Annotated in this window: 61 protein-coding genes (2 of these 61 cut by a window edge); 32 read left to right on the top strand and 29 right to left on the bottom strand. The window is 63.4% G+C overall.

Annotated elements, in window-relative coordinates:
• From AC1DZ8_RS05015 to AC1DZ8_RS04975, 9 genes are all read left to right on the top strand, one after another.
• Positions 1–583, top strand: the final stretch of a protein-coding gene (locus AC1DZ8_RS05015; RefSeq protein WP_477400385.1) for a GtrA family protein. 1211 nt of this gene lie to the left of the window's left edge; only the last 583 of its 1794 coding nucleotides appear in the window; the start codon falls outside the window, past its left edge; it ends in the stop codon at positions 581–583.
• Between the two features lie 99 nt (positions 584–682).
• Complete coding sequence (locus tag AC1DZ8_RS05010; RefSeq protein ID WP_477305057.1) at positions 683–2032, top strand: putative bifunctional diguanylate cyclase/phosphodiesterase; 1350 nt, start codon at positions 683–685, stop codon at positions 2030–2032.
• A 170-nt stretch (positions 2033–2202) separates the two neighbouring features.
• Positions 2203–2970 (top strand): SDR family NAD(P)-dependent oxidoreductase, encoded by a 768-nt coding sequence (locus AC1DZ8_RS05005; RefSeq protein ID WP_477305055.1) that lies wholly within the window; start codon positions 2203–2205, stop codon positions 2968–2970.
• Positions 2967–3935, top strand: coding sequence for a 2-dehydro-3-deoxygalactonokinase (locus AC1DZ8_RS05000; protein ID WP_477305053.1), 969 nt, complete (start codon positions 2967–2969; stop codon positions 3933–3935). Before AC1DZ8_RS05005 ends, AC1DZ8_RS05000 begins: the two co-directional genes overlap by 4 nt.
• The gene (locus AC1DZ8_RS04995; RefSeq protein WP_477305051.1) at positions 3932–4573 is read left to right on the top strand and encodes a 2-dehydro-3-deoxy-6-phosphogalactonate aldolase; all 642 of its coding nucleotides are present in this window, start codon (positions 3932–3934) and stop codon (positions 4571–4573) included. Before AC1DZ8_RS05000 ends, AC1DZ8_RS04995 begins: the two co-directional genes overlap by 4 nt.
• Entirely contained in the window at positions 4573–5448 is an 876-nt protein-coding gene (locus AC1DZ8_RS04990) for an SMP-30/gluconolactonase/LRE family protein (protein WP_477305049.1), read from the top strand. The genes AC1DZ8_RS04995 and AC1DZ8_RS04990 overlap by 1 nt, the downstream gene beginning before the upstream one ends.
• Before the next feature lie 96 nt (positions 5449–5544).
• Positions 5545–6810 (top strand): hypothetical protein, encoded by a 1266-nt coding sequence (locus tag AC1DZ8_RS04985; protein ID WP_477305047.1) that lies wholly within the window; start codon positions 5545–5547, stop codon positions 6808–6810.
• Between the two features lie 134 nt (positions 6811–6944).
• On the top strand, positions 6945–8012 hold the full coding sequence (locus AC1DZ8_RS04980) for a D-alanine--D-alanine ligase family protein (RefSeq protein WP_477400382.1): 1068 nt from the start codon (positions 6945–6947) through the stop codon (positions 8010–8012).
• A gap of 92 nt (positions 8013–8104) precedes the next feature.
• Positions 8105–9349, top strand: a complete 1245-nt coding sequence (locus AC1DZ8_RS04975; RefSeq protein ID WP_477305043.1) for a low temperature requirement protein A — start codon at positions 8105–8107, stop codon at positions 9347–9349.
• 110 nt (positions 9350–9459) lie between these two features.
• On the opposite strand, the gene AC1DZ8_RS04970 is transcribed toward AC1DZ8_RS04975, so the two are convergent.
• From AC1DZ8_RS04970 to dnaK, 6 genes are all read right to left on the bottom strand, one after another.
• Entirely contained in the window at positions 9460–9747 is a 288-nt protein-coding gene (locus AC1DZ8_RS04970; protein ID WP_477305042.1) for a DUF1330 domain-containing protein, read from the bottom strand.
• A gap of 25 nt (positions 9748–9772) precedes the next feature.
• Positions 9773–10474 (bottom strand): orotidine-5'-phosphate decarboxylase, encoded by a 702-nt coding sequence (gene pyrF / locus AC1DZ8_RS04965; RefSeq protein ID WP_477305040.1) that lies wholly within the window; start codon positions 10472–10474, stop codon positions 9773–9775.
• Positions 10471–11061, bottom strand: coding sequence for an NADPH-dependent FMN reductase (locus tag AC1DZ8_RS04960; RefSeq protein ID WP_477305038.1), 591 nt, complete (start codon positions 11059–11061; stop codon positions 10471–10473). The genes pyrF and AC1DZ8_RS04960 overlap by 4 nt, the downstream gene beginning before the upstream one ends.
• A gap of 45 nt (positions 11062–11106) precedes the next feature.
• Positions 11107–11712, bottom strand: coding sequence for a phospholipid N-methyltransferase PmtA (pmtA, locus tag AC1DZ8_RS04955; protein WP_477305037.1), 606 nt, complete (start codon positions 11710–11712; stop codon positions 11107–11109).
• A gap of 138 nt (positions 11713–11850) precedes the next feature.
• Positions 11851–12981 carry a molecular chaperone DnaJ gene (dnaJ, locus tag AC1DZ8_RS04950; protein WP_477305035.1) on the bottom strand — a complete coding sequence of 377 codons (1131 nt, stop codon included), beginning with the start codon at positions 12979–12981 and terminating at the stop codon, positions 11851–11853.
• Between the two features lie 222 nt (positions 12982–13203).
• Positions 13204–15120 carry a molecular chaperone DnaK gene (dnaK, locus tag AC1DZ8_RS04945; RefSeq protein ID WP_477305033.1) on the bottom strand — a complete coding sequence of 639 codons (1917 nt, stop codon included), beginning with the start codon at positions 15118–15120 and terminating at the stop codon, positions 13204–13206.
• Between the two features lie 300 nt (positions 15121–15420).
• Between dnaK and AC1DZ8_RS04940 the strand changes: the two genes are divergently transcribed.
• From AC1DZ8_RS04940 to AC1DZ8_RS04930, 3 genes are all read left to right on the top strand, one after another.
• Positions 15421–16404: a Bug family tripartite tricarboxylate transporter substrate binding protein gene (locus AC1DZ8_RS04940; RefSeq protein WP_477305031.1), complete on the top strand. Its 984-nt coding sequence runs from the start codon at positions 15421–15423 to the stop codon at positions 16402–16404.
• Between the two features lie 7 nt (positions 16405–16411).
• The gene (locus AC1DZ8_RS04935) at positions 16412–18382 is read left to right on the top strand and encodes a tripartite tricarboxylate transporter permease (protein WP_477400378.1); all 1971 of its coding nucleotides are present in this window, start codon (positions 16412–16414) and stop codon (positions 18380–18382) included.
• A 109-nt stretch (positions 18383–18491) separates the two neighbouring features.
• Entirely contained in the window at positions 18492–19496 is a 1005-nt protein-coding gene (locus AC1DZ8_RS04930) for a Bug family tripartite tricarboxylate transporter substrate binding protein (RefSeq protein ID WP_477305027.1), read from the top strand.
• Positions 19497–19513: 17 nt separating this feature from the next.
• On the opposite strand, the gene AC1DZ8_RS04925 is transcribed toward AC1DZ8_RS04930, so the two are convergent.
• The 7 genes from AC1DZ8_RS04925 to AC1DZ8_RS04895 form a co-directional block, all read right to left on the bottom strand.
• Positions 19514–20986: a class I adenylate-forming enzyme family protein gene (locus tag AC1DZ8_RS04925; protein WP_477305025.1), complete on the bottom strand. Its 1473-nt coding sequence runs from the start codon at positions 20984–20986 to the stop codon at positions 19514–19516.
• Entirely contained in the window at positions 20987–22039 is a 1053-nt protein-coding gene (locus AC1DZ8_RS04920) for a thioesterase domain-containing protein (RefSeq protein WP_477400375.1), read from the bottom strand.
• A 101-nt stretch (positions 22040–22140) separates the two neighbouring features.
• On the bottom strand, positions 22141–22959 hold the full coding sequence (locus AC1DZ8_RS04915; protein WP_477400373.1) for an inositol monophosphatase family protein: 819 nt from the start codon (positions 22957–22959) through the stop codon (positions 22141–22143).
• Between the two features lie 62 nt (positions 22960–23021).
• Positions 23022–24020, bottom strand: a complete 999-nt coding sequence (locus AC1DZ8_RS04910) for an LLM class flavin-dependent oxidoreductase (RefSeq protein ID WP_477305019.1) — start codon at positions 24018–24020, stop codon at positions 23022–23024.
• Between the two features lie 5 nt (positions 24021–24025).
• A complete protein-coding gene (locus AC1DZ8_RS04905; RefSeq protein ID WP_477305017.1) occupies positions 24026–24853 on the bottom strand; it encodes an arylamine N-acetyltransferase family protein in 828 nt (275 codons plus the stop codon).
• Positions 24854–24922: 69 nt separating this feature from the next.
• A complete protein-coding gene (locus AC1DZ8_RS04900) occupies positions 24923–26095 on the bottom strand; it encodes an AI-2E family transporter (protein WP_477305132.1) in 1173 nt (390 codons plus the stop codon).
• 112 nt (positions 26096–26207) lie between these two features.
• A complete protein-coding gene (locus AC1DZ8_RS04895; RefSeq protein WP_477305015.1) occupies positions 26208–27269 on the bottom strand; it encodes an LLM class flavin-dependent oxidoreductase in 1062 nt (353 codons plus the stop codon).
• 244 nt (positions 27270–27513) lie between these two features.
• Between AC1DZ8_RS04895 and AC1DZ8_RS04890 the strand changes: the two genes are divergently transcribed.
• Positions 27514–27942 (top strand): DUF6481 family protein, encoded by a 429-nt coding sequence (locus tag AC1DZ8_RS04890; RefSeq protein WP_112559037.1) that lies wholly within the window; start codon positions 27514–27516, stop codon positions 27940–27942.
• Between the two features lie 79 nt (positions 27943–28021).
• Here the strand turns inward: AC1DZ8_RS04890 and sugE are convergent, their stop codons facing one another.
• On the bottom strand, positions 28022–28336 hold the full coding sequence (sugE, locus tag AC1DZ8_RS04885) for a quaternary ammonium compound efflux SMR transporter SugE (RefSeq protein WP_181059856.1): 315 nt from the start codon (positions 28334–28336) through the stop codon (positions 28022–28024).
• A gap of 196 nt (positions 28337–28532) precedes the next feature.
• Entirely contained in the window at positions 28533–28658 is a 126-nt protein-coding gene (locus AC1DZ8_RS04880; protein WP_006200611.1) for a hypothetical protein, read from the bottom strand.
• A gap of 213 nt (positions 28659–28871) precedes the next feature.
• Here AC1DZ8_RS04880 and AC1DZ8_RS04875 point away from each other — a divergent pair, with 213 nt between their 5' ends.
• The 4 genes from AC1DZ8_RS04875 to AC1DZ8_RS04860 all read left to right on the top strand — a co-directional run bounded on the left by AC1DZ8_RS04875 (position 28872) and on the right by AC1DZ8_RS04860 (position 32242).
• Entirely contained in the window at positions 28872–29681 is an 810-nt protein-coding gene (locus AC1DZ8_RS04875) for a transglutaminase-like domain-containing protein (RefSeq protein WP_477305012.1), read from the top strand.
• A gap of 115 nt (positions 29682–29796) precedes the next feature.
• Complete coding sequence (locus AC1DZ8_RS04870) at positions 29797–30750, top strand: cation diffusion facilitator family transporter (protein ID WP_477305010.1); 954 nt, start codon at positions 29797–29799, stop codon at positions 30748–30750.
• A 202-nt stretch (positions 30751–30952) separates the two neighbouring features.
• The gene (locus tag AC1DZ8_RS04865; protein ID WP_477305008.1) at positions 30953–31357 is read left to right on the top strand and encodes a GFA family protein; all 405 of its coding nucleotides are present in this window, start codon (positions 30953–30955) and stop codon (positions 31355–31357) included.
• Positions 31358–31435: 78 nt separating this feature from the next.
• Positions 31436–32242, top strand: a complete 807-nt coding sequence (locus AC1DZ8_RS04860) for a class I SAM-dependent methyltransferase (RefSeq protein ID WP_477305006.1) — start codon at positions 31436–31438, stop codon at positions 32240–32242.
• Here AC1DZ8_RS04860 and AC1DZ8_RS04855 read toward each other — a convergent pair.
• A complete protein-coding gene (locus AC1DZ8_RS04855) occupies positions 32239–33489 on the bottom strand; it encodes a DNA recombination protein RmuC (protein ID WP_477305004.1) in 1251 nt (416 codons plus the stop codon). The genes AC1DZ8_RS04860 and AC1DZ8_RS04855 overlap by 4 nt on opposite strands.
• Before the next feature lie 103 nt (positions 33490–33592).
• On the opposite strand from AC1DZ8_RS04855, the gene def reads away from it, so the two are divergent.
• From def to truA, 4 genes are read left to right on the top strand one after another with little or no spacing between them, the layout of a single operon-like run.
• Positions 33593–34123 carry a peptide deformylase gene (def, locus tag AC1DZ8_RS04850; protein ID WP_477305002.1) on the top strand — a complete coding sequence of 177 codons (531 nt, stop codon included), beginning with the start codon at positions 33593–33595 and terminating at the stop codon, positions 34121–34123.
• A 4-nt stretch (positions 34124–34127) separates the two neighbouring features.
• Positions 34128–35078: a methionyl-tRNA formyltransferase gene (gene fmt, locus AC1DZ8_RS04845; protein WP_477305000.1), complete on the top strand. Its 951-nt coding sequence runs from the start codon at positions 34128–34130 to the stop codon at positions 35076–35078.
• A complete protein-coding gene (locus tag AC1DZ8_RS04840) occupies positions 35075–35581 on the top strand; it encodes a GNAT family N-acetyltransferase (protein WP_477304998.1) in 507 nt (168 codons plus the stop codon). The genes fmt and AC1DZ8_RS04840 overlap by 4 nt, the downstream gene beginning before the upstream one ends.
• An 11-nt stretch (positions 35582–35592) precedes the next feature.
• The gene (truA, locus tag AC1DZ8_RS04835; RefSeq protein WP_477304996.1) at positions 35593–36348 is read left to right on the top strand and encodes a tRNA pseudouridine(38-40) synthase TruA; all 756 of its coding nucleotides are present in this window, start codon (positions 35593–35595) and stop codon (positions 36346–36348) included.
• Here the strand turns inward: truA and AC1DZ8_RS04830 are convergent.
• A complete protein-coding gene (locus tag AC1DZ8_RS04830; RefSeq protein WP_477304994.1) occupies positions 36345–36950 on the bottom strand; it encodes a transporter in 606 nt (201 codons plus the stop codon). The genes truA and AC1DZ8_RS04830 overlap by 4 nt on opposite strands.
• 2 nt (positions 36951–36952) lie before the next feature.
• Complete coding sequence (gene dapE / locus AC1DZ8_RS04825; RefSeq protein WP_477304992.1) at positions 36953–38146, bottom strand: succinyl-diaminopimelate desuccinylase; 1194 nt, start codon at positions 38144–38146, stop codon at positions 36953–36955.
• Positions 38147–38261: 115 nt separating this feature from the next.
• Here dapE and AC1DZ8_RS04820 point away from each other — a divergent pair, with 115 nt between their 5' ends.
• On the top strand, positions 38262–39275 hold the full coding sequence (locus tag AC1DZ8_RS04820; protein WP_477304990.1) for a 2-dehydropantoate 2-reductase: 1014 nt from the start codon (positions 38262–38264) through the stop codon (positions 39273–39275).
• 60 nt (positions 39276–39335) lie between these two features.
• Here the strand turns inward: AC1DZ8_RS04820 and AC1DZ8_RS04815 are convergent, their stop codons facing one another.
• The 4 genes from AC1DZ8_RS04815 to dapD form a co-directional block, all read right to left on the bottom strand.
• The gene (locus AC1DZ8_RS04815; RefSeq protein ID WP_477304988.1) at positions 39336–40106 is read right to left on the bottom strand and encodes a hypothetical protein; all 771 of its coding nucleotides are present in this window, start codon (positions 40104–40106) and stop codon (positions 39336–39338) included.
• 21 nt (positions 40107–40127) lie between these two features.
• Positions 40128–40499, bottom strand: coding sequence for a DUF805 domain-containing protein (locus AC1DZ8_RS04810; RefSeq protein ID WP_477304986.1), 372 nt, complete (start codon positions 40497–40499; stop codon positions 40128–40130).
• Positions 40492–40845 (bottom strand): DUF805 domain-containing protein, encoded by a 354-nt coding sequence (locus AC1DZ8_RS04805; RefSeq protein ID WP_477304985.1) that lies wholly within the window; start codon positions 40843–40845, stop codon positions 40492–40494. Before AC1DZ8_RS04805 ends, AC1DZ8_RS04810 begins: the two co-directional genes overlap by 8 nt.
• 72 nt (positions 40846–40917) lie before the next feature.
• Complete coding sequence (gene dapD / locus AC1DZ8_RS04800; protein ID WP_477304983.1) at positions 40918–41772, bottom strand: 2,3,4,5-tetrahydropyridine-2,6-dicarboxylate N-succinyltransferase; 855 nt, start codon at positions 41770–41772, stop codon at positions 40918–40920.
• 145 nt (positions 41773–41917) lie between these two features.
• On the opposite strand from dapD, the gene AC1DZ8_RS04795 reads away from it, so the two are divergent.
• A complete protein-coding gene (locus AC1DZ8_RS04795) occupies positions 41918–42757 on the top strand; it encodes an LOG family protein (protein ID WP_477304981.1) in 840 nt (279 codons plus the stop codon).
• Here the strand turns inward: AC1DZ8_RS04795 and AC1DZ8_RS04790 are convergent.
• Positions 42745–43617 carry a DUF817 domain-containing protein gene (locus tag AC1DZ8_RS04790; protein WP_477400414.1) on the bottom strand — a complete coding sequence of 291 codons (873 nt, stop codon included), beginning with the start codon at positions 43615–43617 and terminating at the stop codon, positions 42745–42747. The two genes, AC1DZ8_RS04795 and AC1DZ8_RS04790, sit on opposite strands and share 13 nt — an antisense overlap.
• Complete coding sequence (locus tag AC1DZ8_RS04785; protein ID WP_477304979.1) at positions 43614–44321, bottom strand: pyrimidine 5'-nucleotidase; 708 nt, start codon at positions 44319–44321, stop codon at positions 43614–43616. The genes AC1DZ8_RS04790 and AC1DZ8_RS04785 overlap by 4 nt, the downstream gene beginning before the upstream one ends.
• 175 nt (positions 44322–44496) lie before the next feature.
• On the opposite strand from AC1DZ8_RS04785, the gene AC1DZ8_RS04780 reads away from it, so the two are divergent.
• The 3 genes from AC1DZ8_RS04780 (at position 44497) to AC1DZ8_RS04770 (ending at position 47043) form a co-directional block, all read left to right on the top strand.
• Entirely contained in the window at positions 44497–45258 is a 762-nt protein-coding gene (locus AC1DZ8_RS04780; protein ID WP_477304977.1) for a GGDEF domain-containing protein, read from the top strand.
• Positions 45259–45436: 178 nt separating this feature from the next.
• Complete coding sequence (locus tag AC1DZ8_RS04775; RefSeq protein ID WP_142870174.1) at positions 45437–45607, top strand: hypothetical protein; 171 nt, start codon at positions 45437–45439, stop codon at positions 45605–45607.
• Complete coding sequence (locus tag AC1DZ8_RS04770; protein WP_477304975.1) at positions 45604–47043, top strand: GMC oxidoreductase; 1440 nt, start codon at positions 45604–45606, stop codon at positions 47041–47043. Before AC1DZ8_RS04775 ends, AC1DZ8_RS04770 begins: the two co-directional genes overlap by 4 nt.
• Positions 47044–47283: 240 nt before the next feature.
• Here AC1DZ8_RS04770 and AC1DZ8_RS04765 read toward each other — a convergent pair whose 3' ends face one another.
• Complete coding sequence (locus AC1DZ8_RS04765; RefSeq protein ID WP_181059834.1) at positions 47284–47451, bottom strand: hypothetical protein; 168 nt, start codon at positions 47449–47451, stop codon at positions 47284–47286.
• Between the two features lie 94 nt (positions 47452–47545).
• Here AC1DZ8_RS04765 and AC1DZ8_RS04760 point away from each other — a divergent pair, with 94 nt between their 5' ends.
• A complete protein-coding gene (locus AC1DZ8_RS04760; protein ID WP_477304971.1) occupies positions 47546–48043 on the top strand; it encodes a MarR family winged helix-turn-helix transcriptional regulator in 498 nt (165 codons plus the stop codon).
• Positions 48044–48091: 48 nt separating this feature from the next.
• Here the strand turns inward: AC1DZ8_RS04760 and AC1DZ8_RS04755 are convergent, their stop codons facing one another.
• Positions 48092–48724, bottom strand: coding sequence for a TetR/AcrR family transcriptional regulator (locus tag AC1DZ8_RS04755; RefSeq protein ID WP_477304969.1), 633 nt, complete (start codon positions 48722–48724; stop codon positions 48092–48094).
• A gap of 103 nt (positions 48725–48827) precedes the next feature.
• Between AC1DZ8_RS04755 and AC1DZ8_RS04750 the strand changes: the two genes are divergently transcribed.
• Positions 48828–49232: a VOC family protein gene (locus AC1DZ8_RS04750; protein WP_352582868.1), complete on the top strand. Its 405-nt coding sequence runs from the start codon at positions 48828–48830 to the stop codon at positions 49230–49232.
• A 108-nt stretch (positions 49233–49340) separates the two neighbouring features.
• Here the strand turns inward: AC1DZ8_RS04750 and phhA are convergent, their stop codons facing one another.
• Positions 49341–50177, bottom strand: a complete 837-nt coding sequence (gene phhA, locus AC1DZ8_RS04745) for a phenylalanine 4-monooxygenase (protein WP_477400364.1) — start codon at positions 50175–50177, stop codon at positions 49341–49343.
• Between the two features lie 140 nt (positions 50178–50317).
• On the opposite strand from phhA, the gene AC1DZ8_RS04740 reads away from it, so the two are divergent.
• The 4 genes from AC1DZ8_RS04740 (at position 50318) to AC1DZ8_RS04725 (ending at position 53375) form a co-directional block, all read left to right on the top strand.
• Positions 50318–50794, top strand: coding sequence for an Lrp/AsnC family transcriptional regulator (locus AC1DZ8_RS04740; RefSeq protein ID WP_477232210.1), 477 nt, complete (start codon positions 50318–50320; stop codon positions 50792–50794).
• 47 nt (positions 50795–50841) lie between these two features.
• Positions 50842–51138 carry an immunity 53 family protein gene (locus tag AC1DZ8_RS04735; protein WP_477304962.1) on the top strand — a complete coding sequence of 99 codons (297 nt, stop codon included), beginning with the start codon at positions 50842–50844 and terminating at the stop codon, positions 51136–51138.
• 140 nt (positions 51139–51278) lie between these two features.
• Positions 51279–52826, top strand: a complete 1548-nt coding sequence (gene bchE / locus AC1DZ8_RS04730; RefSeq protein WP_477400362.1) for a magnesium-protoporphyrin IX monomethyl ester anaerobic oxidative cyclase — start codon at positions 51279–51281, stop codon at positions 52824–52826.
• A 150-nt stretch (positions 52827–52976) separates the two neighbouring features.
• Positions 52977–53375 carry a RidA family protein gene (locus tag AC1DZ8_RS04725; RefSeq protein WP_477304958.1) on the top strand — a complete coding sequence of 133 codons (399 nt, stop codon included), beginning with the start codon at positions 52977–52979 and terminating at the stop codon, positions 53373–53375.
• A gap of 41 nt (positions 53376–53416) precedes the next feature.
• On the opposite strand, the gene argB is transcribed toward AC1DZ8_RS04725, so the two are convergent.
• Together argB and AC1DZ8_RS04715 are read right to left on the bottom strand one after the other, a co-directional pair.
• Positions 53417–54310: an acetylglutamate kinase gene (gene argB / locus AC1DZ8_RS04720; protein ID WP_112559011.1), complete on the bottom strand. Its 894-nt coding sequence runs from the start codon at positions 54308–54310 to the stop codon at positions 53417–53419.
• Between the two features lie 109 nt (positions 54311–54419).
• Positions 54420–54870: the end of an amidase gene (locus AC1DZ8_RS04715; protein WP_477304956.1), read on the bottom strand. The gene runs 1046 nt beyond the window's last position; only the last 451 of its 1497 coding nucleotides appear in the window; the start codon falls outside the window, past its right edge; it ends in the stop codon at positions 54420–54422.

Raw genomic sequence — 54870 nt, 5'->3', positions numbered from 1 at the left:
GATCGCCCTGGCCGTCATCCCGCTGTCGGCCTGGATCGCAAGCTGGCGCGAACGGGCCAGCATCAGCCCTTCGCGCAGCGTGTCGCTGCGCATGGCGGCAGTCTGGCTGGTGTCTGTGAATGCCGTCTGGGCCGGCGCTGCCGCCGCCACCTCGAGCGCATTCGAGGCCGACAAGGTCTCCGCTGCGGCCAAGGACGCCGATCCGGCCTGCACGCGCAAGGCCTCCTTCGCGGCACTGGCCGGGCTGCCGGACACCACGGTGCTTGCGATTTCCAATCTCGGCTCGCCCATCCTGGCCTATTCCGGCCACCGTGTCTTTGCCGGCCCCTACCATCGCAACATCGCCGGCGACCTGCTTGCGCTCGATGCCTTCCTCGGGTCGGCTGAGCAGGCCAAGGCGATCGTGGCGCAGCACCATGTCGGCCTGGTGGCCCTCTGCCGCGGCAGTGCCGAAACCAAAGTGCTCGCCGCCAAGGCGCCGCAAGGCTTCCTGGCCGGGCTGATGCAGGGAAGCGTCCCCGATTGGCTCGAACCGGTGGCCGAAACGCGCGGAAACCCGGTCGAACTCTACCGGGTCCGCTAAAGCATCATTCGCTAGCGAAAAATCGATTTCGCGATACGGTTCCTAAACGCTTTGCTGCCAGTCTCAGCCTAGATTTCGCACGTCAAAACAGGGATACCGATGCAAACGACGTTTGGCACCGGGCAGGCAAGCAGGGAAAATACCGATCTGGCGTTCACCGACACGCTGACCGGGCTTGGCAACCATCGCCGCTTTTTCGACAAGGTCGACCGCCTGATCAGCGACCGCGCCGACGATCCCGCGCCCTTCACCGTCGGCATTCTCGATCTCGACGGTTTCAAGCCGATCAACGATCTGTTCGGCCACAAGGCCGGCGACGACATATTGATCCAGGTGGCGATGCGGCTGCGCGCCTCGATGGACAGCCACTCCACCGTCTGCCGCATCGGCGCCGACGAATTCGCCTTTCTCTATCCGATGGTGTTCTCGGAGGAAGCCGCGGCCGAGAAGTCGCGCATGATGATCGAAATTCTGTCGGCGCCTTATGATGTCGGCGAACGCACCGCCAGGCTCTCGGCCTCGGTCGGCTGCTCGCTGTTCTATTCCGGCGACGAAACCACCGAAATCCTCGTCCACAAGGCTGAAACGGCGCTGTACCACGCCAAGCGTTCGGGCCGTGGCCGCGTCGTCGTCTATACCCGTGAAATGGAAGAGGCGGCCAAGCGCGTCACCCGTATCGAACAGGCGCTGCGCCGCGCCGTCTCGGCCGGCGAGGTGGAACCGCATTTCCAGCCCATCGTCGATCTCAACACCCGCCGCACCATCGGCTTCGAGACGCTGGCGCGCTGGACCGATCGCGACCTCGGCGTCGTCCCGCCGACAGTGTTCATTCCCATCGCCGAGGAGCGCGGCATCATCGGCCCGCTGTCGCAGCTGGTGCTGCGCAAGGCGACCGAAGCGGCGCGCAGCTGGCCGAAGGACCTGTTCCTGTCCTTCAACCTGTCGCCCTCGCAGCTCGTCGACCAGAACACGGGCCTGCACATACTGTCGATCCTCGATCGCACCGGCTTCGATCCGCGCCGGCTGGAGATCGAGATCACCGAAACCGGCCTGATGAACGATCCGGCCTCGGCCGAGAAGATCGTCGAGGATCTGCGCCGCGTCGGCATCCGCGTCTCGCTCGACGATTTCGGCACCGGCCAGTCCTCGCTCGGCCGTTTGCGCGAGTTCCATTTCGACAAGCTCAAGATCGACCGCGCCTTCGTCTCCTCCATCCTCGACGACCGTCCGTCGGAGCACATCATCCGTGCCATTCTCGCCATGTGCGAAGGCCTCGGCATGGACGTCGTCGCCGAAGGCATCGAGGAGGAAGCGCAGGCCGACCGTCTTGTTCAGTTCGGCTGCGCCGGCGGGCAGGGCTATCTGTTCGGCAAGCCGGTCGATGCCGACGCCACGCTCGGCTACCTTCGCGATTCCTATCGCGGGGCGCTTTACGCCAAGGCAATCTGACCGGGCGCCCCGCCGCATCGAGTGGGTAGAGGTTCCTGCCTTGGGCAGGCCTGGTCCGATGTCTTGCGTCCTTTTGTCTGACATAAGGCGACGAAATCACCGTTTTCGCCCTTGCTCCCCGGACTTGGCTGGCTAGGATGCGCGCCGACCGGGACCGGGAGAGAAAAAATATGATGCCATCGGCGGACTTTGCCGACCTCAGGGGCGCCTCGGTGCTGATCACCGGCGGCGGTTCCGGCATTGGCGCGGCATTGACCGAGGGTTTTGTCCGCCAGGGCGCCCATGTCGCCTTCATCGACATCGCCGATGGTCCAAGCACGCTGCTCGCCGATCGCGTCGAAAAGGAACTCGGCCGGCGGCCGCTCTACCTCAAGACCGATCTGCGCGACGTCGAGGCGCTGCGCGCTTCGGCCGCCAAAGCGGCTGAGGCGCATGGCGACGTTACCGTGCTGATCAACAATGCCGCCTGGGACGAACGCCATGATGTCGCCGACGTCACCGTCGAGTTCTGGGACAACAACCTTGCCATCAATCTGCGCCCGCACTTCTTCACCGCACAAGCAGTGGCGCCGGGCATGAAGCGGGCCGGCGGCGGCTCGATCATCAATTTTACCTCGACCTCTTATCTCATCAACCACCCCGACATGCCGGCCTACACCGCCGCCAAGGCTGGCATCCTCGGTCTGACCAAGGGTCTTGCCGGCAAGCTCGGTGTCGACGGCATTCGCGTCAACGCTGTTGCGCCGGGCTGGGTGATCACCGATCGTCAGCGGGAACTCTGGGTCACCGAGGAGAGGCTTGCCGCCCATGTCGCCAAGCAGTGTATCAAAGAGGTCATGCAGCCCGACGACATGGTCGGCACCGTGCTGTTCCTGGCTTCGGACGCCTCGCGTATGCTGACGGCTCAAATGCTGATCGTCGACGGAGGGTTCCTGTGAGCCCAGCAAGTCAAAATTCAACAAGCAAAGCGCCGGCCGTCGCCGCCGTCGACTGGGGCACGACCCGCATGCGGGTCTGGCTGATCGACGAGGCGGGTGGGGTTCTGGCCGAACGCCGCGGCGATGACGGGCTGATCACCGCCCAGCAAAAGGGGTTTGCCACCATCCTTGAGGGCCATCTGGCGGCGCTCGGCGCGCCGGCTTCGTTGCCGGTCATCATTTGCGGCATGGCAGGCTCCCGCCAAGGGTGGCTGGAGGCGCCCTATGTCACCGTGCCGGCGCCGATCGGCGCGATCCTCGCGGGCGCCGCCCGCATTCCTGGCCTCAGCCGTGACATCCGCATCGTGCCTGGACTGGCGCAGCGGCTGGCCGATGCGCCGGATGTGATGCGTGGTGAGGAAACCCAGCTGGCTGGCGCCGGTTTGCCGGCTAATGGACGCCATCTCGTCTGCATGCCCGGCACCCATTCGAAATGGGTGCTGGTCGAGGATGGCGCGGTCGATGGCTTCTGCACCTGGCCGACCGGCGAGCTGTTCTCAGTGCTCGCCCAGCATTCGATCCTGCGCCATTCGCTGGGCGACAATCCGAAGCCGGTCACGCCAGACAATCCATTCTTCCAGGACTGGTGCCGCAAGGCGCTGGCCGAAGGTGGCGACGTCACTTCGCGGCTGTTTTCGATCCGCGCCGCAGGTCTGTTGCAGGACCTCAAGGCCGACGATGCCGCCGCCTGCCTGTCCGGCCTGCTGATCGGCGGCGAGATCGCTTCGGCGGGCCGCCGTTACGGCGAAAGCGCCACCGCCATCGTGCTGGTCGCCTCCGGCGCGCTTGCGGCTCTATATCGGCAGGCGCTCGACCTTGCCGGGCTTGCCGTCAGGACGGTCGACGCCGATGAGGCGGTGCGTGCCGGCCTGATCGAGGCCGCGCGGGAAAATGGCATGATTGCCAGAAATGGAGTGACCGCGTGACCCAGACCGCACCTTTTCCGAAACTCAAGCGCGGCCTCGTCGCCATCCTGCGTGGGCTGAAGCCTTCCGAGGCTGTTGCCATCGGCCAGGCATTGTTTGATGCCGGCATCGAAGCCATCGAAGTGCCGCTCAATTCGCCCGAACCGTTCGTGTCGATCTCAAGCATTGTCGCGGCTTTGCCCAAAACGGCGCTGGTCGGCGCCGGCACGGTTCTGACGGCGGCCGATGTCGACGCCTTGGCCAAGGCGGGCGGTAGACTGCTGGTCAGCCCCAACATCGACGCCGATGTCATGGCCCGCGCCATGCATCATGGCATGGTGACGATGCCCGGCGTGTTCACGCCCACCGAAGCTTTTATGGCGATCCGGCTTGGCGCTTCGGCGCTGAAATTCTTCCCGGCAAGCGTGCTCGGTCCCGGCGGCATTTCGGCGATGCGCGCCGTGTTGCCGGCCGACACCGTGGTGGGCGCCGTCGGCGGCGTTTCGGAGAAAGACTTTGCCGGCTACAAAGCCGCCGGGGTAACCGCTTTCGGCCTCGGCTCCAGCCTGTTCAAGCCAGGCATGAGCGTCGATGAGGTGGCGACGCGCGCCAAAGCCGCGGTGACGGCTTGGGATGCGGCATTCGGCGGAGAGGCGTGATGGAAAACGTTTCGGTCTTTTCGGACTATGTCTGTGAGTTGGGCGAGGGTCCGAGCTACGATCCCGCCACCGGTGCGCTGTTCTGGTTCGACATCGTCAACGGGCTGTTGCTGGAGCAGGGCGTCACGTCAGGCGCATTAAAGGTCCATAAGCTCGGCCAGATGGCCAGCGCCATCGCCATCATCGACGACAAGCGCCAGCTGATCGCCACTGAAACCGGCCTGCAGGTCCGCGATGTGACGACCGGAAAGCTTACGCTGCACACGCCCATCGAGGCCGGCAACGCGCTGACGCGCTCCAACGATTCGCGTGTCCACCCGTGCGGCGCCTTCTGGGTCGGCACCATGGGCAAGGGTGAGGAGAAGGGTGCCGGCGCTATCTACTGGTTCTTCAAAGGCGAGTTGCGCACACTTTACACCGGCATCACCGTGTCGAACTCGATTTGTTTCTCGGAAGACGGGACAATCGCCTACTACACCGATACTTCGATCGGCCTTCTGATGCGCGTCGCCTGCGATCCGGCGACGGGCCTGCCGGTCGGCGAGTCGAAAGTGTTCGTCGACCATCGCTCGTCGAAAGGCTATGTCGATGGCTCGGTCGTCGACCGCGACGGCGTGCTGTGGAATGCGGTCTGGGGCGGCAAGGCGGTCAAGGCCTACTCGCCCGACGGCACATTGTTGCGTGAAATTGCCATGCCGGCGGGGCAGTCCTCGTGCCCGGCCTTTGTCGGCGCCAAGGCCGACCGGCTGGCGGTGACCTCGGCCTGGAAAGGCAAGGACGACAAGCAGCGCAAGCTCGACCCGCAGGCCGGCATGACCTTCCTGCTCGACATCCCCGTCAACGGCCGTTTCGAGCCGCGCGTGCTGATCGCCTGACGTCTCGGTGCCGGTCCTTAGGTCTCGGGCAACTATACTGGCAAGTAGAGCGCTGCGTGTGTTGAACTGCTCCCGAGGTGAGAGCATTGTCCATCGATGGTCATGTTCGCGCACTGGTTGAGAGCCGCGGCCTCGCGCCTGTACGCAAGGTCGCTCCTGGCCGGCCTCTTCTTGGCAGTGGCTGCATCCGGCGCGGGCGCGTCGGGCCAACCGTCACCGCAACTGTGTATCGTCCCGATTACCAACGGCCAGCCAACGGAAGCGGACGGGGGAGACGCCTGGCGGATGGTGTTCAGGGTTGTCATGCTTCCGGACATTCCTCGGCCAATCATCTATCCGTCCAACCGCTCGGGAGTATGGACGATAGATGAGACAGGCAGCTATGTGCGGTTTGGCGGCAAGTTCCCATCCAACGAAATTCATGATCGCTTCGCGCGCGACCCCGCTACGAAGCGCGTCGTTGGAACAAACGGATTCGACGGCCTGTTCAAGATCGATGCGGGCGCGACGCGCTTCGAGCAAATCGTTGTGGGCAAAGAGGTCTCGTTGGACCGTCCCGGAACTCCGACATTCGTTCCGCGCCTCGACGGACTTGTTGTTCCCGGTTCAACCGGACTCTACCTTCTCAACCGCCAAATGCACCTGGCCATGTTGCCGGTCGACGCTCCCTCAGTTCATCCCGGGCCAAGCCAGGTCTTCGACCTGCCTCAAATCAACGCCCTGCTGATAAGTGCCGGGGACCGTGTTTTTCTGCGCTTCGATGACGGCAGGCTCGTCCTCATCGCGACCTTGGAAAATTGGGACTTTGTAACTGGCACCGCGGTGGGATCGAACGGCACCTCGATCGCGATCAAGACTTACTGGAACGAGTTCGCCGTGGAACTGCCCCCAAGGCACGTAGGCGGCACCTTCGAAGAGCCGGTTGATGCGCGCCTGGTGCGTCCACGGCCACAACCCGTTGCCAGCAATTTTTCGGAAGGCAGGGCTATCAGCGTCGCGGGCATCGGGAAGACCCTGGTGTGGAAACCAACAGGATTGTGGGAGCGAGATGGGGATCGCCTTACCCCTATCGCTTTGCCGTTCGATCCGGCAAGGCAGACCCTCACGGATGTCGCCGAGTTCCCATCATTGAAGGTAGTGGTAATCTTCTCCCATGCGGGGATTTTCACTCTCGATGCCGAGGCGCGCGTAAGCGAGGTGCCTGGCGGCCGCAACGCCGTTGGTCCAGGCCCCATTAGAAGCGAAGGCATCATCCCTCTTCGCAACGAGATGATCGTCCTGGGCAACAATGCGCTTCACCTGTTGGCAAAGAGTGAAACCTTAGGGCGCAACGGCTGTCTTTCGGCCACCGATCGTTCCTGAACCTTCATCTCCACCCGCGGTCCGAGTCGTCGAGGCCTTGTTACGCAATCGCCCGGACCAGTCGGTTTCCCGCAAGCCGATTGTCTCGGCCGTGCGATGCTGGCGCACGAATTTGAAATAGAGCGATGCATCAGATGCCGCAAAAAAAACCGACCCTGATCCTCGTCCGCGAGCCGGAAAAGGCCTGTCTCGATCGTCTCGTTGCGGATGGCTTCCCCGCCGAACGTGCGCTCGAAATCTCGTCCTATCTGGCGCAGTCGACCGATATCGCGCCTGAATTCAATGAACTCGCGGCGGCTTGCGAGCGGCGCAGCCTCGCTTTCATGCCGGTCGAACTCGACGATGCGGCGACGGTTCTGGCGAAAGCCGATCCACAGACCACGCTGGTCTGGACGCTGACCGACGGCATCGCCTATTTCCGCGGTGCCGCGGCGCCCACGCTCGCTCGGCTGAATGGGCTTAAAACCATCGGCGCCGACGATGCGCTGTTTGCGCTCTGCCAGGACAAGTTCCGCTCCGGCGCCGTGCTCGGCGCGCTCGGCCTGCCGGTGCCGCAGGCCGGCCTTGCCCGCGACGGCCGCTGGCTGGCCGAGCCGGTGGCCTCAGAAGCCGGCTGGTTCGTCAAGCCGAACCGGCTCGGCTCCAAGGTCGGCATCTGGCCGGATTCGCACTGCTACGAGCTGGAGCACGCGCTGGAACTTAGCCGGCGTGTTTATGCTGCCTATCGCGATGATGTCGTCGTCCAACCCTATGTCGCCGGCCGCAACGTGCGCGCCAGTTTCCTTGGCCTCGAGCCGGGAACCGGCGCGGAAGCGCTCGGCATCGTCTTTGTCGACTCCGGCGGCGATTTCCAGACCATGGCCGACTCGATGGCGCTTTACGGCGACACCGGCGAGGCCGCCAAGGTTGCCGGGCTCTACAGCGAGCCGGTGCTGGAGCCGGTCGCCGACAGCCAGCCAGCAGCCGCGGCAACCATCCGCCGCATCGCCGAACGGCTGGTCAGCGGGCTTGGCCTGCGCGACGTGTTTTCCATCGACTTCCGGGTCGAGGCCAACGATCACGTCCACCTCATCGAATTCGAGGTCTGCCCCGGCCTGCCTTGCTTCGATTTTCGTGCCTATTGCCGGCAGCAATGGGGCATGACGCTGGCCGATGCGATGGCCGCAACAGCTGCGAACCGGCTGAACGGAAAGGCCAGCTAAGAAGCCCGCGCGCATCGGCGCGATGGGCTCAGCCTTGACGGCTTTTGGTCGACCTTTAGTCTCGCGCAACAGTCCTCAGCGAAGGTCGCGCGATGAACACGCCAGCGAGTTCCCTCCACCATCATATCCGGCGCATGGCCGGGCGCGACCCGCATGAGGTCCATCGTGTTGCCACCCCGCTCGAGCTGCTGTTCGACCTGACCTTCGTCACCGCCTTCAGCCTTGCCTCGTCGCAACTGGCGCATGCCGTGGCCGAGGGCCACTATGCGGCGGCGCTGCTCGGCTTCGGCTTTGCCAGCTTCGCCATCTGCTGGGCCTGGATCAACTTCTCCTGGTTCTCCTCCGCGTATGACACCGACGACTGGGTTTTCCGTCTCGTCACCATGGTGCAGATGATCGGCGTGCTGGTGCTGGCCATTGGCCTGCCGCGCATGTTTGCCTCCATTGAGCATGGCGAACACCTCGACAACTCTATCATGGTGCTGGGCTACGTCATCATGCGCGTCGCCATGATCTTCCAGTGGCTGCGCGCGGCGCGGCAGGATCCCGCCCGGCGGGGCGCCTGTTCCACCTACGCCATTGCCATCGCGGTGGCGCAGATCGGCTGGGTGGTGCAGATCCTGGTCGATTTCTCGCTGGCGGCGAGCCTGGCATTCGGCGCGGTCCTGCTTCTCATCGAGATGGCCGGGCCGGTTGTTGCCGAGCGCAGGGATGGCGGCACGCCATGGCATGCGCATCACGTCGCCGAGCGCTACAGCCTGTTCGCCATCATCGCGCTTGGCGAAGGGGTGGTCGGCACGCTGGCGACATTGTCGGCCGTGGTCGAGGAGCAGGGCTGGAACGTCGATGCGGCGCTGGTCGGCATCGCCGGCATGGGGCTCACCTTCGGCATGTGGTGGGTTTACTACATGCTGCCTTCGGCGCCGGTGCTGCACCAGCATCGCAACCGCGGTTTCGTCTGGGGCTATGGCCAGATGCTGACCGTCGCTGCTATCGTCGCCACCGGCGCCGGGCTGCATGTCGCGGCCTATTTCATCGAGCACAAGGCGCATATCGGTCCGCTGGCGACCTTGCTATCGGCCGCCATTCCGCTGGCCGTGTTCCTGGGCGCGATCTATGCGCTGCATTATTACCTCGTGCGGCGCTTCGATCCCTTGCACATCTGGCTGCTGGCGGGCACCGCCGCCATGCTAGCCTTTGCTGTCATCGCCGTGCTTGCCGGCGTCGACATGGCGGTCTGCCTCGTCATCCTGACGCTGGCGCCGGCCGTCAGCGTGGTCGGCTATGAGATGCTGGGGCACCGCCATCAAGCGGACGTGCTGGCGACGCCACACTAGAGCAATTCCAGGAAAAGTGTGTAGCGGTTTTCCGTCCGGAATTGCGTAAGAACAAATACTTAGAGCGGTTCAGCGATTCCGTGAACCGCTCTAAGCGGCGCGTTCGCGCGTCAGATACCCTCGACCAGCACGATCTCGCCGTCGGCCACTTTCTGGCGGATGGCGACGGCGCGCTGGTATTCCGGCGAGTGATAGCAATCATGCGCCACGCTGAGCGATTCGAACTCGATGATGACGTTGCGGGCGCGGCCCTGACCCTCGGCCTTTTCGTGCTCGCCGCCGCGCGCCAGGAATTTCGCGCCGAAGCGGTCGAAGGCAAGTTTTGAGGCCGCGACATACTCCTTGTAGCCCTCGGCATCGCGCACATCGACGCGGGCGACCCAATATCCCTTTGGCATTCTCTTTCTCCTGGTTCGAAAAATGTCAGGCGGAGCGCATTTCTTCTAGAATAGCTTCCGCCGCCGCGCGCCTGTCGCTTGCCGCAACGATCGGGCGGCCGACGACGAGATGGCTGGAGCCGTTGCGGATTGCCTGGGCCGGCGTCACCACGCGCTTCTGGTCGCCATGGTCGCTGCCCTTGGGCCGGATGCCGGGCGTTACCACCGCCAGATCAGGTCCGACGATACGCCGCACCGCTTCCGCCTCCTCGGCCGAGCAGACGACGCCGCCCATACCGGCATGCAGCGCCTGTTCGGCGCGCCGCAGCACCAGCGTGTGCGGGTCGTATTCATAGCCGGCGTCGATCACGTCCTGCTCGTCCATCGAGGTCAGCACGCTGACCGCCAGCAGGCAGAGATCGCTGCCCTTGGCGGCCTCCACCGCCGCCCGCATCGCCTTGGGATAGGCGTGGATGGTGAGCATGGTCATGCCCATACGCACGATGTTCTCGACGCCCTTGGCCACCGTGTGGTCGATGTCGAGCAGCTTCATGTCGAGGAAGATCTTGGTCCCGCCGCTGGCCAGCTCCCTGGCGAAGTCGAGCCCGCCGGCGAAAGCCAGCTGATAGCCGATCTTGTAGAAGGAGACGACGCCCTCGAGTTCGCGCACCGCCTGCTCGGCTTCCCTGACAGTCGGCACGTCGAGGCCGACGATCAGCCGGTCCCGCATTGTGGTCGCGTGGATCATGCCCGGGTCGACAGCATATGCGAGGTTTCGATCAGCGTGCGGCATAAATGCTCCATCGATTTGTTCAGTCTCACATCCCTGAAATTGCCGTCGGCGTCGAAGGCACTGGCGCCATCGGCTACCGAGCATTCCGGCGTCACCACTTCCGCCTGGCAGCGTACCAGCACGGCGCGCAGATGGTTGATGCAGCGTATCCCGGCGAAATGTCCGTTGGAAGACGAGCACAGGCCAGCGACCTTGCCGGCAAACGGCCTGAACGTGCGGCCGCTATCCGTGCGCACCCGGCTTACCCAGTCGATCGTGTTCTTGAGCAGCGGCGGGATCGAGCCGTTGTATTCGGGCGTCGCAATCAACAGCCCGTCATGGGCGGCGATCAGCCGGCCGAGCTTCACGGCATTGTCGGGAACGCCTTTTTCCTTTTCGAGGTCTTCGTCCAGGATCGGCAGCGGATAGTCGGCCAGCGAAATGCGCGTCACCTCGGCGCCCTGCATGGCCAGTTCCTTCTGCGCCACATCGGCGGTCCTGCCGCTGAAGGCGCCGGTGCGCAGCGACCCGGCAAAGACGAGGATTTTCGGAATTACTGCCATTGGCCAACCTTGTCCCGGGACAGGTACAGCCGCCGGCAACTCAAATCAATGCGCCTCGCGCCGGTAGATCCATAGCTGGGTCGGCGGGATGTTGCGGATGATGAAGTCGAAATGCTTGACCGTGTAGTCGCCGCGGCCGGGCGGGATCGGCGACAGCGGCCCGTAGGTCAGCTGCACGATCGGCCGCCCCACCGGGATGCGGTCGAGCAGGCTTTCGATATAGGCGATGCGCTGTGCCACAGGGAAGTTGAGCAGCGGCACGCCGGAGACGACGGAATCGAACACCAGGTCACGCTTGTCGCCGAGCGTCGCATTGAGATTGAAGGCGTCGCCTTCGATGACGTTGACGCCGGGATAGAGCTGGCGCAGGTGGCGTACGAAATCGGTGGAATATTCGACTGCGTAGAGGTTTTCGGGCTTCACGCCCAAGGCAAGGATCTGGCGGGTGATGACGCCTGTGCCGGGGCCAACCTCAAGCACCGGCAGGCCGGATTTCGGATTGACGATGGAAGCCATCTTGCGCGCGGTGATGGAGCTTGTCGGCACGATCGAGCCGACGGTCTTCGGCTTGTCGATCCAGCCTTTGAAGAATTTGAGTTCGTCGTCGAACTTTTCCGCCAGCGCCTTCCGCAATCCCGGACCACGTGCCATGCAAGTTCTCCTCAGCCACCCCCCGAATGCTACTTAGCAGCTAACAGGTCCAAGGCAAGGCGCGATCTGGCATAAGATGTTGATGACGTTCGGGAAGCGCCTGGGCGTGTTCACCTGCGCCGGCCGCATACGAGACAATCAATGCTCGCCGAATGACTCGAAAAAGTCCTTCATGCGGGCGAAAAAGCCGCTCGATTGGGGCGAATTGTCTTTTGACGACAGCTGCTCGAACTCTTCCAACAACTCACGCTGGCGCCGCGTCAGGTTCTGCGGTGTTTCGACCGCGGTCTGGATGTAGAGGTCGCCGACATTGGGCTGGCGCAGCACCGGCATGCCTTTGCCCTTGAGGCGGAACTGACGGCCGTTCTGCGTCCCTTCCGTGACCTTCACCTTGGTCTGGCTACCGTCCAGCGTCGTCACCTCGAAGGAGCCGCCAAGGGCGGCCGTCGTCATCGAGATCGGCACCTTGCAATAGAGGTCGGCGCCGTCACGCTGGAAGAATTCGTGCGGCTTGACCGCCAGGAAAATATAGAGATCGCCCGACGGGCCGCCGCGCAGGCCGGCCTCGCCCTCATTGGCAAGCCGGATGCGGGTGCCGTCCTCGATGCCGGCCGGGATGTTGACCGACAGCGAGCGTTCTTCGGTGACGCGGCCCTGGCCGGCGCATTTCGGGCACGGGTCCTTGATCGTCTGGCCGCGGCCCTGGCATTGCGGGCAGGTGCGCTCGATCGAGAAGAAGCCTTGCGTTGCCCGCACCTTGCCGTGGCCATGGCACATCGAGCAGGTCACCGGCTGGGTGCCGGGCTTGGCGCCGCTGCCTGAGCATTCCGTGCATGAGATCGAGGCCGGCACGCGGATCTGCGCGGTTTTTCCGGCAAACGCCTCTTCCAGCGTGATTTCCATATTGTAGCGCAGGTCGGCGCCGCGCTCGCGGCCGCCGGAAGAGCGGCGCTGGCGCCCACCCATCATGTCGCCGAAAATGTCTTCGAAGATATCGGCGAAGCCGCCGGCGCCAAAGCCTTGCGCGCCGCCATTCATGCCGCCCTGCTCGAAGGCGGCGTGGCCGAAACGATCATAGGCCGCGCGCTTCTGCGGGTCCTTCAGCGTCTCGTAGGCTTCGTTGATTTCCTTGAACTTGTGCTCGCAGGAGTGATCGCCGGGGTTGCGGTCGGGATGGAACTGCATGGCGAGCTTGCGGAAAGCGCTCTTGAGCTCCTTGTCGTCCGCGCCCTTTTGCACGCCCAGCGTTTCGTAGAAATCAGCTTTCATTTTTTCCCGCAGCCCGGATGCTCAACGTCTTGATGCATGTTGCGTCGTTTGCCGGCACGTCGTCTCGATTTAGGAGCGGTGCTGCCCGGATGCTAGGGCTGGCGCGGACTTGTTTGTGTTTTTCGGCGACTTTTTCGGCAGGCCCCGCACTTTTTTCAGCGAGGGTTGCAAAAAAGCCCGGCTTTGCGCCGGGCTTTCTGCACTATCTTGCCGTCAACCGGTTCAGGCCGACTTCTTCTTGTCGTCGTCTTCGTCGATTTCTTCGAAATCGGCGTCGACCACGTCGCTATCCTTGGCGGCGTCCGCCTTGGCGTCGGCTTCCGCCGCTTCCTTCTGCGAGGCCTCGTACATCGCCTGGCCGAGCTTCATCGAAGCTTCGGCAAGCGTCTGCGACTTGGCTTCGATGTCGGCCGCGTCGTCGCCTTCGGCGGCGGTCTTCAGGGCTGCGATCGCATCCGATATCGCCGTGCGCTCGGCCTCCGAGACCTTGTCGCCATATTCCTTCAGCGACTTCTCGGACGAATGCACCAGCGCCTCGGCCTGGTTGCGGGCCTCGACCACGGCGCGACGCTTCTTGTCAGTCTCCGCGTTGGCCTCGGCGTCCTTGACCATCTTTTCGATGTCGGCGTCCGAAAGACCACCCGAGGCCTGGATGCGGATCTGGTGCTCCTTGCCGGTGCCCTTATCCTTGGCCGAAACGTTGACGATGCCGTTGGCGTCGATGTCGAAAGTGACCTCGATCTGCGGCACGCCGCGCGGCGCCGGCGGGATGCCGACCAGGTCGAACTGGCCGAGCGCCTTGTTGTCGGCGGCCATTTCACGCTCGCCCTGGAAGACGCGGATGGTCACGGCCGACTGCGAGTCTTCAGCCGTCGAGAACACCTGGCTCTTCTTGGTCGGGATCGTCGTGTTGCGCTCGATCAGGCGGGTGAACACGCCACCCAGCGTCTCGATGCCGAGCGACAATGGCGTCACGTCGAGCAGCAGCACGTCCTTGACGTCGCCCTGCAGCACGCCGGCCTGGATGGCGGCGCCGAGCGCGACGACCTCATCCGGGTTGACACCCTTGTGCGGCTCCTTGCCGAAGAACTGCTTCACGATCTCCTGGATCTTGGGCATGCGGGTCATGCCGCCGACCAGAACCACTTCGTCGATCTCGCCAGCCTTCAGCCCGGCATCCTTGAGCGCCGCCTTGCAGGGCTCGATGGTGCGCTGGACGAGGTCGTCGACCAGCTGCTCGAACTTGGCGCGGGTCAGCTTCAGCGTCAGGTGTTTCGGGCCGGTCGCGTCGGCGGTGATGAAGGGCAGGTTGATTTCGGTCTGCGTCGTCGACGACAGCTCGATCTTGGCCTTTTCCGCAGCCTCCTTGAGGCGCTGCAGGGCCAGCTTGTCGTTCTTCAGGTCGATGCCCTGTTCCTTCTTGAACTCGGCCGCCAGATACTCGACCAGGCGCATGTCGAAGTCTTCGCCGCCGAGGAAGGTGTCGCCATTGGTCGACTTCACCTCGAACACGCCGTCGCCGATCTCGAGCACCGAAATGTCGAACGTGCCGCCGCCAAGGTCATAGACGGCAATAGTCTTGCCATCCTTCTTGTCAAGGCCGTAGGCGAGTGCCGCTGCCGTCGGCTCGTTGATGATGCGCAGCACTTCGAGGCCGGCGATCTTGCCGGCGTCCTTGGTGGCCTGGCGCTGGGCGTCGTTGAAATAGGCCGGAACGGTGATGACCGCCTTCTCGACCTTCTCGCCGAGATAGGCTTCCGCCGTTTCCTTCATCTTCTGCAGGATCATGGCCGAGATCTGCGAGGGCGACTGCTTCTTGCCGCCGGCCTCGACCCAGGCATCGCCATTGTCGCCCTTGACGATCTTGTAGGGGACAAGCTTCTTGTCCTTCTCCGTCACCGGGTCGTCATAGCGGCGGCCGATCAGGCGCTTGACCGCGAAGATGGTGTTTTCAGGATTGGTGACCGCCTGGCGCTTGGCCGGCTGGCCGACGAGACGTTCGCCGTCGCCGCTGATGGCGACGATGGAAGGCGTCGTGCGCGCGCCTTCCGCATTCTCGATCACCTTGGGTTCCTTGCCATCCATGATGGCGATACAGGAGTTGGTGGTGCCGAGATCGATACCGATTACTTTTGCCATTTTTCTAGTCTCTCCGCTAAGCAGGCTCTCAGGACCCGTAAGGCGTTCCGACGAAAGCCCCTGTTCACAAGAAATCCCGTTTGGCGACCGGTGTTCCGCCGCCGCAGGGCTGGCGCGTATATAAGAACAGGCGGCATCGGGCGCAAGCATTCTGCGCATGGCGTCCACTATGCGTCTTCTGGCGCCAAATCGCCCCTCCGTCGGGGCGGAAGCGGTCGAGCGGACAGCATTGTGGACGAAAAGGCCGCTTCTCATCGTTTTTGCCGCAGCTATAGTGCCATAACGTTTGGGGAATGGATGATGCGTTGGATTTTTGGGCGATTGCTCGCCCTTTTTGCCGTTGCCAGCCTCTCATGGGTCACTTGCCCGCCGGCCCAGGCGGTCGAATTCCAGACAATCACCATCAAGGTCGGCTATGGCGCGGGCGGCGGCTATGACCAGACTTCGAGGCTGATTGCGCGTCATCTCGGCCGGTTTCTGCCCGGGCAGCCCAACATCATCGTGCAGAATGTGCCGGGTGGCGGCAGCCTCAAGCTCACCAAGATGCTTGTCGGCAGCGAGCCGGCCGATGGCAGCGTCATCGCCTCGATCAGCGAAGCGATGTTCTACGCCCCGATCCTCGATCCCGAAAACGCAACCTTCGACCCGCTCGCCTTGCAGTGGATCGGCTCGCTGGTCGACGATCCGGCCTATTGCCTGACCACCAAGCGCTCCGGCATCGACACGATGGAAAAGTTCCTGCAGTCGGATTTCCTGATCGGATCGACGGGCAAGAACAGCACGACCTATATTTTCGCCGCCCTTGCCAAAAACGGCATGAAGGCCAGCTACAAGATCGTCACCGGCTTTGAGGGGACCGCCGATATCGAGCTGGCCATGCAGCGCGGCGAAATCGCCGGCATGTGCGGGGTCTCGAGCTCGCTGCTCAGGAGCGATCGCGATGCGATCAACATCATCGGCATGTTCGGACAGGGCGGCAGCGTGCCGCGCCTCACCGAAAGTATCGTCGATCCGACGGCGCGCCAGGCCGCCGACCTCATCGAATCGGCTTTGCACATCCACCATCCGCTGGTTGCCCCGCCGGGAACGCCGAAAGAGACCGTCGACGCGCTCCGCAAGGCCTATGCGGAGATGGCCGCGGACCCGGATTTTCTCGCCGACGCCACCAAGCTTGGCGACCTGACCATCAAGCCGACGTCCGGCGAGGCGATTAGCCAGCTGGTCGCCCGACAATTGAAAGCCACACCTGCGGTCTTCGCCGCCGCCCGGGAACTTGTGAAATAGGCCTCCAGTGGATTTGATCATTACCGCCATCGCCGAGATGGCGCAGCCATTTCGCATGCTCATGCTGGTCACCGGCGTGTTCGCCGGCCTTGTCGTCGGTGTCGTACCGGGCATTGGTGGCCTGTTCGCCATGGCCCTGCTCATCCCGATGACCTACAATATGGACCCCTTTGCCGCCTTCGCGCTGCTGCTCGGCATGGGTTCGGTCACCACCACGTCGGACACCATTCCGGCCATCCTGTTCGGCGTTCCGGGCTCGGTCGGTGCCGCGGCAACCGTGCTTGACGGCCATGCCATGGCCAAGAAGGGCGAAGCGGCACGCGCCTTCGGCGCCTCCTATTCGGCCTCGATGATCGGCGGCGTGTTCGGCGCGCTGGTGCTGGCGGCGGCAATTCCCGTCATGCGCCCGCTGGTGCTCTACCTCAAGACGCCGGATTTTTTCGCCATCTGCGCCTTCGGCCTCTCCATCGTCGCCATCCTCGCCGGCAGCCAGCCGTTGAAAGGTCTGGCGGCGGCGATGCTCGGCATGCTCGCCTCGTTCATCGGCATAGACAGCATTGCCGGCATCGAGCGCTGGAGTTTTGGCCAGATCTACCTCTGGGATGGCTTGCCGATTTCGCTGGTCTTCCTCGGCCTGTTCGGCCTGCCCGAACTCGCCTCGCTGCTGTTGCGCGGCTCCATCCAGGGCAGTGCCGAGCGGCCGACCTATGCCGGCATGTGGCAAGGCATCAGGGATACGCTGCGCGAATGGCCGCTGGTGCTGCGCTGCAGCGCCATCGGCTCGCTGCTCGGCGCCGTGCCGGGCATCGGCATCGCCGTGCTCGACTGGATCGCCTATGGGCATGCCTCGCGGCGGCCGGGACCGGGACCGAAATTCGGCCAGGGCAATGTGCGCGGCATCATTGCGCCGGAGAGCGCCAACAATGCCAAAGAGGGCGGCTCGCTCATCCCGACCATCGCCTTCGGCGTGCCGGGCTCGGCTTCGATGAGCATCCTGCTCGGCGCCTTTGTCATCCACGGCCTTGTCCCTGGCCCCGACATGCTCGGCAAGAACGCCGCGATCACCGTGTCGATGGTGTTGTCCATCGCCGTCGCCAACATCGTCGGCGCTGTCACCTGCCTGCTGTTGACCAGGCAGCTGGCCCGTATCGCGCAAGTGTCGGCGGCGATCCTGGTGCCGCTGGTGGTCACCTTCATCGTCGTCGGCGCCTACCAGACCAATATGAGCGCCTTCGACTTCCTGCTGGTGATGCTGGTCGGCGCGGTCGGCATGGCAATGAAGGAACTCAACTGGCCGCGTTCGGCCTTTTCGCTCGGCTTCGTGCTTGGCCCCAGTCTCGAAAACTATTTCTTCCTCGCCTACCAGATTTCCGGCTGGGCCTGGCTGAAGCAGCCGCTGGTGCTGATCCTGCTTGGGCTGGCCATTGCCGGCGTGGTCAGGCAAACGGTGTCCTGGATCAAGGCCCGCGGCAATGCGGGCGCACTCCCGCCGGCATTGCCCGATATCGCCGCCAGCGGTGCGTTGACGCTGCTCGGTTTGGCGGCCCTGGTCACGGCACTGCTCGACTTTCCCTTCGAGGCCGCCATCTTCCCGGCCATCACCGCCGGCCTGCTGACGCTGTTTTCCTTGCTGACCACCGTCCAGACCGTGCTGCGCTGGCGAAAGCCGGTCCCCGCCATCCGAGCCGATATGACGCCGGCCGGCGAATGGCAGCCTTCCGATGGGCCGGCGATAAAGGGCAATCTCACCGTGCTTGGCCTTTGCCTGGCGCTCGCCTTCCTGGTCCTGTTGGCCGGCCACCTCACCGCCAGCTTCGTCTTTGTCGCCGGCGGCATCTGGATGCTCGGATCGCGGTCGCCGAAGATGGCGCTGGCTGTCGCCGCGGGCACGACGCTTTGTATCTATGGGGTGTTCGATCTGCTGGCGTCGCAGCCCTGGCCGGCGCCCTGGCTGGCCGGTCTTTTCAAAGCCTTTTGAAAGACAGCCCGCTCGTACAGGGCGGCGAACCGGCGAGCCTTATTTCGTGCAGGCGCTTCCCATCGCTTTCCCCACCGCTATGATATCGGCGGGCTTTTGGGGGTGCGACATGAACTGTCCGACGGTTGTGCGGCTGCCGCGCGTTTTTCTGCTTGGCTTGGTCTGGGTGCTCGCCGGTTTGGCGGCAGCGCAGGCTGTTGAATTCAAGACGGTTACCATCAAGGTCGGCTATGGGGCGGGCGGCAACTATGATCTGTCGTCGCGTCTCATCGCACGCCATCTCGGCCGCTTCCTGCCTGGCCACCCCGATATCGTCGTCCAGAACGTGCCCGGCGGCGGCAGTCTCAAGCTCACCAAGATGATGCTGGGCAGTGAGCCCGCCGACGGCAGCGTCATCGCCTCGGTGAGCGAGGCGATGCCGTTCGCGCCGACATTCGATCCGGCCAACGCCAATTTCGATCCGCTCACCATGCAATGGATCGGCGCGCTGTCGTCCGAACCTTGCCTGTGCGTGACCACCAAGGCTTCCGGCATCGACACGGTGGAAAAATTCCTGAGCCAGGAGTTTCTACTCGGTGCCTCAGGCAAGAACAGCCTGAGCTACATCGCCGCGGCACTGGTGAAGAATGGCCTCAACGCCAAATTCGGCATCGTCACTGGCTTTGAGGGCTCGGCCGACATCCTCGTCGCCAGCCAGCGCGGCGAGCTCGCCGGCCTCTGCTCACTGCCCTACTACGGCATAGCCGACAAGCTCGACCAGTTCACCATCCTCGGCACGATCGGTCCAGGCACCGTCGCGGCCGCGCCGACGCTTCCGCGTTTCTCCGACCAGATCAAGGATCCACTGACGCGCCAGGCGGCCCAGTTCATCGAATTCTCGCGCGGCTTCTATTTGCCGTTGATGGCGCCGCCCGGCATTCCGCACGACACGCTCGACGCGCTGCGCAAAGCCTATGTCGACATGAGCAAGGATCCGGATTTCCTGGCCGATGCCGTCAAAATGGGTGGCATCACCGTCGACATCACGCCGGGCGAGGAGATAGCGGCGCAGGTGGCGCAGGAGCTCAAGGCGGATCCGGCGGTCTTCGAGGCTGCCAGAAATCTCCTGAAGTAAGCTTTTGACGTAAAAGCCTACGGTTTGGCGGCAGCCGGCGACAGCGTTTCGACAAGGCTGCGGCGCAGCAGCTTGCCATTGTCGCTGTAGGGCAGCGAGCTCACCAGCCTGACCTCGCGCGGCCGCCGGTCGGGCGAGATGTTGGCGCGCAGAAAGGCCTCGAACTCGGCCACGCTGCCTTGGTCGGCGACGATGAACGCAGCGATCTCCTGGCCCATCATCGCATCGGGGAAGCCGGCGACCGCGACATCCCTGACCTTGGGATGGGCGCGGATGAGCTTCTCCAGTTCCTGCGGCGCGACATTGACACCGCCGCGCACGATCATGTCGGCCTCGCGGTCGACAATGGTCAGGAAGCCGTCGTCGTCGAGGAAGCCGATGTCGCCGGGAATGCCCCAGCCGGCACCCATCACCTTGGGGTCGACGAACGGCTTGTTGCCTGCCGACACCACCGCCGAAACCATGGTCGACGTCCAGGCCTTGATCAGGCCGCTCTCGCCCTTGCCAAGCACGCGCCCATCCGCATCGAGAATTTCGACACGCACATCGGCAAACGGACGCCCGGCGGTGCTGGGCTTGGCCAGCACGTCGGCGCCCGACAGCGTGGTGATGCCGCCGGTCAGGCTCGACGCATAGTTGATGCGATAGCCCGGCGAGAGATTGCGGTAGGCCGCCAGCTTGTCTTCGACGGTCGCCGGGCCGCCGATGCTGAAAAGCACCGCCAGGTCCGGCAGCAGCCGGGTCGAGCGTTCGCCCACTTCACGCACCAGTCTCGAAATGACGGGCGGCGGCAATGCCGAGCCGCTCGCCTGGAATGACAACAGGCCCTCGATCAGTTCGGACGGCGTGAACAGCGGCGGAAAGAAATTGATCGTCCCGCCATGGCGCAGATAGCTGAACACCTGGTGGCGCGTCGCCGAATAGGACATCACCATCGGGGTCAGCAGGCGCATCACCGTCCCGGTCAGTCCGCGCCGGTGCCCCGTCACGCGCCCGGCAAGCGCCTCATGCGACTGCAGATAGCCTTTCGGATCGCCGGTCGTACCGGACGAGAACATCAGGAAGGCCGGATTGCTGTCGTCGCCAACCGGGCCGGAACTAGGCTTGGGCGAGGCGTGCTTCCAATCCTGCTGGAAGGCGACGCCCGGATAGACATCATCACCGGGCGGGCTGCGGCTTTCGAGGATCAGCGTCAGGACGAAGTCGCGCGCAAACTGCGCCCGTTGGCTGCGCGGCGCACGAAAGTCGGCAATCGAAACCGTGGCGCCGAGCTTCCAGCAGGCGAGGATCGACAGCACCACGTCGATGTTGCCGATCATGGCCAGGCCGACGCGATCGCCGGAGCGGATACCGAGCGCGCTGAAATTGGCGGCGAGATGGTCGATCTGGGTCAGGGCCTGTGCATAGGTGATCTGGTCGCGGCCGCTGACCATTGCCACGCGGTCGCCATGGCCGGCGAAGGCAGCCACTACGTCGCGGCCAAAACCCATCTAGCGGACCGGCATTCCGGCCGGCGCGCGTCTGGCGTCGAGGAAGGCGATGATGGCGGCGTCGATCGCGTCCATGTTGGCGGCGCGGAACTCGTCATGCGTTCCCGGCATGACGACCGTTTCCACCCTCGTATTCTCGCTCGCCCAGCTCTTGTACTGCTCGACCGTGGTGGCGCTCCATTCTGAGCTGGCGATGACCAGTATGTCGCAAGGGTAGGAAGACGGTGAAAAACCCGCGGCAGCGCGCACCAGCATGCTCTTGAAGGCTTTCTGCCTGGTGTGGCGACCGAGCCTCGACTGCCCAAGCCCAATCGCCGCAAGACCATCGCGCAGCGCCCGCCAGTAGACGACCTTGCGGGTTATCTGGCGCCGCCTTTGCGCGGTCATGCGGTTGTCGGCCATCGGCTTCAGCCAGGCCGAACCCAATGGCGGCGGGTCGATCAGCAGCAAGGCCGGTCGCTCGCCGGTCGCCTCATGGGTCAGCCGCCCGACTTCGATCGCCAGCAGCCCGCCGAGGCAGATACCGCCGATGATGCGCGGATGCTGGCCGGTGGCCGAGCTCAAGCCGTCGAAATAGTTGGCGCTGATTTCCTCGACGCTGTCATAGGGCGTCTCGCCGGGCTCGAGGCCCATGCCGCGCACGGCGATGACCGAATAGCGCTGCTTCAGCGCCTTGCCGAAGCGGTTGGCAAACAGCGCCGAACCGGAAATGCCATGGATCATGGCGATCGGCTCCTGGCCGTGGCTGCCGGAAACCTGCACCGCCAGCCGCCGCGCCGGGTGCTCGGGCAGTTGCAATGCGATCAGTCTGCCGAATTCGCGCGGTGTCGGCGCTTCCAGCAGCACCGAGGTCTGCAGCTTCACGCCGAACCGGCTCTGCACCGCAAGGACAAGGGTTTCGGCGGCCAGCGAATCGCCGCCGAGGTCGAAGAAATTGTCATCGAGGCCGACCGAGGCCAGCTGCAATTCTTGCGCAAAGATGCCGGCAATCGCCTGTGCAGGCCCGCTGCCCAGTGCGGTTCGGCCTGGCCGGATGGTGTTATGCATATTCATCGGCAAGCCCTTGAACCGATGGAATCGCCGTTGCCGGCAACAAGGCATCCCCTGAATGCCTGTCCGCTTTTAACCTACAGCCTATGCGTTGAACAAGTAGCCTAGCCCTGCGCAGTACCGATAGGCGTGGGTCCGAAGGCCTGCGCGCACAGCGCCTGCAGCTTGGGAAAGACATTGATACCGCCGGCAATCACCTGCGTGCCGTGGGCAAGCACCGTCCTGGGGTCCGGCTTCAGCACCATGCCGCCGGCCTCTTCCACCAGCAGCATGCCGGCCAGGCAATCCCAGGCGTTCATGTGTTCCTCGACATAGCCGAGCAGCCGGCCGGAGGCCGCATAGGCCAGCATCAGCGCGCCCGATGCATTGCGGAAGAAGACGCCGCCTTCTGCCATGATCAGGCCGACGAGCACCGCGACATGCCTGGTCTCGGCACGATTCGACAGCCCGGTCCCGACAGATCCTTCGCCGAGACCGGCACCGATGCTGGCCTTGATCGGCCTGCCATTGACGAAGGCGCCGCCGCCGCGACGGCCGTGAAAAGTCTCGCCGGTCGATGGCTCGTGGATGACGCCGACGACCGCCTCGCCATCCTTGGCGCAGGCGATGACCACGCACCAGGCGGGAATACCGCGCACGAAATTCGCCGTGCCGTCGATCGGATCGATCACCCAGACATGGCCCGTCGATCCGGCAACCGCGGCATGTTCCTCGCCGATAATGCCATCCTGCGGATAGGCGGCGGCGATTGCCGCGCGAATGAACAGTTCCACCTCGCGGTCGCCATCGGAAACCAGGTCCTGATGGCCCTTGCTCTCGATGGTCAGGTTTTCGAGATCGCGAAAATATTTCAGCCCGAGTTCGCCGGCGCGGCGCGCCAGGTCGATTGCGAAATGCATGCGCTGGTCGAGATCATGGGTCACGGCAGGGCTCTTGGCTGAGGAGGGCGCCTGCCCTTAGCAGACGCGCATGTCAGGCAAAAGCGTCACGCGGCCTGCGACAGCGATTTATGCGCCTCGGCCAGGATCTCGAACGAGCGCACCCGTGCCATATGGTCGAAAATCTGCGCCGTCACCATCAGCTCGTCGGCGCCGGTGCGGCGCACGAAGGCGTCGATGCCTTGCCGGACGGTTTCGGGCGAACCGACGACGGCGCAGGACAGCGCCTGGCCAAGCATCGTCTTCGCCATAGGCTCCAACGTCTGGTCGTAGCCTTCGACGGGCGGCGGCAGGCGGCCTGGTCGTCCGGTGCGCAGGTTGACGAAGGCCTGCTGCAGCGAGGTGAACAGCAGTTTTGCCTCGGCGTCGGTCGGTGCGGCAAAGACGTTGAGACCGAGCATGACGTAGGGCTTGTCCAGCTGTTCGGACGGCTGGAAGCGCGAGCGGTAGATCTCCAGCGCATGGTCGAGTTCGGCCGGCGCGAAATGCGAAGCGAACGCATAGGGCAGGCCAAGCATGGCGGCGAGCTGCGCGCCATAAAGGCTGGAGCCGAGGATCCAGACCGGCACTTTCTGGCCTTCGCCGGGCACGGCATGGATGCGCTGGCCCTCTTCGGCTGGCTGGAAATAACCCATCAGCTCGACGACATCCTGGGGGAAATTGTCTGACGCTTCGAGGTTGCGGCGCAGCGCACGCGCCGTGCCCATGTCGGTGCCGGGCGCCCGGCCAAGGCCGAGATCGATGCGGCCGGGGTGCAGTGCCGCCAGCGTGCCGAACTGCTCGGCGATCACCAGCGGTGCATGGTTGGGCAGCATGATGCCGCCGGCGCCGACGCGGATCGTCTTGGTGCCGCCGGCGACATGGGCGATGACGACCGCGGTCGCCGCGCTGGCGATGCCGGGCATGTTGTGGTGCTCGGCCAGCCAGTAACGCTTGTAGCCGAGCCGCTCGGCATGGCGGGCAAGGTCGAGCGAATTGGCCAGCGACTGCGAGGCGTTGCTGCCTTCGACGATCGGCGACAGGTCAAGTACGGAAAGAGCGGTCATGGGCCTCAAGCCTTTACGATGTTCAGCTGCCGGACCTTGGTTTCGAAGGCGGCACGGTCGGGGATGATGATGTCGAGCTGGCTTTCCAGAATGTCGGCGAATTCCGCCGCTGTCGCGATCTCGCGCTGCTCGCTGCGGCCGCCGACATGATACGTCGAAAGCCTGGCGTTGCGCAGCGCATAGCGCCGGTCTGGCAAGGCGCGCGCCGCAACGACGGACGACAGGAAATGCGAGGTCGGATGGGTCGAGACGAAGTAATTGGCGACCGCATAATCGACCTCATAGGCCGGCTGCATGTCGAAGCGATAGAGTGTCGGCCAGTCGCCGCCGACATTGGCCTGCACCCGGAAATGATCTGAAGTCTCGATGATGCGGAATGTTTCGTGCGGGGTCTGTTGCTCGAGACCTGGCTCGAGCAACAAGGGTGCTGTCATCGTCAGGCCACCGAAGCCGACATCGGCTATGTAGGTCCTGCCGTCCAGCTCGATCCGCAACAGCATGTGGCTGCGCGCGGTGATGGCGTCCTCCGGCTGACCTCTCAGAACCCGCGCCGCGAGGCCGCGGACCTCAAATCCTAGCGTCTTCAGCGCATGCATGAGAATCAGATTGTGTTCGAAGCAGTAGCCGCCGCGGCGGCGAGTGAAGATCTTGTCCTGCAGCGAAGCGAGATCGAGCTTCACCGCAATGCCCAGCAAGGGATCCATGTTTTCGAAAGGGATCGCCTGCGGATGCTGCCGGTGCAATGCCTTCAACGTATCCAGCGACGCGTCCCGCGAGCCGGCATAACCGATGCGGGCGAAATAGGCGTCGAGATCGAAGGAAGCATCGTTCATGGGAAGGCACCGGGCATTGACCGGCCGGATATAGGCATCCGATGCGGGGGCCGCAAATAGGCCCGCCGGTTATGCCGCGGCCTTGTCGCCTTCCTCGGCAGCTTCGTCTTCCACCACGATTGCCGTCTGCTGCGCGGCGAGGAAGTTGCCGACATGGCTGAGGCCCTCGAAGTGATCGCAGAACACCTTGACGACGACCAACAGCGGCACCGCCATCAGCGCACCGACGAAACCCCACAGCCAGGACCAGAAGGCGATGGCGATGAAGATCGCCACGGCGTTGATCTCGAGGCGCCGGCCGACCACCATCGGCGTCACGAACTGGCCCTCGACGATGTCGCACAAAAGCACGAAGGCCGGCGCCAGCAGCGCGTAGGAGATCGAATCGAAGCTGATCAGCGCTATGATGTTGACCAGCACGATGGTCATCAGCGCGCCGACATAGGGCAGGAAATTGAGCAGCGCCGCCATCGCTCCCCAGACCAGCGGGTTGGGCATGCCGAGCCCCCACAGGCCGAGGCCGATCACCGTGCCGAGGCCGGCATTGATGACGGCGACGGTGAGCAGATAGTGCGAGATTTCGCGCTCGACGTCGTAGACGACACGCAGCGCCCGCTTCTTTTCGCTGAGCCTGGTGAAGGACTGGATGATCTTTTCGTAAAACATCGTGCCGGATGCCAGCAGGAACAGCGACAAAACGAAGATGATGGTGATCGAGGTGCCGGCCGAAAGGATGTTGTCCGCGGCCGACGACAGCATGCCGGACTGCGCCACCGTAACCTTCTGGACGTCGGGTTCCTGCGAGGTTTCGGTCAGCCCTTCCAGCTGATGCGCGATCTGCATCATCCTTTCGAAGGGGCGGCGGAACTGCGCCATCCGCTCGCTCAGCTGCTGGCCGATCGAGGAGGTGTTGTTGATGAGGTCGATGACCGGACCGCTGAGCAGATAGCCGGCAGTGGCAAAGATACAGACAGACAGCACCACCAGCAGCGTTGCCGACACCACTTCGGGCACGCCGCGCTTGCGGAGGAAGCGCACGATCGGCGTCAGGGTCAGCGTAAGCAGGAAGGCGAGGATGACCGGCATGAAGAAGGCGCGGGCGAAATAGAGCGCGTAGATAGCCATCAGGATGAAAATGCCGATGAGCAGCGAACGCATCAGATGCGTGTCCGCACGGGCAGTCAGGCGCGGATCGGTGCTTTCGGCAGCGCCTGCGCCCGAAGCTGTTTGTTCGGCTTTCATCATGCTCCCTCACGGGCAGCACAGCAATTGGGGCTGCCCGTCGACGGAAACGTCCAGTCGGCTTCAAGGTTCCAGCTAGCCCGCAGGCCGCCAAATGCGTGCCTGCGAGTTTTCAGGCGGCGGGGGCCGTCACCGCCGGTACGGCCTTCGCCGTTTCCTTGCGCACGATCGGCGCCACCTTGGTGCCGTAGAGTTCAATCGCCTTCATGATCTTGGCGTGCGGCATGGTGCCGATCGCCATCTGCAGCAGGAAGCGGTCGTTGTTGAAGATCTTGTGCTGGGCGACGATCTTTTCCGCCACAGCTTCAGGATTGCCGACGAACAGCGCGCCGTTCGGACCGCGCGACTGGTCGAAATGCGCCCGCGAGGTCGGCCCCCAGCCGCGCTCGCGGCCGATGCGGTTCATCACTTCAGCCTGCGGGCCGTAGAAATCGTCGGCCGCCTGTTCCGTGATCTCGGCGATGAAGCCGTGCACATTGATGCTGGTGGCGAGCCCCTTGGGGTCGGTGCCGGCCCGCTTGGCAGCCTCGCGATAAATGTCGAACAGCGGCGCGAAGCGCGCCGGCTCGCCGCCGATGATGGCCAGCGCCAGCGGCAGGCCGAGCACGCCGGCGCGCGCAGCCGATTGCGGCGTTCCGCCAATGGCGATCCAGATCGGCAGCTTCTCCTGAAAGGGGCGGGGGTAGACGCCGCGGTCGTTGATCGCCGCGCGCAGATTGCCGGACCAGGTGACTTTCACGCTGTCGCGAATGGCCAGGAGCAGGTCGAGCTTTTCGGCGAACAACTCGTCATAGTCTTCGAGATTGTAGCCGAACAGCGGGAAGGATTCGATGAACGAGCCGCGCCCGGCCATGATCTCGGCCCGGCCGCCAGACAGAAGGTCGAGCGTCGCGAACTGCTGGAAGACGCGCACCGGATCGTCCGAGGACAAAACGGTGACCGCGCTGGTTAGCTTGATGCGCTTGGTGCGTTCGGCGGCGGCGGCCAGCGCGACCACCGGTGCGGATGCGGCATAGTCGGGGCGGTGATGTTCGCCGAGACCAAAGACATCGAGGCCGACCTGGTCGGCCAGCTCTATCTCTTCGATCAGGTTGCGCAGACGCTCGTGCGGGCCGACAGCACCTGGGCCGGGCTCCGGGCTGACATCGGCAAAAGTATAGAGACCGAGTTCCATGATCTGTCATCCAATGGTTGGGTTTTGCGGCTAGAGGTAGCGACCGAACCGCCTCGCCGCCAGAGGGGCGGATGGTGAACAGTGCATGTCGGTTTCGGCCAGCTCTTGTTCGGCTTTGGTCGGCAAAAGCGCGTCTCCCGGCTGCAACAGCATAGAATTTCATGGCTGGCATACCGTTTTGGCGCTTGAACTCTCGGTTTTCGCGCGTATGTAAGCGTCGCGAATTGACTTCAGGGAAGTGGACTTGGCTATCTACAGGGAAAAAGACATTTTCGAGCGGCGCAATGCCGCGAACGAGGCAAAGAAGGCGCTTCTGGAGCGCTTCAAGTCAAAGCCGGCGGCAGATGATCCTGCAGTGCTGGCCAGGCAGGCCGAACGCAAGGCGATCCTTGAGGCGCGTGAGAAGCGCGAGGCCGAAAAGGCCAGGCTGAAGCAGGAAAAGCTGGCACGCGAAGCGGTCGAGAAGGCCGAGCGCGAGGCAGCAGCTGAAGCGGCGCGTATTGCGGCCGAAGAGGCAGCGCAGGCTGAAGCGAAGATCAAGGAAGCCGAAGAGAACGAGCGCATTGCCCGTTTGCTGGCCGACGAAGCCGAACGCAAGGCCAAGCGCGACGCACGCTATGCGGCGCGCAAGCAGCGCACCGGCCGGACGCCTCCGGGCTTCTCCGCCCGCTAACGCTCGATCGAACGGTCGGACATCAGGGTCGCCCTCCAGCGACCCTGAACGTATTTGTGCGCCGATTTGCTTGCTTTGCTTAGGCGGCGAGCTTCAGTCCCATAATGCCGCAGACGATGAGCGCGATGCAGCCGAGCCGGATCGCGGTCGCCGGCTCGCCCAGCAACCAGATGCCGAGCAGCGCCGTGCCGACCGTGCCGATACCGGTCCACACCGCATAGGCGGTGCCGACGGGCAGCGTCTTCAGCGCCAGACCGAGCAGGCCGAGGCTGACGATCATCGAGGCGACGGTAAGCACTGTCGGCAGCGGCTTCGAGAAGCCGTCGGTGTATTTGAGGCCGATCGCCCAGCCGATCTCGAATAGGCCGGCGAAAAACAGAAAAATCCACGACATCGGGATGCACTCCATTCCATGAGGATGGCGGGTCGTCCCGGCCGGTTTTCGGGGAAAGCGCGAGGTCGTCCTCGCCGCCTCGATATAGGCGGCCTCGCTTGCCCGATCAACAAAACACCGGCAGCATTGTTCATGCCGCCGGTGTCAAAATCTGCGCCGAAACGGTTTGCCCGGACTTCAATAGTCCAAGGTGGGCTTACTTTTCCTTGAGCCTCATCGCCTTGACGGGCGGCGCCTTGAGCGCCGGAGCCGCGGCGGGCTTCTTGGCGTCCTTCTTCGGCTTGCGGGCTTCCTTGCCCGCCTTCATCGCACCTTTAGCCATGATTCGGTCCTCCAATTGGTGGGACGTCAAGTGAAACAAGAGAAACGCCGGACTGCAAGAGGCTAGCCGCTTGTCGCCAGCGACAGCGGGCTGCTTTCAACCGGTTTCTAATTTGCTCGTAAACCATGCCGGTCCGTGCCATGGTTGTCTTCGCACTGCAGCATCGGCCATGCCTTCGCCCGGCGATGATCAGGCAGTCCGGTCAGGACGACAATGCGAATCCACATCGGCAGCGAGATGAGTTTCGATTTTCCGCAGGAAACGCCGCTGATCGCGATGCTCAACGTCCACTACTCCAGGGCATCCGATCTCGAGCGCCCGGATTTCCTGATCTCCAACCCGCCGGTGCCGATCCAGAGCTATCGCGACAGTTTCGGCAACTGGTGCAACCGTTTCGTCGCCCCGCCCGGCCGCTTCACCTTCGGCACCGATTCCGTGATCCGCGACCCCGGCACATTCGAGATGGGCGACCTGATGGCCTGGCAGCACGAGGTGCGCGACCTGCCGTCGGACACACTGCTGTTCCTGTTGCCCAGCCGCTTTTGCGAGAGCGATCTCCTGGCCAGCGAAGCCTGGCGGCTGTTCGGCAATACCCCGCTCGGCATTGCCCGCGTCCAGGCGGTCTGCGACTTCGTCCACAACCATATCGTCTTCAGCTACGGCAATGCGCGGCCGACGCGCACGGCGGCCGAGGCCTATCGCGAGCAAAGCGGTGTGTGCCGCGACTTTGCCCACCTCGCCGTTACCTTCTGCCGTGCGCTCAACATCCCGACGCGCTACTGCACCGGCTACATCAGCGACATCGGCCTCCCCAAACCCTGGGCGAGCATGGATTTTGCCGCCTGGATGGAGGTCTATCTCGGCGGCCGCTGGCATGTCTTCGATCCGCGCAACAATTCCCCGCGCATCGGCCGCATCCTGATCGCCTCCGGCCGCGATGCCGCCGACGTGCCGCTGACCCATATTTTTGGACCGGGCACGCTGGCCGGTTTCAAGGTATGGACGGACGAGATCGTCGAATAGGGCGTCTTTTCCGCTCAACCCTTCAAGAACCTGAACGACCGGGCGACTGGTGCGTTGTGGTGCCTGTAGAGCTTCGGCGGCAGGGCCGCTACATTGGGTGCCTGGGAGGGACAGCATGGCAGCGCATGGCGGGTCGAAGACGGTCATCTACGCGGCGCTCGCCGGCAATCTCGCCATTGCGCTGACCAAATTCGTCGCCGCCTTCTTCACCGGCAGTTCGGCCATGCTGTCGGAAGGCGTGCACTCGCTGGTCGACACCGGCAATGGCGGCCTGCTGCTCTACGGCATGCACCGCGCCGCCCGCCCGCCGGACCGCACGCATCCGCTCGGCCATGGCCGCGAGCTGTATTTCTGGAGTTTCATCGTCGCGCTGCTGGTCTTCGCGCTCGGCGCCGGCGTGTCGTTCTATGAAGGCGTCGTCCACATCATGGCGCCCGAGCCGGTCGCCAATCCCAAAATCAACTACATCGTTCTTGGCCTCTCGATGCTGTTCGAGGGCAGCTCCTGGTATGTGGCGCTGAAGGAGTTCCGCCGTGAGAAGGGCAAGCAGGGCTGGCTGCAAGCTGTGCAATCGAGCAAGGATCCGAGTGTCTACACCGTGCTGTTCGAGGACAGCGCCGCCCTGCTCGGCCTCGTCGTCGCCTTCGCCGGCATCCTGGCGGCCGAGGTCCTCGACATGCCCGAGCTCGACGGCGCCGCCTCCATCGGTATCGCGGTGATCCTCGGCGCCACCGCCATCTTCCTCGCGCGGGAAAGCAAGGGCCTGCTCATCGGCGAGCCGGCCTCGCCGGAAGTCCAGGCCAAGGTGCTGGCCATTGCCCAGCAGGACCCGGCGGTGCAACGGGCCAACGGCGTCCTCACCGTACACATGGGACCCGAAGAGATCGTCGCCGGCCTCAGCATCGAATTTGAGGACCATCTGACGGCGCCCGAGATCGAAGCCTGCGTCGAGCGCCTGGAGGCGCTTTTGAAGAAAGAAATGCCGGAGATCACCAGGCTGTTCGTCAAGCCGCAGACGACGGGAACCTGGGAACGGCGGCGCAAGGTGGTCGAAGCGGCGTCGGACTAGAGCAATTCCAGGAAAGGTGTGAGCGGTTTTCCCGGGAAAAGCGCGTAGCGCTTTCCCTTGGGAATTGCGCAAGAACAAAGAGATAGAGCGGTTCGCCGTTTCCGTGAAACGGTGAAACGCTCTAGCGCTGGACCAGAAGTCCGCCGTTGGCCCGGTCACCTTGTCCCGCTAAGATCAGGCCACGGATTTCGGAGGAGCAACCATGAAAATCGACGGTGGGTGTCATTGCGGCGCCATCACTTATGAAGCAGAGGTCGACCCGGAAAAGACCTCCATCTGTCATTGCACCGACTGCCAGCAACTGACCGGCACCGCGTTTCGGGTCACCGTTCCCGCGCCTGAGGATCACTACCGGATCACCAAGGGCACGCCGAAGCTCTATATCAAGACAGGATCGAGTGGCGCCAAGCGCGCCCAGGCCTTTTGCGGCGACTGCGGTTCGCATCTTTACGCAACGTCGGTTGGCGACGGCCCGAAGGTCTATGGGATCAGGGCGGGGACCGCGCGGCAACGCGAGGATCTGGTTCCGACCCAGCAGAAATGGCACCGATCGGCCCTGCACTGGCTTCCGGAATTCGAGGGCATAAGCATCGTGGAGGCGCAGTAGCACCTGCCTCCGGTTTAACGGGCCCAAACCCGACGATGATGTGCTAGGCTCACCATCAAACGGATGGCGGGGATAGCAATGTCGGAAACGGACAAGGTGTTTGCCGGCTCGATTCCGGAAAACTACGACCGTTACATGGTGCCGTTGATTTTCGAGCCGTTCGCCGCAGATATGGCACGACGGGCAGCGTCCTTGTCGCCCGGCGCCGTCCTGGAAGTCGCCGCAGGCACCGGGGTCGTCACCCGCGCATTGGCGCCAAAACTGTCGCCTGGCGTAAGCTATGTCGTGACCGATCTCAACCAGCCGATGATCGACTTTGCGGCTTCGCAGCAAGCTCCCGACAGCCGCATCCAATGGCGCCAGGCGGATGCCCTGGCGCTGCCGTTTGGGGACGCGACCTTCGATCTCGTTTGCTGTCAGTTCGGCGCGATGTTCTTTCCCGACCGCGCCGCCGGCTATCGTGAAGCAAGGCGCGTCCTAAAACCCGGAGGCCATTTCCTGTTCAACGTATGGGATCGCATCGAAGAGAATGTATTCGCCAATGATGTGACGAACGCTCTTGCGGAGATTTTTCCGGACGATCCGCCGCGCTTTCTAGCCCGCACGCCGCACGGCTACCATGACACGTCGCTCATCCGCCGCGAACTGGAAGATGCAGGTTTCTCCCGTGTGGCGATCGAGACGAGAGCCGAACAAAGCCGTGCCTCCTCGCCGCGCCTTCCGGCCGTTGCTTATTGCCAGGGAACTCCGCTTCGCAACGAAATCGAGGCCAGAGGAAAACTGGAAACCGCTACCGATCATGTCGCAGCCGCGATGACGGCGAGACACGGCAGCGGCGAGGTTGCCGCTAAGATTCAGGCACACGTAATCGTGGCTACGGTCTAATCGTCGCCTTCGACGACACGCAGCCTGAGCTGCCCCGTCTTGGAATCTGCCATCCGCACGCCGGGTTCGGCCTTGGCGGGTCCGCCGCGCGCTTCGGCTTCGCTTTCGCCAAACTCCAGCGCCTCGATCTTCTGGCCGCGCCGGGTCACTTTCGATGTCGACACCAGTATCTCGTCGATGTCCTTGGCCGACTGGCCGAAGTGCGTCTGCAGCCGGCGCACGCGTTCGTCGACGCGCGCGACATCCTCCATCAGCCGGATCACCTCGCCCTGGATCAGATGCGCCTGTTCGCGCATGCGGGCGTCCTTGAGGATGGCCTGGATGACCTGGATCGACAGCATCAGCAGCGACGGCGACACGATGATGACGCGAGCCCTGTGCGCCTTCTGGATGAGAGCGTCGAAATTCTCGTGGATTTCGGCAAACACCGATTCCGACGGCACGAACATGAAGGCGGTGTCCTGCGTCTCGCCCTGGATCAGGTATTTTTCCGCGATATCGCGGACATGGATTTCGATGTCACGGCGAAACGCCTGGGCCGCGACCTTCTGCAAGTCTGCGCCATCGGCGGCGCGGATGGCGTTCCAGGCCTCCAGCGGAAACTTGGCGTCGATGGCAAGCTGCGGCGCGCCGTTCGGCATCCTGATCAGGCAGTCCGGACGGCTGCCATTCGACAGCGTCGCCTGGAATTCATAGGCACCCATCGGCAGGCCGTCGGCGACGATCGCCTCCATGCGCGACTGGCCGAAGGCGCCGCGCGTCTGCTTGTTGGACAGGATCGCCTGCAGCTGCACGACCTGGCCGGCCAGCGACTGGATGTTGCCTTGCGCGGTGTCGATCACCGCCAGCCGTTCCTGCAATTTGGCCAGGCTTTCATGCGTCGATTTGGTCTGCTCGGTCATGGTCTGGCCGAGGCGGCCGGTCATGGCGTCGAGCCGCTGGCCGATCGACTGGTTGAGTTCGGCCTGCCTTGCGCCGAACACATCGGCGATGGCGCCCATGCGGCCCTGCATCTCCGCCTGGCTTTGCAGAATGCCAGCCATCCGCGCCTCGGCGTCGCGGGCGTGGTCGGCAGCTTCCGCCGCCGCGATGGTGCGCGCCCTGGCCGACCGCCACAGGGCGACCACCAGCGCCAGGAACAGGCCGAGAAACACGATCGCGCCGAAGGCCAGCGCATGGCCGAGCGTGATGGTTGTGGCGCCGAGCCGGGCGACAGGCTCGGAAAGGATGGAATTCAGGTCGTTCATCCCGCCAGCATAGCCGATTCGCCGGCCTGGCACAGATCAAAACGTGAACGGGCGCAAACCGCCCCGGTTGACGCTTTTCGCATGACGTCTTAGGTGAGACGCCATGTCGATCAAGCCGCTCATCATCCTTCCCGATCCCATCCTGCGCCAGGTTTCCAAACCGCTCGAACGCGTCGACGCGTCCGTGCGCAAACTGGCCGACAGTATGCTGGCGACCATGTATGACGCGCCGGGCATTGGGCTCGCCGCGATCCAGATCGGCGAGCCTGTGCGCATGCTGGTCATCGACCTCGCCAAGGAAGACGAGACGCCGGCGCCGCAAGTCTTCATCAATCCCGAAGTGCTCGAAAGCGCGGACGTGCGGTCGGTTTACGAGGAAGGCTGCCTGTCGATCCCCGACTATTACGCCGAGGTCGAGCGCCCGGCTTCGGTGCGGGTGAAATATCTCGACCGTGACGGCAAGCTGCAGGAGATCGAGGCCGAAGGCCTGATGGCAACCTGCCTGCAGCACGAGATCGACCACCTCAATGGCGTGTTGTTCATCGACCACATCTCGAAGCTTAAACGCGACATGGTGGTCAAGAAGTTCAAGAAGCTCGCCAAGGACAAGGCGCCGGGCAAGCTGGTGGGATAGGAAGATGCCGCTTCGCGTCATCTTCATGGGCACGCCGGAATTTTCGGTGCCGGTGCTGCGCGCGATCGCCGAGGCCGGACACGAGATGGCAGCCGTCTACACCCAGCCGCCGCGCGCCGCAGGCCGCCGTGGGCTGGAACTGACGCCGTCGCCGGTGCAGCGCGAGGCCGAGCGGCTTGATGTCGCGGTAAGCTCGCCGATTTCGCTGAAGAGCGAGGCCGAACAGGCCGCTTTCCGCGCCCTGCAGGCCGATGTCGCCATCGTCGTCGCTTATGGTTTGCTGTTGCCGAAAGCTATTCTGGAGGCTCCGCGGCTCGGCTGTATCAACGGCCATGCCTCGCTTTTGCCGCGATGGCGTGGTGCTGCTCCCATCCAGCGCGCCATCATGGCCGGCGATACTGAGACCGGCATGATGGTGATGCATATGGAAGAGGGGCTGGACACCGGCCCGGTGGCACTGGTTGAAAAATGCGCCATCGGACCCGATATGACGGCCGGCGATCTGCACGATCGCTTGATGAACATTGGCGCTACCCTGATGGTGGAAGCGCTGTCCCGATTGGAGACAAATACGCTGGCATCGGCCTTGCAGGCGACTGACGGGGTGACCTACGCCAGGAAAGTCGATAAATCGGAGACGCGTGTGGACTGGACGCGGCCGGCTGGCGAGGTCCACAATCACATTCGCGGCCTGTCGCCATTCCCTGGCGCCTGGTGCGAGGCCGACATTGGCGGCCGCACAGAACGGCTGAAACTGCTTCGCTCGACGCTTTCTGAAGGCACGCTTTCTGAAGGCATGGGCGAGTCGGGAGGAATTCTCGATGACCGGCTGACGGTCGCCTGCGGAACAGGCGCAGTCAGGCTGGTCGAAGTTCAACGGGCGGGCGGAAGGCCCGCTGCCGCGCAGGAGTTTCTGCGCGGGGCCAAGATCGAAAAAGGAATGAAATTCTCATGAGCATGATGTCGATACGCGCGGCAACGCCGCGGGACCGCGAGGCTATTCGCCTCGTCGAGGAACACGCATTCGGCCAGCAGGCGGAGGCCGGTCTGGTCGACGCGCTGGTCACCGGCGGCGACGCCGTTGTCGAGCTGGTGGCGGAAGAAGACAGCCAGGTGGTCGGCCACATTCTGTTCTCCAGGCTGTATGTGCAGAATGGCGGCAAGAGCTTCCCGGCAGTGGCGCTGGCGCCCTTGGCGGTCGAGCCGTCTTTCCATGGTTCGGGCATTGGCGGTGCGCTGATCCGCGAGGCGCATATCCGCCTCAAGGACGCCGGCGAAGTGCTCGCAGTTGTCTTGGGCGATCCGGCCTATTACGGCCGCTTCGGTTACAACCATGCGCGCGCCGAAAACTTCGAGAGCGAATACCAGGGTGAGGCGCTGCAGGCGCTGGCCTGGGGTGACGCCCCTGAAAAAGGCAAACTGGTCTACGCCCAGGCCTTTACCGCACTCGCCGCCTAAACGGCGAGTGTATGCCGCGTTTTCGTCTCGATATCGAATATGACGGCAGCCTCTTCGCCGGCTGGCAGCACCAGGCGGATCAGCCTTCGGTGCAGCAGGCGATAGAGCAGGCGATCGAGAAATTCAGCGGCGAGGCGGTGCGGTTGCGCGCCGCCGGCCGTACCGATGCCGGCGTGCATGCGACCGCACAGGTGGCGCATGTCGACCTCGCCAAGGCGTGGCCCAACGACAAGGTGCGCGACGCCATCAACGCGCATCTGCAGGCGGCAGGCGCGCACGTCGCCATCCTGCAGGCGGCGGTTGTCCCCGGCGATTTCGATGCCCGTTTCTCGGCCACCGGGCGGCACTACCTCTACCGCATCCTCAACCGGCGCGCGCCGGCAGCGCTGGAAAAAGGCAAGGTCTGGTGGGTGCCGAAGCGGCTCGATGCGGACGCCATGCACGAAGCGGCGAAAGTCCTGCTCGGCCGCCATGACTTTACCACCTTCCGCTCGACCCAGTGCCAGGCCAACAGTCCGGTGCGGACGCTGGAGCGGCTCGATGTGAGCCGCCAGGACGACCTGATCGAAGTCAGGGCCTCGGCGCGCTCGTTCCTGCACAACCAGGTGCGCTCCATGGTCGGCTCGCTGAAACGCGTCGGCGACGGCGGCTGGACGGCTGCCGATCTCAAGGCCGCGCTCGATGCGCAAGACCGCGCAGCCTGCGGTCAGGTGGCGCCGCCCGATGGGCTTTTCCTCATCGGCGTCGACTATCCGGAAAAATTCTAGGCCGGGGCGGCCGTCGGTACGGTGATGCCGAGCAGCGCCACCAGGCCGAACAAGACGGCCAGGGACACCACCAACATGCCTGCGAACACGGCGCTGCCCACAGCCGCGCCCTTGCCGATCGCGGCATTGGTCATCCGCCAGGTGAGCACCAGCGATAGCACCACCAGAACCAGCCACACCAATTCGGCGACTGGGTTGCCGGGCGGCAGGAACAGCCGGATCAACGCCGATGGCAGCAGCATCCAGGCGGTGATTGCCGACGCCCAGTTGCTGGCGACGACGTAGTGGACGAAGCGGTCGCCAATGCCGGCGCGCGACGCGACCAGGGCAAGCGCGACCAGCGGCAGCAGCCACGAGCCGAGGTCGACGGTTGCCAGGCGGACCAACATGCCCAGCCGCCCGGCAAACGCATTGGGGTCGCCGATCTCGTTGGCCGTGCCGACCCAGCCGACGATCATCGCCGGCGCAGCGACGACGATGGCAAAGAAGGAATTCCAGAAACCGTCCGCCGACAGGTCGAGCAGCCGCAATCCGTCGGCCTTGCCGAGCATCAGCCGCCAGGCGCCGGTAAGCGATGAAGAGGTCTCGTCAACCGAAAGCATGATCAGCCTTGCTCGAACCAGTCTTCGATGAAGCGCTGGTAGATCTGGGTCAGCGTTTCGAGGTCGGCCAATGCGACGCGTTCATCGACCATATGCATGGTCTTGCCGACCAGTCCGAACTCGACCACCGGGCAATAATCCTTGATGAAACGGGCGTCCGAGGTGCCGCCGGAGGTGGAGAGCGCCGGCTCCTTGCCGACCGCCGCCTTGATCGAGCCGCGCAGCGCGTCGATCAGCTTGTCGTCGCGTGTCAAGAAGACATGGCTCGGCCGGTCGCGCCACACGAGCTCATAGTCGACAGGCGCCTTCTTGCCGGTCCGGTATTTCTTGCGCTTGGCCGCCTGGTCGAGGCGGTTATGGATCTCGGCCTGCACCGTCTCGGCCGTCCACGTATCGTTGAAGCGGATGTTGAAGGTGGCTGTCGCTTTGGCCGGGATGACATTGGTCGCCGGATTGCCGACATCGATCGAGGTCACTTCCAGATTGGTCGGCTGGAAATCCTTGGTCCCCTTATCGAAGACAGGGTGGAGCAGGGCCTCGACCAGGCTCATCAGACCGCGCACCGGATTGTCGGCAAGCAAGGGATAGGCGACATGGCCCTGGCGGCCGTTGACGGTGACGCTGCCCGACATCGAGCCACGCCGGCCGATCTTGATCATGTCGCCGAGCGCGTCCGGATTAGTCGGCTCACCGACGATCGAGGCGTCCCACTTCTCGCCCTTGGCGGCCGCCCAGTCGAGCAGTTTTGTCGTGCCGTTGATGGCCGGGCCCTCTTCGTCACCGGTGATCAGCAGGGAGACCGAGCCTTTCGGGCCGCCCGTTGTCTCGACGTGGCGCGCCACCGCGGCGATGAAACAGGCGATGCCGCCCTTCATGTCAACGGCGCCGCGGCCGAACATCTCGCCCTTGGCGATTTCGGCACCAAAGGGCGGATGCGTCCACGACGCCTCGTCGCCCACAGGCACCACGTCGGTATGGCCGGCAAACATCAGATGCGGCCCATTGCCGGAGCGGCGCGCATAAAGGTTCTCGATGTCGGGCGTGCCGTCTTCGGAAAACACCGGGCGTTCGACGGAAAAGCCGAGTGGCTTCAGCATGCCTTCCAGCGCGGCCAGCGCACCGCCCTCGGCGGGTGTTACGGAGGCGCAGCGTATGAGGGTCGCGAGGTTGGCGGCGGGATCGGTCGGCAATGTCATGGGCAAAGCGATAATCGAAAGCGAAAGGCCTGTCACGGTCAGAGATGATGACCGGTCCTGCCGCCGACATTATGGTTTTCATGTCGTATAGTGCAGGCCAACACCGGATTATCGCATGGCCAACGCCGAAAAGACCATCGTCATTGCCGGCGCCGGCAGTATCGGCTGCTATGTCGGCGGCTGCCTGGCGCTGGCCGGACGCAAGGTGGTGTTTCTGGCGCGGCCGCGCATCGCGGAGGCCTTGCTGGGCGGTGGGCTGCGTGTCACCGACCTCGACGGTCGCGACCGATCCGTCAGGCCGGTCTCCGTCACCGCCGACCCGGCCGCCGCTCTGGGCAATGCCGACGTGGTGCTGGTGACGGTCAAGAACGGCGCCACCGAGGAGATGGCGGCGCTCATTGCCGCACACGCGAGCAGTGATGTCGTGGTGGTCAGCCTGCAGAACGGTGTCGGCAATGCCGACCGGTTGCGCACCGGGCTGGGCTCTCGACCGGTGCTGGCCGGCATGGTGCCGTTCAATGTCGTCCAGTCGGCCGAAGGCGCCTTGCCGCTTCACGTGCATCGCGCCAGCGACGGCAAGGTGATGATCGAAGACGGTATGGCCGGCCTCGCCGGCCTTCTCGATGTCGAAGGCCTTGCTGTCGAAACCCATGCCGACATCAAGGCAGTGCAGTGGGGCAAGCTGCTGATCAACCTCAACAACGCGCTCGTCGCGCTGTCGGGCCTGCCGCTGGCGAGCGAGCTTGCCGACCGCCGCTGGCGGATGATCCTTGCCGGTCAGATCGACGAGGCGCTGGCGGCGATGAAGGCATCAGGCATTGCCCCGGCGCGGATCGGCGGCCTGCGTCCCGGCCTGCTGCCGAAACTGCTCCGGCTGCCGGACTGGCTGTTCCGGCTGGTGGCGAGGCGCATGCTCGCCATCGACCCGCAGGCGCGCTCGTCGATGTGGGACGATCTCCAGCGCGGCCGGCCAACCGAGATCGGCGACCTGCAGGGAACGGTCCTGAGCCTCGCCGAAAAGGCCGGCACGCCGGCGCCTTTGCTGAATAGGGTCACCGCGCTGGTGCGGCAGGCCGAGCGGGAAAAGCGCGGCTCACCCGGGCTGACGCCGGAAGCCGTCACCGGATAGGCTACTCGCCGCGAGCGTCGGGCCTTGGCCCGGAAAAAGCAGGCGGGCGCCGGCACCGCGTCACAGCTTTGGGGCGCGCCCCGGAGCCGGCGCCTTGCTCGCCGGGCCTGGCGCCGGCAGCGGCTGCGCCGCCGGGTGGTTCTCGATCAGCGTGATCTTCTGCCAGATCTTGCGCGACAGGTTGGATGCCAGGTTCTCGACGTCGTTGACGCCATCGATGACCACATCGTCATTGACCGACTGCGCGAACAGCGCCGCGATCTTGCCGGTGATCGACAGCATTTCCGAGCAATAGTCGAGGTAGCGCGCGAGGTCCGCGGCATTGGTGATACGCGCCGGCGAATGCGCGGTCGGCCTGAAGTTTACAGACAATGCGGCCGGATCCTTGGTCAGCTGGTGCATGTCGATGACATGGATCAGCGACCTCAGCCCATGCAGCTGGCGAAACACCCGCTTGCGCTTGATGCGCTCCTCGGTGCGGATCAGCGCCAGCAGACCGAGCACGGCGAGGATGATCATGTTGATGGTGGCTTCGATGCCTTGCACCGACTGCACCGCGTCGTCTGCCTGCGAGATATGGATCAGCGGCAGGATGGTGCCGACGAACAGGAAGATCAGCGCGCCGGCGGCGACGGCGGCGACGATGGCGCCGCGCAGCCACCAGATCGGCGCTTCGAGCGCTTGCGCTGCCTTGGCCAGGTCGCGCGACAGCGACACCAGTTCGGCGGCGACGCCGCGCAGACCGGCCTCGGGAAAACGCTCGGCGACGCGCCCTTCCAGCCGCTCGGCGGTGTCGATGATCAGTTTCGGATCAAGCGTGCGGTAGCGCATGGCGAGATATCCGGTCGGCCCTCAGGCTTGTGCAGGAGAATTGGTGTGCCGGCCGTAGCGGTTGGGCCCGGGATCACTTCTGAAGCAGGCTAGAATAAGAAGAAGAATCGGGCCGATGATGAGAGAGATCAACGCGTAGTAAGTCGGCTTGCCGAAATCATGGAAACGCTTTGCCGTGACCGCGAAGCTCGACCAGGTCGAAATCAGCACCACGGTCCAGAACACAGTGGCCCACACCTGGCTATTTGCGGTGCCGGGCTCCAGTCTGGCAAACTGGTAAAGCGGGAAAAACTGGGCAAGCAGCAAAAGCAGGCCGGCCAGCGCGTATGCACTGGGGCTGACGCGGCCTGAGGTTTTGAAGAAAAGCCAAATGAGGTCTGTTTTTTCAGCCAAGCGGATCCGGTCCGTATTGATTGGCGCCCCTGTTGCCTTCGAGGATGCCCAGCTCGACGATAAGCCAGATAGCTCCGATGAATGGCACCAGCGCGATAAGTGTCCACCAGCCCGACTTGTTGCGGTCATGCCAGCGCTTGGCGTAGACGGCGAAGACCAAATAGAGCGTGGCGATCACATAGATCAGGTAGACGAAACCGTAGGGCATGCCGTTGAAATTGGTGCCGATGATGTTGTCGATGATGATGGCGATGATGGCGCCGACGAATATCACACCAACACAAGCCCAGAATTTGGCGCGGTTGATGCGGCCTTCATAGCTCGTCAGAAGATACTTCCAGTCCATGTCACCCCTCCATGCGGAATCAGCGCGACGGAATGTCGCGCCGGCGGAAGGTGCGTCCGTTTGCAGAAAAGATCAATCGCGCAGCAATTCGTTGATCGAGGTCTTGGAACGGGTCTTGGCGTCGACCCGCTTGACGATGACGGCGCAGTAGAGGCCAGGGCCCGGCTCGTTGTTCGGAAAGGCCTTGCCCGGCATCGAGCCGGCGACGACGACGGAATTCGGCGGCACTTCGCCATAAAAGACCTCGCCGGTGGCGCGGTCGACGATCTTGGTCGACTGGCCGATGAACACGCCCATGCCGAGCACCGAGCCCTCGCGCACGATGCAGCCCTCGACCACTTCCGAGCGCGCGCCGATGAAGCAATTGTCCTCGATGATGGTCGGGCCGGCCTGCATCGGCTCCAGTACACCGCCAATGCCAACGCCGCCCGACAGGTGCACGTTCTTGCCGATCTGGGCGCAGGAGCCGACCGATGCCCAGGTGTCGACCATGGTGCCGCTATCGACATAGGCGCCGACATTGACGAAGGACGGCATCAGCACCGCGCCCGGCGCGACATAGGCCGAACGGCGCACGATTGACGACGGCACGGCGCGGAAGCCGGCCTTTTCGAAATCGACCGCGCTCCAGCCGTCGAACTTCGATTGCACTTTGTCCCACCACACCGCCTGGCCGGGGCCACCCTTGATGATCTCCATCGGAAAGAGCCGGAACGACAGCAGCACTGCCTTCTTCAGCCACTGGTTGACATGCCACTTGCCGTCGGCCTGGCGCTCGGCGACGCGCACCGTGCCGCGGTCGAGCAGGTCGAGTGCGGACTGGATGGCGTCGCGCGTTTCGCCGCGGGTCGCGGTCGAAATCGTGTCGCGCTCCTCGAAGGCCTTCTCGATGGTCTTTTCGAGGCTCGCCAGATCAGGCTTCGACATGATTTTGCTCCGTTACCGCGCTGTTAAGGCCATCGCCTTAACCTTGTTTTGAAAATCGCGCGGACCCTATGTTAAGGCGTATTGGGGGTCAATCGCGCGTGCGCCATGGGACGGCGCAAGTGAACTGTTGGGACGGGTAAAGCATATGACTCCTATGGAAAAGGCGGGATGGACGCCGCTGCCGCATTCGGACGAGGATCTGGAGCGCTCGAAAAGCGTGCCGGACACCCCGCAGACGCGCGCCGACACCTATCGTCTCGCCTGGAACGATCCCGACTTCATGACGCGTCGCGAATTGCGCGCGGTGCGGCTGCAGCTGGAACTGTTGAAGCCCGAAATGATCCTGGCCGAACGCGGCATCCGCTCGACGGTGATCCTGTTCGGCGGCGCGCGCATTCCCGAGCCCGGCGGCGAGGCCTGGGCGGCCAAGAACGAGACGCAGAAGAAGAACCTCGAGGAAAACAGCAAATATTACGAGGAGGCGCGCAAATTTGCCCGCCTCTGCTCGCAGCAGTCGGCCACGTCCTATTATCGCGAATTCGTCGTCGTCACCGGCGGCGGGCCTGGCGTCATGGAGGCGGGCAATCGCGGCGCCGACGATGTCGGCGCGCCGTCGATCGGCCTCAACATCGTCCTGCCGCACGAGCAGGCACCCAACGCCTACGTGACGCCGGAGCTGTGCTTCAACTTTCACTATTTCGCCATCCGCAAGATGCACTTCGTCATGCGTGCCAAGGCGGTTGCGGTGTTTCCGGGCGGCTTCGGCACCATGGATGAGTTCTTCGAGACGCTGACGCTGATCCAGACCGGCCGCATGGAGCGCGTGCCGGTGATCCTGTTCGGCAAATCGTTCTGGAAAAGAGCAATCGACCTCGATTTCCTGGCCGAACAAGGCACCATCACGCCCGGCGACCAGGACATTATCGACTTCGTCGAAACCGCGGATGAGGCGTGGGGGATTATCAGCCGGTTCTATAAGCTCTGAGAACCGCCCTCGCCGGCCAGTGGTTGCGGCCGATGGATGAGCGTGACCAGAACGAAGGATATGATCATCAGCAAGTACCAGGCGCCGAGCTTGTTAATCGACACCGGGGTCCAGCCCGCGCTTTGATTGGGGTAGATCCAGGCGCGCGACCATGTGCCGATGTTTTCGGCGAACCAGATGAATGCCGAGACCAGGAGAAAGCCGACCAGCAAAGGCATTTTGTGGCGAAAGCGGAAGACCCGGTAGTGAACGACGGTTCTGAAATAGAGTGCCGCCGTCGCCGCGAACAGGCCGTAGCGCAGGTCGATCATGAAATGATGCGTGAAGAAGTTCGCATAGATCGCCAGACATAACAGCACGGTGGCCCCGAACGGTGGGTAGGAGCCGTAGCGAAAGTCGAAGATGCGCGCGATACGGGCGAGATAGGAGCCGACCGCCGCGTACATGAACCCCGAAAACAGCGGCACGCCGACGATACGGATCAAATTGTCCTCGGGATAAATCCACGAGCCGGCCGAGGTTTTGAAGATCTCCATGGCGGTGCCGACAATGTGGAAGACAAGAATGACCTTGGCCTCCTCCAGCGTCTCCAGCCGCAAGACCAGCATGGCGATTTGAACAGACAAAGCGGCGAGGAACAAAAAGTCGTAGCGCGCCAACATGGCATGCTCGGGCCACGAGAATTTCGTGGCGATGATCAAGGCCAGCATGGCGCCGCCGAACAGGCAGGCCCAAGCCTGCTTCAGGCCGAACACGAGGAATTCGACCAGCGCGCCGGAGAGCCCGTGCGCCGGCAGCCGGTCGAGCACGCCATGAGCGGCGGTATCGATCCGCTCCTCGACGGAGGTGAGACGCTTCAGGCGTCGACCTCAACGATTGCGGTGAGAAAACCGGCAAGGTCGTCGGTGACGAAATCGACGTCGTCCTCATTGGCCGGGTCGCGTTCCCAGATCTCGGCAAAGGTCGGTTCGAAATTGCGCGGCACCACCAGCACCGTGGTCATGCCCAGCGATTTCGGCACCGCCAGATTGCGGGCGAGATCTTCGAACATCACTGCATTGTGGCCGGTGACGGCATGCAGTTCGGCAAACTTCTCATAGGTCTGGCGCGACGGCTTCGGCGTCAGCCCGGCGGCGACGATGTCGAATATGTCGTCGAAATGGTCGAGGATGCCGAGCTGGCGCGCGGTCCGCTCGGCATGCCTGCGGTCGCCATTGGTGAAGATGAATTTGCGGCCTGGAAGCTGGCGGATGGCGGTGCCGAGCACCGGATCGGGCACCAGCCACGAATAGTCGATATCGTGCACCTTTTCGAGGAAGTCGTCGGGGTCGATGCCGTGGCGCGTCATCAGCCCGTTCAGCGTCGTGCCATATTCGAGATAGAGTTCCTTCTGCAGCTTGCGGGCCTCGTCACGCGGCAGCGTCAGCAATTCTCCGACATAGGCCGTCATCTTGACGTCGATCTGCGAAAACAGATTCGAATGATGCGGATAGAGCGTGTTGTCGAGGTCGAACACCCAGTCGGTGACATGGGCGAAGCGGGCGGGATCGGGCGACGTGGTCATGGCGTCCTTATGGCACGAAATATCTGCCGTTCGAACCCCTTTCTGATGGCAGGCTTATCCACAACCTATACGCATCTAGAGTTGTAAAAATGGGCTCACCATTCAAATTTTAGCCATCGCCGAAAGGTGGCCTTCAGGGCTTGCTGGCACAGAGACGGTTCAGTGGGAGCCAGCGATGAGTCGCATAGTTTTAAAGTCCGCCGCCGTCGCGTTCGGCTCGGTAGCCGTCTCGCTTTTGCTGACGCTTATTATCGTTCCCGCCATGGGTTTTCCGGTCAGTCGCACCATCTGGCTGACGTCAACGGTGTGCCCGCTGGCGCTCGCCTGGATCGCTTGCGCCAGCACCTTCTGGCAGAGCGACAGGCTGAAAGGCGCGCATCGCGACCTCGCCCGCGCGCATGCCCAGCTCGCCGCCGCGCACCGGCGTCTGTCGGAGAAGGCGAGCCGCGACGACATGACCGGCATGCTCAACCGCGAGAGCTTCTTTGCCGCACTCGACGGCTCGCGGCGCAAATCCGATCGCGGCGCGCTGCTGATCATCGACGCCGACCATTTCAAGGCGATCAACGACAGTTTTGGCCACCTGACCGGCGATGACGCGCTGCTGTTGATCGCCAGCGCCATCGAGCGTGGCGTGCGCAGCGGCGACGTGCTTGGCCGCATCGGCGGCGAGGAGTTCGGCGCCTTCCTGGTCGGCGCCACGGGCGCGGAGGCCAGGCGCGTCGCCGAGCGCATCCGCCGCGAAGTCGAGCTGATCCGCTTCCGCCCGGTCGACGAGCGCACGGTGCCGCTGACCGTCAGCATTGGCGGCATCACTTGCGGCGAGGACGCCAATGTTTCGGAACTTATGCGCGCTGCCGACCTGCGGCTCTACGAGGCCAAGCACCGTGGCCGCAATCTGTCGATCCTGGACCGGGACATTTCAGAGGCCGCCTGAGGCTCCTGCCCATGCTCGCTAAGGATTTGCTAACATTGTTTTTACGCAACCGCGCCGTTTACCCGGTTGTAAGCCGTTTACCCGCTAGGACTGGCACGGAAATGGCCTGTCTGGCCGGCACGTGTGCCGTTCAGGGAACGCCATGCGTGGATCGAAGGCCCCCATCGAGAGACGTGTCATGAGTTTCTTCATCAAGAAAATATCGCGCCGCACCATCGTGCAGGCGCTGATTGCGATGCCGGCGTTACAGCTGTTTCGCAAGCTGCCTGACAGCGACCGCCCCCATGCCGATCCCGACGAGATCGTCGAGGTCAATGGCTGGATCCTGAAGCGGAGCGACCTGGCATGATCTTCGACAGTTACGAGGCGTATCGCGCCTCGGATTTCAAACCCAAGGTCTGCATCCTCGGCTCAGGGCCTGCCGGCACCACCATCGCCAGGAAGCTTGGCGCCGCCGGCATTCCGGTCGTGGTGCTGGAGGCCGGCTCGCGCGAATTCAGCGACGAGTCGCAGGATTTCTACCGCGGCACCACGGTCGGCGATCCCTATTTCGACCTCGACATCACCCGGCTGCGCTTTATGGGCGGCTCGTCGAACCACTGGGCCGGCTGGTGCCGGGTGCTCGACAGCCAAGATTTCGAGCCCAAGGCGTGGGCGCCGGACACCGGCTGGCCGATCAGCCGCGCCGACATCGAGCCTTTTCTGCCCGAGGTGCATGACATACTCGAGCTTCCCGACTTCCGGCCCGATGTGCCGATTTCGGACGACATACGCTGGGTGCAGTTGATCAAGAGCCCGGCCGTGCGCTTTGGCGAGAAATTCGCCGATGAGCTCGACAAGAGCAAGAGCATCGCCGTTGTGCTCAACACCTATGCCACCGAACTTGCAGGCGACGGCAAGCGGGTGACCGGCGCCAGGCTGTGGTCGAACGGCCAGGATGCCGGCGCCTTCAGCGCCGATTATTTCATCGTCTGCACCGGCGGACTGGAGAATTCACGGCTGCTTCTGTGGTCGAACCAGCGCTCGAACGGTGGGGTGGTGCCGAACGCGACGGCGCTTGGCCGCTACTGGATGGAACATCCGACCTTCGAGGGCGGCAATGCCATCCTGGCTGACTACAGCGAGTTCGAGGTCGACGCCGTCAACGAGGCCTTCTTCTCGCCGACGCTTGCCGCGATGGAGCGGCTGCAGATCATGAATTTCGGCATCCGCCTGATCGAAACCCCCTATGCCGGCGTCAAGAGCCTGATTGCCGACCTCGCCTGCACAGCGCCCGACGCCGCCGAGTGGGTGGCCTATCAGCTCAGCCAGAATCTGCGCTGTGCGGCCCAGCTCTACGTCGCCTGGGAACAGGCGCCGCTAGCTTCGAACCAGATCGAACTGTCGAAGACCGATGTCGACCATGCCGGCGTGCCGCGCATCAAGCTGCACTGGAAGAAGTCGCCGCTGGAGCGCCGCACCATTCTGGAGGGGCTCAAACTGTTCGGTACGACGCTGATCGAGAAGGACCTCGGCCGCGTCCGCATCATGGACTGGCTTGCCAACGGCCAGGACTACCCGACCGATGAGGAACTGGCCGGACATCATCACATGGGCGGCACGCGCATGGGCACCGATGTGACCAAAAGCGTGGTCGACGCCAACTGCAAGGTTCACGGCATGGACAATCTCTATGTCGGCGGCTCCTCGGTGTTTTGCACCTCGGGCGAATGCAACCCGACGACGACGATCACCGCCCTTGCCTGCCGGCTCGGCGATCATCTGAGCAAGGTCATCACAGTGTGACGCAGTCCCGGGGTGACGCAGTCATCCCAGGTGTGACGCAGTCACCCAGGTGTGACGCAGTCATCACCGTCTGACCGCCAAAAGCGGACAGCGCCGGCAGGATTGCTGCCGGCGCCGCCCTGGCGCGCCTTTGGGTGGATTCAGATCTGGACTAGAGCGTGATTCCGAAACCGGTTTTCGGAAGGGTCACGCTCAGTGGAAGGTAGAGCTTCATCCCGATTCATCGGGATGGAACAGCCTCTAAAGGCCGTAGACGGCGATGCGCACCAGCACGGCTGCGGCGGCCAGCGCTACCAGCAATATGCCGAGGCCAATGGGCGAGCCCCAGCCATACCATTTCATCGCCATCTCGGCGTATTTGTACTCTTCCTCGTGGGAGAGCGGCGCACGTTGCTGGATCAGGCTCATTTTTCACTCCTTGTCGGCGGCAGGCCCTTGCTATGTCCGAGGCGGAACCGCATATTGATGCAATGGTCTAAATGTTAGACAGATTGATAATTAGATGATCGAAACAAATTCGTCAAGCCAGAATCGCGAGGACATGACGACGGCCATCGGCCTGGCCATCATGCAATGGCAGGACGCCACACAGGCCTATGACGAAGCGGTGGGGGCAAGGCTTGGGCTGAACATGGCCGAACGCCATTGCATCGGGCTGCTCTACGGCGGCCCGCAATCGGCCGGCGCTATCGCGATCGCAACCGGCCTGACGCCGGCTGCCGTGACGGCGCTGATCGACCGGCTGGAAGCGCGCGGTTACCTGACGCGTACGCGCAGTCTCGAGGACAGGCGCAAGGTGGTGATTGAGGCGACCGAGGCGACGCGGGACCTGTCGGCCCGTTACTACGGCGCCATCGCGCGCGAAGGCGAGAAAGTCGTCGCTACCTTCAGCGACGCGGAACTGGCCACCATATCGCGCTTCGTCCACGCCGCACTCGACCTGCAGCGTGACCAGCTGGCGCGGCTGAAAGCCGAGGGAACGGACGCGCTCGGGCGATAGGATGCCGATGTGTTCGCGGTGTTACCGCATATATCGGCAGGGACGAGACTATTTCGGCTGGACTCCATAGGCGGCAAGAAACGCCTCCACCGAGGCATCCGCGTGTCGTTCAAGTTCGGCTTTGGAACGCCGGTTGCTTCCCGTGAACATGGCTTCGTTCATGGGAATCCAAAGAAGCATTCCAAAAAAATGGCTGGCTGCCAGATGGGGATCACTGGTTAGTATCAGTCCGCGAGTGGTGAGCTTTTGAAAGCAGGACGCCATTGAGCCAAGCATGCGCTCGAAGCCCTTTTCGTACCAACTGCGGCCAAGCTGCGGCATTCGGTCCGCGTTGGCGATAATTAGGCGCCGCAGCTTCAACAACTCTTCATCCATGAGAACCGCTATCAAACGTCGAGCAAGCTGCTGCAGCCCACCCTCCATGAATTTCGCCTCGGAAAGCAGCGTCGTCACGGACTCGATGATGTCGTTGGCTTGTGTAGCGGTCGACAGAACGACTTCGCCGAACAGCGTCTCCTTGTCGGTGAAATGCTTGTAGACGGTCTGCTTGGAAGCTCCCGCCCTGGTGGCGATTTCTTCCATGCTGGTCCCGTCATAACCCTTAGCGATGAACGCCGCCGTGGCCGCCTGGATGATTTCACGATCCTTGCGTTCCGATCTCGTCTCACCGTCGATTTTCATCGCGCTCCCTTGACCGGTACTAGACGGTACCGTTCCCACGTGATAGCCATGAAAACGGTACTGGACTGACTAGTACCTGTCAACGAAGGCAAGGCTTAGACCGATGACCAAGATGATCTTCCTCAATCTACCGGTGCGCGATCTGCAGGCAGCGACCAAGTTCTATCTCGCGATCGGCGGCACGCTCAATCCGCAGTTCTCGAACGACCAGGCCAGCTCGATCATGTTCTCAGACTCCATTGGGGTCATGCTGCTGACGCACGGACATTACAGCCAGTTCACGGCACGGCAGATCGGCGACGCCAAGCGTGACAGCCAGATGCTGATAGCGCTCACCACAGACAGCAAGGACGAGGTCAATGCGATAGTCGAGAAGGGCGTGGCGGCCGGCGGCCGCGCCGATCCCAACCCTGCGCAGGATCTCGGTTTCATGTTCAACCGCCACATCGAAGACCCCGACGGCAACGTCTGGGAGTTCCTGTGGATGAACCCGTCCGCCATGCAATAGGCCAGCGGGATCGAGCGCCCGAAGCGCGTCGCGTTGAAACGGATTCACGCGACGCGCTTCAGGTCTTTGTTTCTCCGCGCTACGCCTTAAACACTGGTTCCGGATTTGCTAGACCGTCGCCGGATCCAGCGCTGGCTGACCCTTGCGGCGAGCAACGATCGCCTTGAAATCGGCGGTCCGGAACGCATCGCGCAACACGTCGAAGGACGGCAGCACGAAATAGGCCCGCTGGAACTTGTCGATCTCGTAGCCGGTGCGCATGACCGTTTCGAGGTCGAACGGCACATGGTGCGCATCCTTGCTGTCGACGGCGAACTGCAATTCGGTGAAGGACGACATCAGCCCGGCGCCGAAAGCTTTTAGCGGCTGGCCCTTCTCCTGCATCAGCCCGTATTCGGCGGTGTACCAGTAGAGGCGGGTGATCATCTCGTCGCCGCCCAGCGCAATCACGCTCTCGGCCTTCTCGCCATACATCTGCATGAAATCGGCAAACACCGGCTGCGTCAGGATCGGCACATGGCCGAAGAAGTCGTGGAACATGTCCGGCTCGACGATGTAGTCGAGCTCTTCCTTTGTGCGCAGCCAGTTGGTCACCGGAAAGCGCCGGTTGGCGAGATGGTCGAAGAAGGGTGCCGCCGGAATGAGGCCGGGTACGGCGACGATTTCCCAGCCGGTCAGCTTGCGCAACTTGTCTGAGACCGCGCCGAAATCCGGGATCCTGTCGAGCAGGCCAAGCGTGGCGACGCCATCGAGATAGGAATGGTGCGCCAGTTTTTGGGTCAGCTTGGTCTGGCGGTCGCACAGCGTGCGCCACACCGCCTGCTCCTCGGCGCTGTAATCATAGCCCTGCGCCACGGTGAAATCGCTGCGGCAGACCGAATAATCGCCACGCAACCCTTGCGCCGCGCAATCACGGGCATACTCGGCAACGCTCATCGTCGTCATGGTTCTTCTCCCCTGATCATGTGACTTCGAATCTGTTCGCCAAATCTACCGGCAGCCGGCGAGGCAATTCAGCTTTGATGATGGCTTCGAGACAGGATTTGAGGTAAAAGTCACCACACAAATGCTGAAGGAGAGTGAAAATGCCTCAGTTTGACGATTTCGAGATCAAGATGCTCGACATCCTGCAACGCGACGGGAGAAAGCCCGTCTCCGAGCTGGCGCAGGAGATCGGCCTGTCGACGACGCCATGCGCGCGCCGGTTCGAGGCGCTGCAGGAGGCCGGTATCATCAAGGGGTTTGCCGCCGTGCTCAGCCGCCGCGCCGTCGGCCTGATGGTCGAAGTGTTCATCGAGGTGCGGCTGGTCAGCCACAGCGACGGTTCGCCCGAGACCTTCATCGCCGCCGTGCAGCGCATGGACGAGGTGTCGTCGTGTTGGACGATGACCGGCGACCACGATTTCCTGCTGCATGTGATGGTGCCGTCGGTCGATGAGCTCAACGCTTTCGTCATGCACCGGCTGATGCGGCTTGCCGGTGTGCGCGACGTCCACACCCAGCTGGTGTTGCAGAACATCAAGGGCCCCGGCCATGTGCCGCTCGCCCATCTAAGGCGGTGATATCGCCTCACCTTCCCATGCTGTGGCCGGTCCGATAGCTTGGCTGGATGGATGTTCTAGATTGGCTAGCGCGCTGGTATGAGGCCCAATGCAATGGGGATTGGGAGCATGCGTTTGGTGTTTCGATCGACACCATCGATAACCCGGGCTGGTCATTGAAGATCGACCTTGCAGGGACGGACTGCGACGGGCGGACCCTCGATCCGATCTCGTACAACTACGAACATGAAACCGACTGGTGGCAATGCTGGACGGAGGGGAACGCGTTTCATGGCCATGGCGGCCCACTCCACCTTCGTTCGCTTCTTGAAAACTTCCGAGAGTGGGCTATGCGAATTCGCTAGCACTATCCAGCTGTAGGGGACGTGCAGAACGCCCCACAATCAGCACCTGAGGAAAAGCTGCACGCAACCTGCTGAAACAGGCCAAGCGGACGTCCACATCGACAACCAGCATGCGCGGACCAACTCCCGGGAGGTCCGTCATGAACATCGTGCTGATCAATCCGCCGCACACCGCCATCGGCAGCCGCGTGCCCGACGACCATCTGCCGCCGCTCGGTCTCCTGGCAATCGGCGGGCCGCTGCTCGACGCCGGCCATGACGTGCGCCTGGTCGATGCCGAGTTCGGGCCGATGCCGTTGGACACACTCGTGGGCGATGCCTTGAGCAGCCAGCCTGACTGCATCCTGATCGGCCATTCAGGCTCGACCTCGGCGCATACCACCGCACTCACCATAGCCCGCATGGTCAAGGAGCTCGAGCCGGCCACCATTATGATCTATGGCGGCGTGTTCCCGACCTATCACTGGCGCGACATACTGGCGGCGACGGATGTTTTCGACTTCATCGTGCGCGGCGAGGGCGAGGCGACCATCGCAGCCCTCGTCGGGGCGCTGGACAACCGCCGGCCGCTGGCCAACGTCGCCGGCATCGCCTATCGCGACGATCTCGGCCGTCCCTCCGCGACGCGGCCGGCCGGCACCATCGCCAACCTCGATGAGTATCGCGTCGGCTGGGAGCTGATCAACCATAGCCGTTACAGCTATTGGGGCGGCAAGCGCGCCGTGGTCATGCAGTTCTCGCGCGGCTGTCCGCATCTGTGCAACTACTGCGGCCAGCGCGGCTTCTGGACCCGCTGGCGACACCGCGATCCGGTGAAGTTTGCAAAAGAGATCGCCTGGCTGCATCGCCAGCACGGCGTCGAACTGATCAATTTGGCCGACGAGAACCCGACAGTGTCGAAGAAAGCCTGGCGCGCTTTTCTCGACGCGCTGATCGCCGAGAACGTACCGGTGCTGATCGTCGGCTCGACCCGCGCCGACGACATCGTGCGCGACGCCGACGTTCTGCATCTCTACCGCAAGGCCGGCGTCATCCGCTGGCTGCTCGGCATGGAAAACACCGACGAGCAGACACTTCAATTGATCCGCAAGGGTGGCAGCACCTCGTCCGACCGCGAGGCGATCAGGCTGCTGCGCCAGCACGGCATATTGTCGATGGCGACCTGGGTGGTGGGTTTCGAGGACGAGACCTTTCGCGATTTGTGGCGCGGCTTCCGCCAGCTGCTTGCCTATGATCCCGACCAGATCCAGGCGCTCTATGTCACCCCGCACCGCTGGACGCCGTTCTTCCGCATTGCCCGCGACCGCAAGGTGATCCAGACCGACGCCCGGCTGTGGGACTACAAGCACCAGGTGCTGCAGATGACCCGGCTGAAACCGTGGATGCTGTTCTTTTCGGTCAAGCTGATCGAGGTTGCGGTGCAGTCGCGGCCGAAGGCGCTGGCGCGCATTCTCTTCCATCCCGATCCCGAACAGCGCCATTCGATGCGCTGGTACACGAAAATGGGCCGCCGCGTCTGGTTCCGCGAAGTCTGGGGTTTCCTGGCGTGGGACTGCCGCCTGAAGGATGGCCCGACGCTCGCCGAATTCTGGGGCGCGCCGCAGGACGCAGAGGAAGAATCGATGGTCGTCGTGCGTCCGCCGCGCAAGCAGGCCGAAGCTGTCGCCGCGATCTCGCCGGGCGCCTGACCTGCTTGCTGTCATTTCATGGTTATACGCGACGTATGTGTATTGACATACGCGGCGTATGTACCCATCTCGAACATACGGGGCGTATGTGACCGCCCCGGAGCGCAGGCCGAGATCGTCGGGAGCCTGCCTTGTCCAGATGGAGTGAAAATGACCAAACGTGACGCGATCTTCCCTGCCGACCGGCAGGCTCTCTACGAGATCAACCGCTATTCAGCAGCGATCCGCTCAGGCGACTTCCTGTTCGTCTCGGGCCAGGTCGGCAGCCGCGAGGACGGGTCACCCGAGCCGGTCTTCGAAAAGCAGGTCCAGCTCGCCTTCGACAATCTCGCCGCCGTGCTGAAGGCCGCCGGCTGTACATTCGATGATATTGTCGACGTGACCACCTTCCACACCGATCCCGCCGCGCAGTGGGGAGCGATCGATGCCGTTCGCCTGAAGGTGCTCGGTGAACCACCCTACACCAACTGGACTGCGGTCGGCGTCAATTGGTTAGCCGGCTTTGACTTCGAAATAAAGGTCATCGCGCGCTTGCCCCAATCCGCCTGATAGACTGGCAGCTTGATCGGCGGGCTGCGGCCAGCAGCCGTTCAGGGCACGATCAGCGTGCCGGCGCCGTGTTCGGTAAACAGTTCCAGCAGCACCGAATGCGGCGTCTTGCCGTTGAGGATAACGACGCCTTCGACGCCGCGCTCGATCGCCTCGATGCAGGTCTCGACCTTGGGGATCATGCCGCCCGACACCGTGCCGTCCTTAATCAGTGCCTTGGCTTCCGCCACCGTCAGCTCGTCGATCAGCTTCTTGTTCTTGTCGAGCACGCCGGGCACGTCGGTCAGGAACAAGAGGCGCGTCGCCTGGCAGGCGCCGGCGATGGCGCCGGCAAACGTGTCGGCATTGATGTTGTAGGTGTGGCCGTCGCGGCCGGGCGCCACCGGCGCCAGCACCGGGATCATTTCGGAGCGCGCCAGAAGATCGAGCAGCGTGCGGTCGACCTCGACCGGCTCGCCGACGAAACCGAGATCGAGCACCCGCTCGATGTTGGAGTCCGGGTCGATCATGGTCTTGCGCGCCTTTTCGGCGAACACCATGTTGCCGTCCTTGCCGCACAGGCCGATCGCCCATTCGCCCTCGGCATTGATCAGCGCCACGATCTCCTTGTTGATCGAGCCGGCCAGCACCATTTCGACGATCTCGACCGTTTTCTGGTCGGTAACGCGCAGGCCGCCTTCGAACTTCGATTCGATACCCATCTTGGCCAGCATGGCGCCGATCTGCGGCCCACCGCCATGGACGACGATCGGGTTGACGCCGGATTGCTTCAACAGCGCGATGTCGCGCGCAAAAGCCTTGCCGAGCTCGATATCGCCCATGGCATGGCCGCCATACTTCACCACGACCGTCTTGTGCTCGTAGCGCTGCATATAGGGCAGGGCCCGCGAAAGCAGTGCGGCCTGCATTTCGGCGGTGGCGGTGATCTCCGTCATCGGCTTGGTTCCTTGGATGTGGGTAAGGACGGCGGCGTCTTAGCGGGAATTGGCGCAGGCCGCAAACGGCTTTGCTGTCACAATGACGAAATCGCAAAGACGGCGCGATCTAGCCCGGCACCTTCAGCGGCGCCCGCCGCGTCAGCCAGCCCGAAATCTTTTCCATCTGCGCGGCGAGCGACAAAAGCGTCTCCTCGTCGCCGGGGCGGCCGACGGCCTGGATGCCAAGCGGCAGGCCGGCATCGGTGACAAGGACAGGCAGCGCGATCGACGGCTGGCCGCTGACATTCTGGATCGCCGGCCAGTGAGTGAACCACAGGCTCTTGTCCATCAATTGACCAAGCAGCGGCTTGAGCTTCAGCAGCCGGGTGAGGTGCAGTTTGTCGAGCAGGTTTTCGATCAGCTCGTCGGCGCCCTTCGGGTCCATGGCGCCGCAGGCCAGCGGCGGATGGGCAATGATCGGCATCAGCACGGCGTCATATTGCGCGGTCTCGGTGATCAGCCGGCGCGAAACGGCGTTGAGCCGCTGCAGGCCGGCATAAATCTCGCCAGCCGACACG

The organism is Mesorhizobium sp. P2_F7, assembly GCF_056403695.1.
Note: the sequence above shows the minus strand (reverse complement) of the source record. Positions and strands in the feature narration are given on the sequence as shown.

Bases quoted from the DNA above. Each gene is read 5' to 3' on its own strand.
- pmtA (WP_477305037.1), bottom strand. From the start codon at position 11,712: ATGGCACGTGGTCCGGGATTGCGGAAGGCGCTGGCGGAAAAGTTCGAC.
- argB (WP_112559011.1), bottom strand. From the start codon at position 54,310: ATGACGGAGATCACCGCCACCGCCGAAATGCAGGCCGCACTGCTTTCG.
- AC1DZ8_RS04760 (WP_477304971.1), top strand. From the start codon at position 47,546: ATGATCGAAACAAATTCGTCAAGCCAGAATCGCGAGGACATGACGACG.
- AC1DZ8_RS04970 (WP_477305042.1), bottom strand. From the start codon at position 9,747: ATGCCAAAGGGATATTGGGTCGCCCGCGTCGATGTGCGCGATGCCGAG.
- AC1DZ8_RS04910 (WP_477305019.1), bottom strand. From the start codon at position 24,020: ATGACCGCTCTTTCCGTACTTGACCTGTCGCCGATCGTCGAAGGCAGC.
- AC1DZ8_RS05005 (WP_477305055.1), top strand. From the start codon at position 2,203: ATGATGCCATCGGCGGACTTTGCCGACCTCAGGGGCGCCTCGGTGCTG.
- AC1DZ8_RS04820 (WP_477304990.1), top strand. From the start codon at position 38,262: ATGGCCAACGCCGAAAAGACCATCGTCATTGCCGGCGCCGGCAGTATC.
- AC1DZ8_RS04925 (WP_477305025.1), bottom strand. From the start codon at position 20,986: ATGGGTTTTGGCCGCGACGTAGTGGCTGCCTTCGCCGGCCATGGCGAC.
- AC1DZ8_RS04725 (WP_477304958.1), top strand. From the start codon at position 52,977: ATGACCAAACGTGACGCGATCTTCCCTGCCGACCGGCAGGCTCTCTAC.
- AC1DZ8_RS04985 (WP_477305047.1), top strand. From the start codon at position 5,545: ATGGTCATGTTCGCGCACTGGTTGAGAGCCGCGGCCTCGCGCCTGTAC.
- AC1DZ8_RS04880 (WP_006200611.1), bottom strand. From the start codon at position 28,658: ATGGCTAAAGGTGCGATGAAGGCGGGCAAGGAAGCCCGCAAGCCGAAG.
- AC1DZ8_RS04735 (WP_477304962.1), top strand. From the start codon at position 50,842: ATGGATGTTCTAGATTGGCTAGCGCGCTGGTATGAGGCCCAATGCAAT.
- dapD (WP_477304983.1), bottom strand. From the start codon at position 41,772: ATGTCGAAGCCTGATCTGGCGAGCCTCGAAAAGACCATCGAGAAGGCC.
- AC1DZ8_RS04740 (WP_477232210.1), top strand. From the start codon at position 50,318: ATGCCTCAGTTTGACGATTTCGAGATCAAGATGCTCGACATCCTGCAA.
- AC1DZ8_RS04865 (WP_477305008.1), top strand. From the start codon at position 30,953: ATGAAAATCGACGGTGGGTGTCATTGCGGCGCCATCACTTATGAAGCA.
- AC1DZ8_RS04920 (WP_477400375.1), bottom strand. From the start codon at position 22,039: ATGAATATGCATAACACCATCCGGCCAGGCCGAACCGCACTGGGCAGC.
- AC1DZ8_RS04855 (WP_477305004.1), bottom strand. From the start codon at position 33,489: ATGAACGACCTGAATTCCATCCTTTCCGAGCCTGTCGCCCGGCTCGGC.
- dapE (WP_477304992.1), bottom strand. From the start codon at position 38,146: ATGACATTGCCGACCGATCCCGCCGCCAACCTCGCGACCCTCATACGC.
- AC1DZ8_RS04905 (WP_477305017.1), bottom strand. From the start codon at position 24,853: ATGAACGATGCTTCCTTCGATCTCGACGCCTATTTCGCCCGCATCGGT.
- AC1DZ8_RS04990 (WP_477305049.1), top strand. From the start codon at position 4,573: ATGGAAAACGTTTCGGTCTTTTCGGACTATGTCTGTGAGTTGGGCGAG.
- AC1DZ8_RS04765 (WP_181059834.1), bottom strand. From the start codon at position 47,451: ATGAGCCTGATCCAGCAACGTGCGCCGCTCTCCCACGAGGAAGAGTAC.
- truA (WP_477304996.1), top strand. From the start codon at position 35,593: ATGCCGCGTTTTCGTCTCGATATCGAATATGACGGCAGCCTCTTCGCC.
- AC1DZ8_RS04755 (WP_477304969.1), bottom strand. From the start codon at position 48,724: ATGAAAATCGACGGTGAGACGAGATCGGAACGCAAGGATCGTGAAATC.
- AC1DZ8_RS04750 (WP_352582868.1), top strand. From the start codon at position 48,828: ATGACCAAGATGATCTTCCTCAATCTACCGGTGCGCGATCTGCAGGCA.
- fmt (WP_477305000.1), top strand. From the start codon at position 34,128: ATGCCGCTTCGCGTCATCTTCATGGGCACGCCGGAATTTTCGGTGCCG.
- dnaK (WP_477305033.1), bottom strand. From the start codon at position 15,120: ATGGCAAAAGTAATCGGTATCGATCTCGGCACCACCAACTCCTGTATC.
- dnaJ (WP_477305035.1), bottom strand. From the start codon at position 12,981: ATGAAAGCTGATTTCTACGAAACGCTGGGCGTGCAAAAGGGCGCGGAC.
- AC1DZ8_RS04805 (WP_477304985.1), bottom strand. From the start codon at position 40,845: ATGGACTGGAAGTATCTTCTGACGAGCTATGAAGGCCGCATCAACCGC.
- AC1DZ8_RS04785 (WP_477304979.1), bottom strand. From the start codon at position 44,321: ATGACCACGTCGCCCGATCCCGCCCGCTTCGCCCATGTCACCGACTGG.
- AC1DZ8_RS04830 (WP_477304994.1), bottom strand. From the start codon at position 36,950: ATGCTTTCGGTTGACGAGACCTCTTCATCGCTTACCGGCGCCTGGCGG.
- AC1DZ8_RS04900 (WP_477305132.1), bottom strand. From the start codon at position 26,095: ATGAAAGCCGAACAAACAGCTTCGGGCGCAGGCGCTGCCGAAAGCACC.
- AC1DZ8_RS04840 (WP_477304998.1), top strand. From the start codon at position 35,075: ATGAGCATGATGTCGATACGCGCGGCAACGCCGCGGGACCGCGAGGCT.
- AC1DZ8_RS04815 (WP_477304988.1), bottom strand. From the start codon at position 40,106: ATGCGCTACCGCACGCTTGATCCGAAACTGATCATCGACACCGCCGAG.
- AC1DZ8_RS04780 (WP_477304977.1), top strand. From the start codon at position 44,497: ATGAGTCGCATAGTTTTAAAGTCCGCCGCCGTCGCGTTCGGCTCGGTA.
- AC1DZ8_RS04775 (WP_142870174.1), top strand. From the start codon at position 45,437: ATGAGTTTCTTCATCAAGAAAATATCGCGCCGCACCATCGTGCAGGCG.
- sugE (WP_181059856.1), bottom strand. From the start codon at position 28,336: ATGTCGTGGATTTTTCTGTTTTTCGCCGGCCTATTCGAGATCGGCTGG.
- pyrF (WP_477305040.1), bottom strand. From the start codon at position 10,474: ATGATCCACGCGACCACAATGCGGGACCGGCTGATCGTCGGCCTCGAC.
- def (WP_477305002.1), top strand. From the start codon at position 33,593: ATGTCGATCAAGCCGCTCATCATCCTTCCCGATCCCATCCTGCGCCAG.
- bchE (WP_477400362.1), top strand. From the start codon at position 51,279: ATGAACATCGTGCTGATCAATCCGCCGCACACCGCCATCGGCAGCCGC.
- AC1DZ8_RS04895 (WP_477305015.1), bottom strand. From the start codon at position 27,269: ATGGAACTCGGTCTCTATACTTTTGCCGATGTCAGCCCGGAGCCCGGC.
- AC1DZ8_RS05010 (WP_477305057.1), top strand. From the start codon at position 683: ATGCAAACGACGTTTGGCACCGGGCAGGCAAGCAGGGAAAATACCGAT.
- AC1DZ8_RS04975 (WP_477305043.1), top strand. From the start codon at position 8,105: ATGAACACGCCAGCGAGTTCCCTCCACCATCATATCCGGCGCATGGCC.
- AC1DZ8_RS04860 (WP_477305006.1), top strand. From the start codon at position 31,436: ATGTCGGAAACGGACAAGGTGTTTGCCGGCTCGATTCCGGAAAACTAC.
- phhA (WP_477400364.1), bottom strand. From the start codon at position 50,177: ATGACGACGATGAGCGTTGCCGAGTATGCCCGTGATTGCGCGGCGCAA.
- AC1DZ8_RS04875 (WP_477305012.1), top strand. From the start codon at position 28,872: ATGCGAATCCACATCGGCAGCGAGATGAGTTTCGATTTTCCGCAGGAA.
- AC1DZ8_RS04980 (WP_477400382.1), top strand. From the start codon at position 6,945: ATGCCGCAAAAAAAACCGACCCTGATCCTCGTCCGCGAGCCGGAAAAG.
- AC1DZ8_RS04870 (WP_477305010.1), top strand. From the start codon at position 29,797: ATGGCAGCGCATGGCGGGTCGAAGACGGTCATCTACGCGGCGCTCGCC.
- AC1DZ8_RS04960 (WP_477305038.1), bottom strand. From the start codon at position 11,061: ATGGCAGTAATTCCGAAAATCCTCGTCTTTGCCGGGTCGCTGCGCACC.
- AC1DZ8_RS04930 (WP_477305027.1), top strand. From the start codon at position 18,492: ATGAACTGTCCGACGGTTGTGCGGCTGCCGCGCGTTTTTCTGCTTGGC.
- AC1DZ8_RS04770 (WP_477304975.1), top strand. From the start codon at position 45,604: ATGATCTTCGACAGTTACGAGGCGTATCGCGCCTCGGATTTCAAACCC.
- AC1DZ8_RS04795 (WP_477304981.1), top strand. From the start codon at position 41,918: ATGACTCCTATGGAAAAGGCGGGATGGACGCCGCTGCCGCATTCGGAC.
- AC1DZ8_RS04940 (WP_477305031.1), top strand. From the start codon at position 15,421: ATGCGTTGGATTTTTGGGCGATTGCTCGCCCTTTTTGCCGTTGCCAGC.